Source organism: Streptomyces sp. GbtcB6, assembly GCF_019091475.1.
Taxonomy (GTDB): Bacteria; Actinomycetota; Actinomycetes; order Streptomycetales; family Streptomycetaceae; genus Streptomyces; species Streptomyces hyaluromycini.
The window spans coordinates 517,713-563,709 of the sequence record NZ_JAGXJL010000002.1 but is presented as its reverse complement, the minus strand read 5'-3'; the positions used below and the strand labels follow the sequence as shown (position 1 = coordinate 563,709).

Below are 45,997 nucleotides of genomic sequence, written 5' to 3'. Positions count from 1 at the left end.
ATGGTCTGGTCCGGCACCGGCATCCGGATGAAGGTGCTGCCCCCCGCCGTCACCGTGTTCTTCCTGGTCTTCCTCAACACCGCCGTCGGCGTACGGGAGGTCGACCGGGGACTGATCGACGCGGTACGGCTGATGGGCGGCCGCCGCCGGGACATCGTCGTCAAGGTCGTCCTGCCCGCGTCCATGACCGGCCTGCTCACCGGCCTCAAGGTCGCCGTCCCGTACTCACTGATCGGCGCCGTGATCGGGGAACTCGTCGCCTCCAACCGGGGGCTGGGCTATCTGATCAGCGACGCCGCGGCCAACTTCGACACGGCCGGCGTCTTCGCGACGCTCGTCGTCCTCTCGGTCATCGCCACCGTCCTCAACCTGATCGTCAGCCTGATCGACCGCAGGGCCAACCGCTGGAAGCCACTGGAGGGCAGGAAATGACAGAGCAGCCGCGTATGGACCGCCGGTTACTCGTGAAGGGCCTGCTCGCCACCGGAGCCGTCACCCTCACCGGCGCGGGCTGCGCCAGGTCCGGTGCCTCCACCGGGACCGGGAAGATCTCGGTCGGGCAGGTCAGCCAGTCCATCGCCTTCTTCCCCCTGTTCATCGCCACCGAGAAGGGCTACTTCAAGGACGAGGGCGTCACCTTCGGGGACCCGCCGATCCTCGGCACCGGCGCCAAGGTGGCCGCCGCGCTGAAGTCCGGCAGCATCGAACTCGGCGGCTCCGTCATGACCGACGTCTTCAAACTCTCCGCGATCCAGAGCGACATCCGGCTGGTCGCCGACCTGGTGGACCGCTACTACATCGACGTCATCACCGGGAAGAACTTCAAGGGCGCCGCGGCCGACGCCACCCTCGACGAGCGCATCAAGTCCCTGCGCGGCCGGAAGATCGGCATCACCGGACCCGGCAGCGGCACCGAGGCGCTCGTCATCTACCTCTTCGACAAGGTGGGCCTGGACTCCAAGAAGGACGCCCAGCTGGTCAACCTCGGCAGCGAGCCCAGCGCGGCGCTCGGCGCGCTCAAGGGCGGCCAGGTCGACGCCCTGTCCTTCGCCCAGCCGCTCGGCCAGCAGGCGGAGGGAACCGGCGTCGGAACCCTGTACATCTCCCCGGCCCGCGGCGACATCCCCGGGCTGGTCGATGTGTCCCATGGCGTCATCTTCACCACCCAGAGCATCCTCAAGGACAAGGCCAAGGAGATCGCGGCCTTCCAGAGAGCGCTCGTCCGGGCGAAGAAGGACATCCACGGCAACGACACCGCGGGGGTCAGGAAGCTGCTCGCCGAGTACCGCAGCGGCCTCCCCGACACCACCCTCGACGCCCTGATCCCGCTGCTGAAGAGCGAGATCCCGACGACGAACGCCTTCAGACGCTCCTCCTTCGACACCGCGGTCGCCTTCCACGGGTCCGCCGGCCTCATCACCGAGGACCCCGACTACGACCGACTCGTACCGGCGAACCTGCGCGAGATGTGACCGCGGCCGGCGGACCCACGGAACTCCTTGCGGAAGGGACGGGAGAGGGTGGCATGGGCAGGACGGCCGCAGTGGTCGCCGAGTACGTGCGGGCCACGGGGACGCGGTGTGTGTTCGCCTACCCAGGAGACCCGATCATCGAGCTGATGGAGGCGTTCCGGGCCGCCGGCGTCGAGGTCGTGGCCGGCACCCGTGAGGGCACCGCCGTGTTCATGGCCGAGGCGCAGGCGATGGTGACCGGGCGGCCCGGTGTCTGTCTGTCGACGCTGGGGCCCGGGTCGACCTCGATCGTCAACGGGGTGGCCGCCGCCACCTGGGACCGGGCTCCGCTGCTGGCGATCTCGGGCCAGATCGACATCGGCCGCGAAGACCTGGTCACCCACCAGGTGGTGGACCACAAGCTGCTCTTCTCACCCGTGGCCAAGTGGGCCGGCCGGATCGACCCCCGGTCGGTCGACGCGGTGCTGCGCAAGGCGCTGCGGCTGGCCGTCGCGGAGCGGCCCGGCGCCGTACATCTCACCGGCTCCGCCGAGGCGTTCGCCGCTCCGGCGCCCGCCGCCCGCATCGCACCGCCGCCGCTGGACGGCGCCGCCGGCGGGGTCCGGGTACAGCGGGCCCCCGGCGGCCCGGACCCGGCGGTGCTGCTGCGGTCGGCCCGGCGCCCGGTGGTGCTGGCCGGCACCGCCGCGACCCGGTGCGGAGCCTCCGCCGGCCTGGTCCGGCTGGCGGAGACGGCCGGCGCCCCGGTGGTGGTGTCACCGATGGCCAAAGGCGTCTTCCCGGAGGACCATCCGCTCTTCGCCGGGGTGCTCGACATGGCCTGCCATCGGGTGGTGTGGGACCTCCTGGCGGGCAGCGACCTGGTCGTCGCCGCCGGCTTCGACCCCGTCGAGCTCCTCAGGCCGTGGACCCTGAACACGCCCGTCCTGCATGTCGACACCACGCCCAACGTCGACCAGGTCTACCCCAGCGACTGCGAACTGGTCGGGGACGTAGCGGCGAGCCTGGACTGGCTCGCCGACGGTCGGCGGGGCGAGCCCCGCTGGACCGAGGCGGACGTCGCCGTCCACCGCACCCGGCTCCGTACGGCCTACTACGCGGGCCGGGTCCAAGGGCGTCTCAATCCCACCGACGTCATCGACGTCGTCCGGGCCGGTACTCCGCCCGACACCGTCGTCACCTGTGACGTCGGCTCGCACAAACTCCTCGTCGGCCAGGGCTGGCAGGCCCGCGCGCCGCGGGGTGTCCTCATGAGCAACGGCCTGTCCTCGATGGGCTTCGGGCTCCCCGCGGCGATCGCCGCCCAGCTGGCCCTGGGCGAGGTCCCCGTCGTCGCGTTGATCGGCGACGGCGGCTTCGCCATGACGGCGACCGAACTACGGACGGCCGTCGCCCGCCGCCTGCGGCTGACGGTGGTGGTCTTCTGCGACGGCAGCCTCAACCGCATCGAGCTCAAACAGCGGGCCCTCGGCTACGGCGGCACGGCGACCCGGCTGGACGACATGGACCTGGTCGCGCTCGCGGGCGCCATGGGCTGCGACGGCGTGCGGGTGACCTCGGTCGCCGAACTGGAGCAGGCCACGACCGGCCTCGCGACCCGTACCGGCCCCCTGCTCGTCGAGGCCCGGATCGACCCCGCCCAGTACGAGGCCCAGTTCTAGCCTCGCGCTTTCACGAGGGAAGTTGCTGATGGGTGAGCGGGGTGCGAGTGGGCATCGCGGACCTGCGGTTCTGTCTCATACCCGAGCCCCTGTTGAACATCCGCGGTGTTCACCTTCGAGGTGGAGCTTCCGACGCGCCAATCCCTGTTTGACCTTCGGGTGATGTCACTGCGCTCGACTCCACAGGCGTCCAACTGGGGACTGAGCGCGGATTTCGGCGGTCTCGAAGGACACGCGCTTGTCCTGGCCGGCGAGCACGACGCTCTTCCCTGCCAGGGTGGCGACTGTTGTGGGCCAGCCAGACCAGGCGTCCACCTCGAAGTTCTTCACACCGATGCAGACCAGGACGAACTCGACCGCATTGTGGCCTCGCGCCTGCCACAGGTCTGCGGCACCGACCGGGACGGCGAAGGCGGAGAACCTCAAGGTGACCGACGCTTCGCGCTCGTCGATGAGCACGGAGTCCAGGTGGTAGTCGCTCAGCGGCGGCGGGGGTGTGCCAAGGACCACGCGGACTGTCTCGGGATTGGCCACCTCGGCGGACCAGTCACGCTCGCTCATAGAACACCCTCGCAGTCGTGGGAGGCAGCACCCGGTGCAGGCGTTGGTCAAGGGGGCTCTCGAACCATCGCCGGGCCGTGTAAGGGTCCGCGTCGCCGGAACGATAGGCGTTGAGACGGCCCACCTTGACGGCGTGCGCGGTGAAGTCCAGTGAGAACCCCGGACCGCTCACCGCGACCCTGACCCGGCGCTCCAGGGACTGGGCGTGGGGACCGAGGTCGATGTCGACCACGGTGCTCTTGGGAACACCCCGCATCCGCAGGTCCTCGCCCACAGCGATGAACTCGATCTGAGCCTCGAACCGGTCACAGCCGGCTTCGGTCCAGTCCGGCGGAGCGAGGTCCGGAAAGCGCGGGAACTCGACCCGCAACGTCACAGCGGCGCCGTACGGACTCAGGTGCACCGATCTGAGAACCAAGTGCTCCAAGGGCGGCAACTCGGTGAAGAGCGCGGTGAACCGCTCGGAATGGACCAAGAGCTCTGGCCATGCGCCGGCTGACAAAGGGGGGCCTCCACTCTGGGTGCTTCGTGCCCGGCGAGACCAACAGATCCTCGCCCCAGGCGGCAGCCGGAGATCAACGAAGAGCACTTGAGCTGGGATGATACTGCTCGTCCACGGTCCGGTTGCATCGCCCCGGCACGAGGCACCTTCCAGAGGAAGCGCGATGGGTCCTGTCCACGCGTCCGGATATCGGGGCGCGGATCAGGAGTGGTCTCGCAGGCCGGCGGGGTGCTGCTGGTGGAGACCGCCCGCCGGATCGGCCTGGACGCCCCAGGTGATCACCACCGCATTCGAGAATCTGCAGGCCCTGCCGAACCCCGGCTGATCAGCTACGCCCTGAACGCGGACGGGCCGGGGTCGGCGGCGTGCACCCTCCCCTCGTCGAGCTTCATCGGCTTCGTGGACTTCTTTTCACGCGTTCAAGGGACATGACGTCACGTCATACGCGAACCGGACCAATCGCGACCATGTGAAGAAACTGAAATTCCTGGTCGTAGGCCACAGCAAGCCACAGGTGAATCCGAGTACTTCTCGATGGCATCCATAGCGGCTGCTGGTGGAATTTATCTCATCCACACAACGGGCAGAGAACTCCGGGAAGTGATCCGGCGGCTGCGTTTATGGGAACTACTTCCGGAATTCCTGCACCTCATCTTCCGAAGGGACCGGCAAGATGTCAGAAACCAAAACCCACCGCAGGTTAAAGAGCAAGTGGAAGCGCGCGGGCGTGGCCTTCGCCGCGGGAACGGCCCTGCTCCTCGGGGGGATCTACGTCAACGCCAACGCGGCGACCACCCCGAGCGACTCCTCGGCCGGTGACACGTCGGCCGACGCGACCACGGCCACCACCGAGGCCTCGTCGTCCGTCTCGGACGTGGTCGACGCCGCCAACGCGTTCCTGGACACCCTGGACACCGACCAGCAGTCCGACGTGCTCCTCGACTTCACCGAGGCGAACGCCACCGCCTGGTCGAACCTCCCGTGCGGCTCGACCTGCCGGGTCGGCATCGAGTTCAGCACCCTCAGCGACGAACAGCTCACCGCCGCCAAGGCGGTGGTCGAGGCGGCCACCGGTACCGGCAGCGGCACCGGGTACGACCAGATCACCCAGATCCTGGCGGCCGACGACAAGCTCGGCGAGACCGCCAGCGGCTACGGCAGCGGCAACTACTACCTGGCGTTCCTCGGCACCCCGAGCACCGACGGCACCTGGCAGCTGCACTTCGGCGGCCACCACCTCGCGCTGAACCTCACCTACAAGGACGGCGAGGTCGAGGGCACCACCCCCTTCTTCATCGGGGTGGAGCCGACCAGCTGGACCGGCGACGACGGCACCTCGTACGCACCTCTGGCCGGGATGCACGACGGAATGGAGGACATGCTCGCCGGCCTCAGCGACGACGAGCTGTCGGAGGCGAAGCTCTCCGAGTCGTTCAGCGACGTGCTGCTCGGCCCCGGTAGCGACGGCGACTTCCCGGAGACCAGGGAAGGCCTCAAGGTCAGCGAACTCACCGACGACCAGCAGGAACTGGTCCTCGCGGCGATCGAGCCCTGGGTCGACGTGGCGGACGACACGACCGCCGCCTCCGTGCTCAGCGCCTACCAGGCGGACCTCGACGACACCTACATCGCTTACTCCGGCAGCTCCGACCTGAGCGCCCAGGGCGACTACGTGCGCATCGACGGCCCCGGCGTCTGGATCGAGCTCGCCTGCCAGAACGGCGTGGTGTACCAGAACCAGATCCACTACCACACCGTCTACCGGGACCACGACTCCGACTACGGGGGAGAGTTCTCGTTCTGATGAACCGCCTGCCGATCTCACTGTCGCATGCGCTGCGCATGCTGGCCGGGATCGCGACGGTGGTCACGGCGGCGCTGCTTCTGGCGGCGCCGCCCGCCGCCGCCCATCCCATGCCGCACTCGGTGCTCCAGCTCGACGTGCACGAGACGTCGGTCGCCGCCGAACTGGAGCTCCCGCTCAGCGACTTCTCCCGGGCCAGCGGAATCGGCCTGGACGAGGACACCACGGCACGGCAGCTGTCGGCGCGGGAAACCGCGATCCGCCGCTATCTGGCCGCCCATGTGCACCCCACCACCCGCCGGGGCCAGGCCTGGACTGTCACGTTCGGAGCCATGGGCCTGAGCCGGACCGAGCAGACCTCCACCGGCCCCTACCGCGAACTGACCGTCCAGGCCACGCTCACCCCGCCCGCCGGCGAGGACCCGCGCCGGTTCGTCCTCGACTACGACGTCATCGTCCACCAGGTCGTCACCCACACCGTCCTGGTCTCCGTCCGCCAGGACTGGGCCGCCGGAAAGGTGGCCGGCGACGGTCAGGACGACGCCACCCAGGTCGGGGTCATCCGCATCGACACCCGGACGATGACCGTCGCCCCGCTCACCGTCGACCTGGAGGACGGGAGTATCTGGAGCGGCACCTACGCCATGTTCCGACTCGGCGCCCACCACATTCTCGAAGGCACCGACCATCTGCTGTTCCTGCTCATTCTGCTGCTGCCCGCACCCCTGCAGGCCGCCGGAAACCGGTGGCGCGGACTGGCGAGCACAAGGACCGCCGTCGGCCGCATCGGCCGTACCACGCTGGCATTCACCGTCGGGCATTCCGTCGCGCTCGCCGTGAGTGCCTTCGGACGCCTCGACATCCCGGCCCAACCGGTCGAGGCATTCATCGCCTTCAGTATTCTCGTCGGCGCCGTCCACGCAATTCGACCGGTTTTCCCGGGACGTGAGGCCCTCATCGCCGGTGTCTTCGGCCTGGGGCACGGACTCGCCTTTTCCCTCACCCTCGCCGAGATGCACCTCTCCACCTCCCAATTGGCGCTCAGCCTCGCGGGATTCAATCTCGGTATCGAATGCATGCAACTCGTCCTGGTCCTGCTCGCCCTGCCGAGCCTGATCTGCCTCACCCGGCTGCGCAGGCACGCCGCCCTGCGCACCGCCTGCGCCGGACTCACCGCCGTCGCGGCCCTCGGCTGGCTGCTGGACCGCCTCGGTGTGACCAACCCCGTCGCCCGCGCGGCGGACGGCGCGGGGACCCACACGTCCCAGCTGCTCCTCGTCCTGGTCACCGCTGCGGTGCTGGCCATGCTCTGGACGGTCGCCCCGCACCGGCGCGGCGACCCCCGTCGATCTTGGCGGTTCGCTCACCGTTCATAACGTCCTCACCTGCGCGAAGGCAGCCGTTCGAGCCGCGCCGGAAAGGTCCTGGCGGCCTGTCACAACGAAACCCCAGGACGGATTTGGTGACCGAATCACGCGTTCGCCGGTGGCGCCGCAGCCTCCGTGTTCTGCTCGTCGCCGTCGCCGGACCGACGCTCGCCGTCGGCGCCCTGACGGCGTCCCCCGCCCACGCGGCGGCGGCCGACGACATCCGGATCAACGAGGTGGTGACCACCGGAGACGTCAACGACTCCGTGGAGCTCTACAACAAGGGCACCGCCACGGTGGACCTCTCCGGCTGGATCCTCAGGGACGACAACGACAGCTCCAAGTACGCGATAGCCTCCGGGACCACCCTTGCGCCCGGCGGCTTCGTCGCCTTCGACGTGCACAACGCCTTCGGCCTGGGCTCCGACGACGAGGCGCGCCTCTACCTCGCGGACGGCACCACCCTGGTCGACAGCTTCAGCTGGACCCAGCACTCCGCCCCGTCGTGGTCGCGCTGCCCCGACGGCACCGGCACCTTCGGCTCCGCCGCGCTGACCCTCGGCGCCGCCAACGACTGCGGCTCCGGCGGTATTTCGGCGACCGCGTGGCCGGGCGGCAGCTCGGTCGCCACCGCCGACACCAAGAACGCCTTCGGCTCCGACCTGAGCGGCCTCTACCAGGAGGGGAGCGTGCTCTGGGCGGCACAGAACAGCGGCAAGCTGTGGCGGCTGGTGCCGAACGGCTCCACCGCCTGGAAGGCCGACACAGCCAACGGCTGGACGTCCGGGAAGACACTCAAGTTCCCGGGCGGTTCGGGCACGCCCGACGACGAGGGCGTCACCCTGACCGGCTCAGGTTCGAGCGGCGGCGTGTACGTGTCGAGTGAGCGCAACGCGGACTCGTCCGGCACCAGCCGGCTCTCCGTCCTCAGGTACGACGTCAGCGGTACCGCCACCACGCTCTCCGCCACCACCGAGTGGAACCTGACCTCCGACCTGCCGTCGGTGGGCTCCAACCTCGGCCTGGAAGGCATCACCTGGGTCCCCGACGCCACCCTGACCGCCGCCGGGTTCAAGGACGCCTCGACCGGTGCCGCCTACAACCCGGCGAACTACGGCTCGCACACCGGCGGGGTGTTCTTCGTCGGCGTCGAGGGCACCGGCATGATCTACGGCTACGTCCTCAAGGACGGCGGCACCTTCACCCGGGTCGCGTCCCTCAGCAGCGGCATGGCCGGCGTCATGGAGCTCCAGTGGGAACCGCAGGCGTCCCGCCTGTGGGTGGTCTGCGACGACACCTGTGACGGCCGGCACCGGACCATGCAGATCAACTCCTCCGGCGTCTTCGCCACCACCGCGATCTACAACCGCCCGACCGGCATGGACAACCTCAACAACGAGGGCTTCGCCGTCTCCGGTTCCGACGCGTGCAGCGGCGGCAGCAAGCCCGTGTGGTGGTCCGACGACAGCAACGACAGCGGTCACGCGCTGCGCAGGGGCACCATCACCTGCTGAGGCCTGCCGGCCCGCCCGTGCCGCGCTGTATCGTACGCGCGGCATCACCCGCACCACCGGAACAAACGTCAACTCCCTTACCGGCACGTCGACTTCACCGACGTGCCGGTTCCTTTCGCCGCCCCCGGAGGAACCGTGGCAACCCCCCGCACCCACCGTTTCCGTATGCCTCTGACCAGACGCAGATCCCTCGCCGTGACGGCCGCCCTCGCCGCCGTCTGCGGTGCCGGCCTCACCCAGCCGACCCCCGCCGGCGCGGACGCCGCCACCGACCGAGCCGCCCTCGCCCAGTGGTGGGCGCCGGTCAACTTCCAGGACGTGGACTCCACCGGCGAGACCGCACTCGGCGGCAAGTCCGACTACATCACGTCGTACGACTACGACGGCGACCTCCACGGCCGCAACAACTGGGAGAACACCAGCCAGTTCCCGCTCCCGGCGCACGTCTACTACTCGGTCGTCCAGACCCCGTCCTTCTCGTACCTGCTGTACACGTACTTCCACCCGCGCGACTGGTCGGACGGAGTCCTCGACAACTACCAGGAGGACCTCACCGAGCACGAGAACGACGCCGAGGGCGTCCTGGTCGTCGTCGCCAACGACGGTTCCTCGCACGGGCAGTTGAAGGCCGCCATCACGGTCGCGCACAGCAACTTCTACTCCTGGGTGCCCTCCGGCAGCGACTTCACCAGCGGGCAGGAGAGCGTCGACGGCACGCTGAAGCTGCAGGGCGACCCGCACGACGACGGCCACGGACGCCCGTTCACGACCCAGCAGCCCAACACCCATGCCGCGTGGGCCGAGGGCTACCTGTCCCAGGAGCGCAGTCAGTACGCGAGCGGCGACGGCATCGTCTACTACCCCGGCTCCACCGCCGAGGTGCCGTCCGGTTCCAACGACCGTGACGTGCAGTACACCCTGACCGACGTCTTCGCCGCGAACGGCATGTGGGCGAACCGCACCCTGACAACGTTGTTCGCGACCACCGACAACTTCGCCGGCGACGACAGCTCCAACCCCTACGGTGCCAAGTGCGGCGCGGGCGGGGTCCTCGGCCCCGCCAACGGCGCCTGCGCCACCGACGCGGCCAACCCGCCCTGGGCCTGGGACGACTCGAACGACCTGCCCGGCCGGGGCTACCTCGCCACCAACCCCGCCGAACTCGTCTGGGACTACTTCAACTGGCCCGGCAAGCCCTCCTCGCCGGACCTCGCCTACACCTGGGACCAGTACAACGGCATCACCTCCTGATCAGGCGACGGGCCCGCCCTGCAGCACCGTGGGGCTGATCTGCCGTACCTGAGGCAGCGTGGTGACCATGTGGGCGACCGCGCGTTCGCTGAGGCAGACATGGCGGTGGGGGATGTCTCCGGGGAACCGGGCGAAGTCCCCTGCCGCCAGGTCGACCGGTTCGGTGAGCGGGCCGGTGCGCAGCTTTCCGGTGATCACATAGATGTGGTGGAGCGTGCCGGCCGCGTGCGGGACGACGGGCTCGGGCTGCCTGCCGCTGCGTTCAAGACGCAGCACCAGGGTCCTGACGTAACCCGAGCCGTACACCTCGTCGAGGAGCCGCTCCGACCAGTTGCCGCTGTCGGACCATTCCCCCTCGTCGTGGCGCTGGACATAGACCGGTGTGCCCCACTCGGTGAGCAGCCGGCGGGCCGGCACGTCCAGGGCCGCACCGAGCAGCGAGAGCGTCTCCACGGTCGGGTTGCCCGCCCCCTGCTCGATCTTCGACAGCGTCTGCTTCGAGAGACCGGAACGGCGGGCCAGCTCGCCCAGTGACATGGCACGTTCGAGCCGGAACCGGCGGACGTTGCGGGCCACCAGCTCGTTCTCATGGGCCAGGTCGTCACTTTTAATGTGCATCCCGTCATTGTTGACGGACGGCTGGCGGTCTGGCCATGCTTGTCACGTAAAAGTTTCCGGACGGTCTACTGAAAATGACGCCGGACCCCCTCGAAGCTGAGGTGAACCGCCATGACCACCGCCTCCCTCGCCTCCCAGGCCCGTGACGACCGGGCCGCCGTCGACAAGGCCATCAGCCTGCTGGTCGCCTTCGGTGACAGGGCGAGCAGCGGTGTCGGCGTCAGCGAGCTGGCCCGGCGGGCCCAGCTGAGCAAGTCGACCGCACACCGGGTGCTGGGCATGCTGGAGCGCAACGGCGTCGTGGAACGGGTCGGCACGGACTACCGGCTGGGCGAGCGCCTCCACCAGCTGGGCCGCTCCGTGTACGCGGCCGGCCACGAGAGCCTGCGCGACCTGCTCCTGCCGTACCTGACCGACCTCTACGAGCTCACCCGGCACACCGCCCACCTCGCCGTCCTGCACGGCACCGACGTGGTCTACCTCGGCAAGCTCCACGGCCACCGTCCGGCGCCGGTCCCGTCCCGCATCGGCGGCCGGCTCCCCGCCCACGCCACCGCCGTGGGCAAGGTCATGCTCGCCTACGACGCCGAGGCCGCCGCCCAGGCGATCGCCGGGCCGCTGCACCGCTTCACCGCCCGGACCGTCGCCGACCCGGCGGCACTCGCCGAGGAACTGGACCGCATCCGCCGGACCGGCATCGCCTACGACGACGAGGAGAGCCAGCTCGGGCTGAGCTGCGTCGCCGCGCCCGTCCTGGGCCGGTCGGGGCGGGCCGTGGCCGCGCTCTCCATCGCCGGGCGGCGCGGCATGATCGACACCCGGCGACTCGGCGCCGACGTACGCCGAGTCGCGGCGGCGGCCTCCCAGGCGCAGCAGCGGACGGGCCGGCCGCCGCGCCCGTGACTCCGGCGCTTGCCGCGCCCGTGACTCAGGCGGGCTCCGCCGTGGCGACCGCGAAGCCCGCGATCCACTCCGGGATCGGCGCGTAGAAGCGGGAGGCCATCCGGTAGTCACCGGTGGCGGCGAGGGACGCGAACGCGGCGATCCAGGTGCGGACCTCGTGGGCCGAGCCGCCGCCCTCGGCGCCCATCCATTCCACGGTCCAGGAGTCGACGTCCGTCAGCCGTCCACTTTCGAACACATCCAGGACCTGGTTGTCCCAGGCGGGGTTGACGGGGATCATCCGCGTCGAGCCGGCCGCGTAGTCCCGGCCCGCCTGCACCACCCGCTCCTCGCCCCGGGCCCGCTGCTCGGGGGTCGGCGGGTGTCCCTCGATCAGGGCGTCGGCGACCCGTGGCGGAGCACCGTCCAGGACCGGGACGGGCGGGTCGTGGGAGAGCCCGCCGGAGCCGAGGAACAGCACCCGGCGGTCGAGTCCGGCCGCGGCCTGTCCGACGGCCGTGCCCAGCGCGCGGATACGGCCGACCGGGCCCAGCGGAGTCGCGACCCCGTTGACGAAGACCGGGACGACCGGCACCTTGTCGATCCCGCCGAACAGCACCTCCAGCGGCTGGACGAAACCGTGGTCGACCGTCATCCGCGCCGAGACGGTCAGGTCGATGCCCCGCTCCAGCACCCGGCGGGCGATCTCGGCCGCCGCCTCCGTGTCCACCGACAGCGGCCCCGCCGCCGACCCGAAGTCACCGACGGCGTGGGCGGCGGTGGCCAGGCAGAACGGCGGCATCTCCTTGTAGAAGAAGCCGTTGTAGTGGTCCGGGGCGTACAGGACGACCAGTTCGGGGTCGTAGGCGCGGACGAAGGAACGGGCCCCTTCGACCGCTTCCGCCACGGCGGCGAGGACCTCGGGCGCGGGGTCGTTCCTGCCGATCAGCGGGGAGTGGGACAGCCCGACGGCGGCGGCGTTCACGATGGTTCTCCCTGGGGCTGGGGCTGGGACTGGGGGTGGATGACGAGCTTGCCGGTCAGCCGCCCGTCGATCATGAGCTGGAACCCCTTGTGGATCTCGGCCAGGGGCAGGGCGCGGTCGATGACCGGCCGCAGACCGGTGGCGTCCATCAGCTTCAGCAGGGCGACCAGTTCGGCCCGGGTGCAGCCGGTGGAGCCGAGGATGCGCTGCTGGAGGTAGAAGACCCGGCCGAGGTCGGCGGGCGGGTTGGTGCCGCTGGTCGCCCCGGCGATCACGACCGTGCCGCCAGGGCGGAGCGACCTGAGCGAGTGCGACCAGGTCGCCTCGCCGACCGTCTCGACCACCACGTCCACCCGCTCGGGCAGCCGTTCACCGGTCGCCACGGCCCGGCGCGCGCCCCAGGACTCGGCCTGCGCCCGCTTCTGAGCGCTGCGGCTGGTGGCGTAGACGACCGCCCCGGCGGCCACCGCGAGCTTGATCGCGGCCGAGGCGACCCCGCCCCCGGCACCCTGCACCAGCACCCGGTCGCCCGCCCGGATCCCGGCCCGGGTGAAGAGCATCCGGTACGCGGTGCCCCAGGCGACCGGCAGACAGGCGGCCTCGTCGAAGGTGAGCCACGCCGGTTTGGGGATCAGATTCCGGGCGGGGACGGAGAGGTACTCGGCGAAGGCGCCGTCGTGCTGCTCCGACAGCAGCGCCCGCCCCGGGTCCAGCGTCTCGTCGCCCAGACCGGCGTCCGCGTCGGCGATCACCGGATGGACGAGGACCTCGTTGCCGTCCTCGTCGTACCCCGCCGCGTCACAGCCGAGGACGACCGGCAGCCGTTCCGGTGGATGGCCCACCCCGCGCAGGGTCCACAGGTCGTGCATGTTCAGCGACGACGACATCACACGGACGGTCGACCAGCCGGGGCGCGGCCCGGGCTCGGGAACGTCTCCGACGACGAGACCGGCCAACGGGTCGGTCGCGCTCTGGGAGACGGCGGTTGCGGCAAGCATGGGAGCACGCTCTCCCGCCGCCCAGGGCCGCCGACAGCCCGCGTGCCGTCGTACGGAACGGCCGATGGCACCCGTCCGACCTGCTGCTGTTCGCTGAGGCCATGACCTCGACGAACGAACCCAAGGGCGCTGCCACGGCGGCACCGCGCGGAGCGCTCAGGCGCCCCGCGGACCTGGCACGGAACATCGACGTCGCCGGGCTCGTCGACACCGAGGGCGGACTTCTGGACCGCATGGTCTTCACCGACGGCGAGTTGTACCGGCAGGAGCTGCGCAGGGTCTTCGCGCCGAGCTGGCTGTTCCTCGCGCACACCGACCAGTTCCACCGGCCCGGCGACTTCTTCACCACGTACATGGGCGAGGACCCGGTCATCGTCACCCTGGACCGCGACCGGCGGATCCGCGCCTACCTCAACTCCTGTCGCCACCGGGGCGCCCGCGTCTGCCGCGCCGACTCCGGCACCACCCGCAACTTCACCTGCACGTACCACGGTTGGTCCTACAACCTGGACGGGTCGCTGGTGAGCGTCCCCAACAAGGACGGCTATCCGGGTGAGTTCGAGACCCGGGAGTGGGGCCTGGTCGAGGTCCCGCACGTGGAGACGTACCACGGGCTGGTCTTCGGCACCTGGAACCCGGACCCGGTCCCGCTGCGCGAGTCGCTCGGGGACATGGCCTGGTACATGGACGCCATGCTCGACCACGACGACGAGGGCACGGTCGTCGTCGGCGGGGTCCACAAGTGGGTGCTCGAGGGCAACTGGAAACTGGCGGCCGAGCAGTTCGCCACCGACTGGTACCACGTGAACATGAGCCACGCCTCGGCACTCATGCTGCTCGCACCGGCCGGCCGGAAGCCCAAGGACGAGGTCGTCCACCGCACCGGCCGCCAGTACGTGGACCCGAACGGCCACGGCGCCGGCTTCCCGGTCCACCCCAGGAACCGGTTCGACGCGCAGACCGTGCACAAGTGGACGGACTATGACGCCCTGCGCGAACGCCTCGGTGCGGCGCGGGTGGAGGGACCGCTGACGAACGGCCACGCGACCGTCTTCCCGAACTTCTCCTACCTCCCCGTCAACGGCTCCGTCCGGGTCTGGCACCCCAAGGGCCCGGACCGGATGGAGGTATGGGCCTGGACGATCGTGGACAAGTCGATGCCCGAGGAGGTCCGGGAGGCCCAACGCCTCTACAACCTGCGGACGTTCGGGCCCAGCGGGATCTTCGAGCAGGACGACGGCGAGAACTGGAGCGAGGTGCAGGCGATCGCGCACGGCTTCATCACCAACGGCGTCGCCCTCAACTACCAGATGGGCATGGGCAGCGAACGCCACGACGGCCGCCATCCCGGTCTGACGAGCGAGCTGTACAGCGACGCCGCCGGCCGGGCCTTCTACGGGCGCTGGCGCGAGCTGATGAACACCCCTGCCTGGCACGAGGAGCACGAAGAGCACGAGGAGCACGAGGAGAACAAGGCATGAGCAACGGCATCCGGGTCGCGGCCCTCGACGACATCCCCCGGGGCGAAGGCCTCGCCGTCGCCAAGGAGGTCACCGGCACGGCCGACGACATCGCCCTGCTGCGCGACACCGACGACACCGTGTACGCCCTGGACGACACCTGCACCCACGAGGACGCCTCACTGGCCGACGGCTGGGTGGAGGACGGCCATGTCGAATGCCCCCTGCACGCCAGCAGGTTCTGTCTGAAGAACGGCGAGGTCCAGGGGCTGCCCGCGACCAGGAACACCTGCCCGCACCGGGTCGAGGTCCGCGACGGCGAGGTCTGGCTCTTCCCCGGGGAGACGCCGTGAACGTGGTCGTCGTCGGCGGCGGCATCGCCGGCGTCAGCACCGCCGCCGCCCTGCGCTCCCAGGGCTTCGACGGCGGGGTCACCCTGGTCGACGCCGGTGAATTCCCCTACGACCGGCCGCCGTTGTCGAAGGACTACCTCGCCGGGACCAGGCCCGCACGGCAGCTCGCCCTCCAACAGCCGTCCTGGTACGACGACCAGCGCGTCCGGCTGGTCAACCGCACCACGGTCACCGCGCTGCGCCCGGCCGAGGGCAGGCTCGAACTCTCCGACGGCACCATGCTGCCCGCCGACCGGGTCGTCCTCGCCACCGGCGGCAGCGCGGCCCGCCCGCCGATCCCCGGCATCGACGGCGAGCGCGTGCACGTCCTGCGCACCGCCGAGGACGCCGACCGGCTGCGCCCGGCACTGACACCAGGCGCCCGCATCCTCGTCGTCGGCGCCGGCCTGATCGGCGCCGAGACCGCCTCGACCGCCGTACGCCTGGGCTGCGAGGTCACCCTGGTCGACCCGCTGGCCTCCCCGCTGGCCGCCGCGCTCGGCCCGGAACTCGCCACCTGGCTGCACGACATGCACACCTGGCACGGCATCACCACCGCCCGGGCGGCCGTGGAGTCGTTCACGGACCGCGGCGACCGCATCGAGGTCCGGCTGACCGGCAAGGCCGGATCACGGTCGTACGACGCCGTCGTCGTCGGCGTGGGCATGGTGCCGCACACCGGGCTCGCCGAGCGGGCCGGCCTCGACGTGGACCGGGGCATCCTGGTCGACGCCGGACAGGTGACCTCCAACCCGGCCGTGCTGGCGGTCGGCGACCCGGCCCGGCCGCAGGGGCAGGCCCGCGCCGAGCACTGGGAGGCCGCGCAGCAGGACGGCGCCCGGGCCGCCGCCACCCTCCTCGGCGCCGCGGCCCCCGCCCCGACGGCGCCCTGGTTCTGGACGGACCGGCACGGCCGCCACATCGAGGCCGTCGGGCACATGACGTCGGCCGCCCGGACCGTCGTACGCGGCTCCTGCGCCGAGGCGTCCTTCGCGGTCTTCGGCCTGCGCGACGGGCGGGTGGTGGCCGCTGCCGCCGTCGACGACTCCGCCGCCGTACGTGCCGCCCGCCGGATGATCGACCGCCGGACACCGGTCGACGCCGGACGGCTGGCGGACCCCGACGTGAGCCTGCGCACCCTGCTGCGCCCGGAAAGGTGACCCCGTGACCTCCCTTGCCCAACGCGCCGACCGCGACACGCACTTCGAGGTCGAGCAGTTCTACTACGAGGAGGCCGCCCTCCTCGACGACGGCCGCTACACCGACTGGCTCGAGCTGCTCGCCGACGACCTCGACTACTGGGTGCCCACCCGCACCAACCGGCTGCGCCGGCAGCAGACGCTGGCGGTGGCCGCGCGGGGCGAGGCCGCGTTCTTCGACGAGACCAAGGAGAGCCTGGCCTGGCGCATCCGCCGGTTCGACTCGGGCATGGCCTGGGCCGAGGACCCGCCGTCCCGCACCCGCCACCTGGTGACCAACGTGCTGGTACGGCACCACGACCCGGCCGAGAACCCGGAGTTCACGGCCGACGACCTGCAGGCGCGCTCGGCGTTCCTGGTCTACCGCAACCGCCTGGAACGCGAGGAGAACGTCTTCGCCGGCAGCCGCACGGACGTCCTGCGCAGAGGCGCGGACGGCGGGCTGAAGGTGGCCCGCCGGACCGTTCTGCTGGACCAGAACATCCTGCTGGCCAAGAACATCTCGACCTTCTTCTGATTCCTGTGACTCCTCTGATTCCTCTGATTGGGAACCGTCGTGACCGAACTCAAGCACCATCGCGTGGCCACCTCGCTCGGCGAGATCGCCGTCGCCGAGACCGGTGAGGGACCGGTCCTTGTGATGCTGCACGGCGGCGGCCCCGGCGCCTCCGGCGTCGGCAACTACCACCAGAACCTCGCCGCGTTGGCCCGGCACTTCCGGGTCGTCCTGCCCGACCAGCCCGGTTTCGGCGGCAGTTACCGCCCGACGGACGAGGACCTCGCCGAACGGTCGATCACCGAGATCACCGTCGACGCCCTCTTCCAGGCCCTCGACTCCCTCGGCATCGAGGGCTTCCACCTGCTCGGCAACAGCCTCGGCGGAGCGGCGGCCATCGCCATGGCCCAGCAACGCCCCGAGCGGGTCGCCCGGTTGGTGCTGATGGCACCCGGCGGCGGCTGGCTGCCGTCCGGGCCGACGCCCACCGAGGGACAGAAGGAGATGTTCCGCTACTACAACGGCGGCGGGCCCAGCGAGAAGAAGATGGCCGCGTTCATCCGCACCATGGTCTACGACCACAGGCAGTTCGGCGCGGACGTGGTGAAGGCCCGCTACGAGGCCTCCCTCGACGAGAGCCACATCGCCTTCTACCACCGCTACAACGCGGCGTTCGCGAAGCGCGGGGGCATGGACCCGCTCTGGCGCGACCTGCACCGGATCAAGGCGCCCACGCTGCTGGTCTGGGGCCGCGACGACCGCACGATCACCCTCGACGGCGCCCAGCTGATGCTCCGGCAGATCCAGGACGAGCAGCTGCACGTGTTCGGCCGGTGCGGGCACTGGGTGCAGCTCGAACGGCAGGCGGAGTTCGAGGAGCTGGTCGTCCGCCACCTCGGGGAGCGGTGATGGGCTGGCTGCCCGGGTACGTCGCCCTGGTCACCGGCGGGGGAGCGGGCATCGGCCGCGCGGTCACCGAGAGGTTCGTGGCCGAGGGCGCCTCCGTCACCGTCTTCGGCCGGGACAGGGGCCAGTTGGACGAGGTCGTCGCCGTCGCCCCCGACCGGATCCACGCCGTCACCGGCGACGTACGCGACTCCGGGCGGCTGCACACCGCCGTCGCCGAGACCGTCGAACGCTTCGGCAAGCTCGACACCCTCGTCGCCAACGCCGGTGTCTGGGACTACCAGCGGCAGCTCACCCGGCTCGGCGCCGCCGAACTCGACGCCGCCTTCGACGAGATCTTCGCCGTCAACGTCAAGGGCTGTCTGCTGGCGGCCGAGGCGGCCTGGCGGGAGCTGGTGAAGAGCCGCGGCAGCATCGTCATGACCCTCTCCAACGCCTCCTTCTACGTCAACGGCGGCGGCCCCCTCTACACCGCCAGCAAGCACGCCTGCCTGGGCCTCATGCGCGAACTCGCCTACGAACTCGCGCCCAGGGTCCGCGTCAACGGCGTCGCCTGCGGCGGCATGAACACCGACCTGCGCGGCCCCGAGGCACTGGCGCTCGGCGACCGCTCGATCTCCGCGTCCTTCGCGAAGCAGAAGCCGGACGCCCCGCCGCTCATCCCGCTGCACGACTCCAGCACCGACCCGCGCGACTTCACCGGACCGTACGTGCTGCTCGCCGCCCGCGAGCAGAGCGGCCCGATCACCGGGCACGCGATCTCCGTCGACGGCGGCATCGGCGTCCGCGGCTTCGCGCACGCCGCCGGCGGCGACCACCTCTGACGGCTCCGACGGTTCAGACGGTTCCGACGACTCCGACCACCCATGACACTCGACGAGGAGTGCTGACTGTGCCCAGTCCCCACCCGCGCAACTCCGGACTCAGGGTCGACCTCAACCCGGCCGCGGCGGTGGCCCGCCACGCCCGCCACCAGGCCGACGAGGTGGTCGTCCGCTACCCGGGCGGCGACCTCACCTACGCCGAACTCGACGGCAGGGCGGCCCGGTTGGCGAGCGTCCTGGCGGGCGGCGGCGTCGCCGACGGCACCCGCGTCGCCTATCTCGGCCTGAACAGCCCGGCGTTCCTGGTCACCATGCTCGCCGCGTTCCGGCTGGGTGCCGTCTTCGTCCCGGTCAACTTCCGGCTCGCCGAGCCCGAGCTGGAGCGGGTCCTGGCGGGCAGCGGCGCCGAGGTGATCGTCTGCGAGGAGGGCCATCGCCTCCCGGTCGAAGCGGTGCGCGGGGCCACGGAGCTGCGGCGCCTCCTGCTGGTGGACGACGACCCCGAGGTACCGGCCGCCGCCGGTGCCGCCGGCTGGGAGCCCTGGTCGCCCCTGATCGCGGCCGCGCCGCCGACGATCGCCCTCGCCCGGAAGTACGCCGACGACCCGGCGATCCTGATGTTCACCTCCGGCACCACCGGGACGCCCAAGGGGGTCGTGCTCACCCACGGCAACGCCTGGTGGAACTCCGTCAACGTCGACCTGCGCCTGGACACGCGCCGCGGTGACGTCACCTACGCGGCCGCCCCGCTCTTCCACATAGGCGCCCTCAACAGCTTCGCCCTGCGCACCCTCGTGCGCGGCGGCACGGTCGTCGTACGCCGTTCCTTCGATCCGCAGGAGTGCCTCGACGACCTGGTCACCCACCGGGTCAACTCCATGTTCGGCGTCCCGCAGATGTTCGCGGCGCTGGCCCGCGTCCCCGGCTTCTTCGAGCAGGATCTCGGCGATCTGCGCGCGGTGGTGGTCGCGGGCGCACCGGTGCCGCCGTCCCTGGTCGAGCTCTACGCCGGGCGCGAGGTGCTGCTGCAGCAGGCGTGGGGCCTGACCGAGACCGCGCCCTTCGCCACCCACCTGCCCGCCGAGCGCACCCTGGACAAGCTGGGGTCGGCGGGGATCGCCATGCCCTACACGCAGGTGCGGGTCGTGGACGCCGTCAGCAACGAGCCGGTGAAGGCGGGGGAGCCCGGTGAGGTCGTGGTGCGCGGTCCCAACGTCACCGCGGGCTACTGGAACGATGCGCAGGCCACGGCCGCCGCGTTCGACGCGGAGGGCTGGTTCCACTCCGGGGACATCGGCTATCTCGACGAGGACGGCTGTCTCTTCATCGTCGACCGCCTCAAGGACATGATCATCAGCGGTGGGGAGAACGTCTACCCGGCCGAGGTGGAGCGGGTCCTGGCGGCCATGCCGGGCGTGGTGGACGTCGCGGTGGTCGGGGTGGCCGACGAACAGTGGGGCGAGGCCGTCTCCGCGGTGGTCACCGTCGCCGCCGGCACCAGCATCGGCCTGGAGGACGTCCGCGCGTACGCGGCCGGGCGGCTGGCCCGCTACAAACTCCCGCGGCGGCTCACGCTGGTGCCGGCGGTGCCGAGGAACGCCTCCGGGAAGCTGGACAAGGCCGTCATCCGGCGGCTGGCGACCGAGGAGGGCTGAGATGTTCACGGTGCCCGCGGTCCCGGCGGACCTCGCCCCGCACCCCGGCTGGGAGACCGTGCCGACCGCCCGAGGCCGCACCGCGGCCGGCTTCCGCCTGTGCCGGGACGGGGTGACGGTGGACGTACGCCTGGAACGGTGTGCCGCGGGACGGCTGCGGGACGCGTATCCGGCCGGTGCCCGCGACCTGGAGCTACGGGTGGGTGCCGGATGCCCGGAGCACCTGCTCCCGGCGTTGCTGCGGAGTCTCACGGCGGCGGTCCGGGACGCCGATCCGCACTGCCGGCGGGTCGTCCTCGCCGTCCCCGTCGCCGACCGGGGCGTGATCACGGCTGCCGGGTCGGCCGGTTACCGTCACGCCGTGGACGTCGACCTCGGGCAGGAGGAACTGGCCCTGCTGGTGGCGGAACCCGACTGGGTGACCGGCACCGGCATCGACCTGGACCGCGTCCCGGGCGCCTGAGAGCGGGGCACAGCACATGACCGTACCGGCCCTCACCCCGGCGCAGCTGTCGTCGTTCACGCTGCTCCTCCACGACGTACGGCGGGTGGCCGGGCTTGACCTCGTCGTCGGCACGTTCATGGACACCGGCGCCGACCACTACGTCGTCGACCAGCTCGTCGGGGCCACCAGCGACGGCCTGCGCAACCTGCGGGTCACCGTCGGCGCCGGACTCGGCGGCAAGGCGATGCTGCTGACCAGGCCGGTACTGGTCCGGGACTACTGCAGTGCGCAGGGGATCAGCCACGACTACGACGCCGCCGTACGCCGGGAGGGGGTCGGCGCCTCCTTCGCCGTCCCGATCAGGGTGCCCCGAGGGCCGCGGGGCGTGCTCGTGGGCGGACTGCGCCATGAACACGTCTTCGGCGACCGCGTCATCGGCGACGTCCTGACGTTCGTCCGCGCCCTGGAACGGGACCTCGCCGAGGACCTGGCCCTGAACCGCCGTCTGGAGCGCCTGCGGGCGGCGGCCGGAGGGCGTGCGGCCGGCGGCTGTGGCGGGGCGGGCGGCGTGGCGGGGCGGCGGCGGCTCGCCGGTGTCTGCTCGGAACTGGTGCAGATCGCGTCCTCGATGGCGGACGGGCCGCAGCGGCGGCAGATCGAGGCCCTGGTCCTGACTCTGACCGACGAGGCCGCGGCGGCCGTGGACGACGTACTGACGGCCCGGGAGCGGGAGATCCTCGCCGAGGTCGCGCTCGGCGCGACCAACCGGGAGGTCGCCGCGCGGCTCGGCATCGGCGCCGAGACCGTGAAGTCCAGCCTCGCGTCGAGCATGCGCAAGCTCGGCGTGCCCAACCGCGCCGCGCTGGTGGCCGCCGCCCTGACCCCCCGAACGGGGGGCGTACGCGGCGGACGCGTTGCCGGGCCGCAGGGTCCGCTCCCAGGCTGATCACCGGCCTGTCCCTGCGGGTGCGTCGTGGTTGCTCGCGCAGTTCCCCGCGCCCCTGAAGGGGCGCTACAGCCCCCACCCAGTCCGTGAAACGAGAGACACCCACCCCCATGCGCAACAATCCCCAAGCCACCCGGGCCCGGCGCACCGCCCGCGCCGTACTGCTCGTGGTGGCCGTCGCCGTCGCCGTGTTCGTCCTCCTCGGGCAGCTGGCGGCGGTGCTGCCCGTCGGCTGGTGGTCGCCGGTCCTGTCCGTCCTGGCGCTCCAGCTGCCGATGCTCCTGCTCGCCGTTTTCCGGGACACCCTCGGCTCCTGGAACATCGTGCTCGCGGCCCTGGCGCTGGCCGTCGGCGTCCTCGCGCTGCGCCGCTGCGGCGGCCGGCGGCTCCCCGTCGCCGTCACCGCGCTCAGCGGTACGGCCCTGCTGCTGGCCCTGATCACCACCACCGTGCAGATCTTCTCGGTGCACGGCGCGACCGGCGACTGGTTCGTCTTCTCACCGGCCTCTCCGGCGAAGGCCGCCGGCCGGGGGCCCGACCGCACCGTCACCTATGCCACGCTCGGCGGCGAGCCGCTGAAGGCGGACCTCTACCTGCCGACGGCGAAGTCCGCCGCGCCGCTGGTCGTCAGCATCCACGGCGGCGGTTTCATCTCCGGCTCCCGCGGCCCGAACCCGTACACGAGCTGGCTGGCCGACCACGGCTACGCCGTCCTCGACGTCGACTACCGGCTGGCCACCGCGACCCGGCACACCTGGAACACCGCGGACGCCGACGTCGGCTGCGCCCTGACCTGGGCCACCGCGCACGCCTCCGAATACGGCCTGGACATGGACCGGGTCGCCACCTTCGGCGGGTCCGCGGGCGGCAACCTCGCCATCAACGTCGCCTACAAGGCGAACGCGGGCACGCTGAAGCCCAGTTGCGGCACCGCGGCGCAGCTGCCGAAGGTGAAGGCCGCGATCGGCTCGTACCCGGTGGTCGACATGACGGCCTCCGTGCCGGACTCCGCGTACGGCGGGCAGGTCGCCGACCAGTACGTCGGCGGCAGCCCCGCCCGCTACCCGCAGCGCTTCCGGGCCGTCGACGCCGCGAACCAGATCGGCCCCGAGGCCCCGCCCACCCTGATCCTCCAGGGCTCCCGCGACCACCTCGTCTTCGCCGACCACACCAAGGCGTTCGCCGACAAACTGACGGCGGCCGGCATCACCCACCGCTATGTCGAGCTCCCGTTTTTGGAGCACGCCTACGACCAGTCCTCCGTCAACATCGGCACCAAAGCCACTCGGGCACTGCTGCTGCCCTGGCTGCAGCAGTACGTCGGGAGCTGACACCCGGGGCTCGACGCGCGCGATCGGCCCGGAGCTGGTGTGCTGGGTGTGGGGGCTTCGGACCGTACCCGTCGTACCCGTTCCGGGAGAGACGCATGAGTATCTACCGAGTCGCGCAGGTGCCCGCCCTGGGCGGGCCGTTCGAGATCGTCGAGCGGGAGGTGCCGAGGCCCGGCCCCCGCCATGTGCGGATCGCCGTGGAGGCCTGCGGCATCTGCCACAGCGACGCCTTCTTCGTCACCGCCGCGCTGCCGGGCGTCACGTTCCCGGTGGTACCCGGCCACGAGATCGCCGGGCGGATCGAGGAGCTCGGCGAGGGCATCGAGGACTGGGGCTGGCAGCTCGGCGACCGGGTGGCGGTCGGCTGGTTCGGCGGCAGCTGCGGCCACTGCAAGCCCTGCCGCCAGGGCGACTTCATCGTCTGCGAGAACATGAAGACGCCCGGCTGGACCTACGACGGCGGTTTCGGCGAGCAGGTGATCGCGCCGGTCGACGCCCTGGCCCGCATCCCCGACGGGCTGACCTCGGCCGACGCGGCCCCCATGGGCTGCGCGGGCGTGACCACCTTCAACGGCCTGCGGCGCAGCCCGGCGCTCCCTGGTGACCTGGTCGCCGTCGTCGGTCTCGGCGGGCTCGGCCACCTCGGAGTGAAGTACGCGGTGGCCATGGGCTTCGAGACGGTGGCCGTCGCCCGCGGTGCCGAGAAGGCCGACTTCGCCAAGCAGCTCGGCGCCCACCACTACGTCGACTCCACGGCCGCGACCCCGGTCGCGGAGGCCCTCCAGTCGCTCGGCGGCGCCAAGGTCGTGCTCGCCACGGCGGGCAACTCCCAGGCGATCACGGCGGCCGTGGACGGGCTGGGCCCCCGGGGCGAGCTGGTGGTGATCGGCCTGGACACCGAGCCGCTCGGGGCCACCCCGCTCCAGCTGCTCGGGGCCGCGCGAGAGATCCGCGGCCATCCGTCCGGCACCGCGCAGGACGTCCAGGACACCATGGAGTTCAGTGCCCTGCACGGGATCCGCCCGACGATCGAGACCGTACCGCTGGAGCAGGCGGGCGAGGCCTACCAGAAGATGCTCAGCGGGGCCGCGCGCTTCCGGATGGTCCTCACCTACGACTGAGCGGCACGCACTCACCGCACCGCCCCCCTCGTAGGGCTCGGGCCGCAGCATCGGCCGGGACGTCATCACGCGCAGCGTGTCCAGATGGCCGGACAGCCGTGTCCTCACCGGGCGCCGCGCGTGCGCCACGGCCCAGGGGCCAGCGCGTCGGCCGTCCGGCACAGCGCGGCCCGGTGCGGGCCCTGCGGCAGCGGGTCCAGCTCCCGGCGGGCCCGTTCCGCATACGTCCGCGCCATCCGCGTGGACTCCTCCAGCGCGCCCGTCTCCACCAGCAGCCGCCCCACCTTCTCCGGATCCTTCGAGACCGGCCTGGCCAGCAGCAGGGGCAGGCTGGGCCGGTCGTTGCGCAGATCGCTGTCGGCGGGCTTGCCCTCCCGCCCGGCCTCCGGGCCGTACGGCAGCAGGTCGTCGCGGATCTGGAACGCCACCCCGAGCGCCTCGCCGTACCCGGCCAGCGCCCGCGCCTGCCCCGGCGAGCCGCCGCCCAGCACCGCCCCCGCCTCGCAGCAGGCACTCAGCAGCGCGCCCGTCTTCAGCCGGACCATCTCCAGATACCCGCTGATCGCATCCGGCGCCCGGACCGGGTCCAGCTCCCGGGCCACCCCCTGTGCCATCCGCCGGCCTGCCCGCGCCAGCGTGCCCACGGCCCGGGTCACGGCCGCTTCCGGCACCCCGCGCCGACCGCACTCCACCACCTGCTCGAACAGCGCGAACATCAGCGCGTCACCGCCCAGGACGGCCGCGCCCGGCCCGAACCTGGCGTGCCCCGACGGCTTGCCGCGGCGCAACTGGTCGTCGTCGAGGATGTCGTCGTGCAACAGGCTCGCCACATGCACCAGTTCCACCCCGACCGCAGCGGGCATGACCCGCTCGTACGACCCGCCCACGGCCGCCGCCGACTCCAGCAGCAGCACCGGCCGCAGCAGCTTGCCCGGCGGGTGCAGCGCCCAGCGGTGCACCTCAGTGAGCGGATGCCCGGCGTCCCGGGACAGCCACTCCCGCAGCGCCTGCTCCACGGCCGCCGCCGCGCCGTTCTCCTCGTGCCGCATTCCCGGTCCTCACTGCTGATCGTTTCCCTGGCGTTGAACGAGCCACGTCTCGGCGGTGTCACACGGCGACCGGAGGCGAGGCGGGCGCGCGCCCCGGCGTACGGGCATGCGCTCAGCTCCGCACCGCGCGGGCCGCGAGCAGCGCTATGTCGTCCTCCGAACCGGTGGCGAGGTGCGCGAGGACCGTGTCGAGGATCTTGTCGAGCGGGTCGGTGGGGCACAGCGACAGTCCCGTGAGCCGTGCCAGGCCGCGGTCGATGTCCTCGCCGCGCCGCTCCACCAGCCCGTCCGTGTACAGGAGCAGCACACCGCCGCGTTCCGGGGTGACGCGCTGCTCGTACCGGCCGAGCCCGCTGCCCAGCGGCGGGCCGACCGGCACCGGGACCAGCTGTATCTCGCCCTGCGGGCTGAGCCAGACCGGCGGCAGATGGCCGGCGCTGGCGTAGGTGAGCGTGGCGACGTCCGAGTCGCCGAGCGCGAGGAAGCAGGTGGCCACCCGCTCGAAGCCGGAGTCGGCGACCATCCGGTCCGCGTGCTGGAGGATGCGGCGCGGCGACAGTCCCGCGAGGGCCAGGGCGCGCAGCGTCGAACGGTAGTGGCTCATCGCCACCGCCGCGTCCACGCCGTGGCCCATCACGTCGCCGATGACGAGCATGGTGCGGCCGTCGGGCAGCGCCAGGACGTCGTACCAGTCGCCGCCGATCATCGAGCCGTCGTCGGCGGGACGGTAACGGGCGCTGGTCTCCACACCGGCGTGCTGCTGGAGCTGGCCCGGCTCGGCCAGCAGGGCCCGTTGCAGCTCCAGGGCCATGGTGTGCTCGCGTTCGAAGCGGACCGCGCGGTCCAGGGCGCGGGCGGCGCGGGCGGCGAGTTCGCGGGCGACCGTGGCGTCCTCGTTCGAGAACGTCCCGGAGTCCCCGGCCCGGGCCAGCATGAGGATGCCGAGCACCCGGCCGTCCGAGACCAGGGGAGCGAGAAGGACCGAGTGGACACGGGCGGTCAGACACGCCCGGGCCGGCGGCCAGCGGGGGATCAGCGACCGCCACTGCGCCGCGGTGATCGCGTTGCGCCGCCAGATCCGGCCCGCCGCCAGGTTCCGCCGGGTTCCGGTGCCCCGCGGCCAGCCGACCAGCTCACCGCGCGCGTCAAGGGCCGCGAGGCCGGTGACCAGCCCCGGACGGGTGGCGTACGCCGCGAGCCGGGTCGGCGCCCGCCGCGCCGACGCCGTGTCCGGCGGACTGAGCTCCACCCCGGCCGCGTCCGCCAGCTCCGGTACGACGAACTCGGCCAGCTCCCGGCAGGTCCCGGCGACATCGGTGCCGGTGCCGATCCGGGACGCGGCCGCGTCCAGCAGCGCCAGCCGCCGGTGGGCGCGCTCCAGCTCGTAGACGTACTGCTGCGGCTCACTGATCTCCAGGCCCACCGCGGCGACGCCCACGACCTTGCCCGTGCTGTCCACGAGCCGGTGGTACACGCACCGCCACTCCCGGACCTGGTACGGCGAGTCCACCCAGGTCCGCCCGGTGACGATGGCCTCGCGCGGCCGTCCGTCGTGGATGACGTCCAGCAGCACCTGGTCGGGCCGCTGGATGTGCGGCAGCACCTCGTGCTGGGTGCGGCCGAGGTACGCGGCGGCGGGCAGGCCCGTCATCCGGGCCATGTGCGGATTGACGTAGATGTAGCGCAGATCGGTGTCGAGGACCGCGAAACCGACGGCCGCGTCCTCGACGATGCCGCGCAGCAGATCGATGTAGCCGATGTCGACGGCGCGCGCGCCCGCTGCCGCCGGTGCCGGTGCCGGAGAGGGCGTCGGTGTGCCCCGGGCGACCGGTGGGGCCGGTGCGGCTGGTCGTCGTGAGGAGGTGTCCCTGTCCACCCGGTCCTCCTCGCCTGCCCCCTCCCTCGGCCGCCCTCATCCTGCACCAGGTGCCGGCACGGCGCATCCCGGGACGGGTCCGGGCTGCCCGCGGGTGTCCCGGGACCGGCCCGGGCTGCCCGCGGGTGTCCCGGGGCCGGTCCGGGCGGGCGCGCGAGGCATCCTGGGACCGTACCGGCCGGCAACCCGGACCGCTCCGCTCACATCGCCCGGAGCCGGTCTGTGCGGTGGCCTTAACCCCCGTTGATCGGGAGCGGTGACGCCGGCGTAATCAGCCGTACATACGGTCGGGGTCGGATGGAAGAGGCTGACCAGCAGGAACAGGGGGCGCCCGTGGCCGCGCCGGACTCGCGCAGCACCGACACCGGCAGGGTGCGGAGCGTCTGCTCGTACTGCGGGGTCGGCTGCGGCATTGTCCTGGACATCGGCAGGGGCCCGGACGGCCGTCGTACCGTCCTGAAGGCCTCCGGCGACAAGGAGCACCCGGCGAACTTCGGCAGGCTGTGCACGAAGGGCGCCACCACCGCCGACATGCTCGCCGCGCCCGGCCGTCTGACCACCGCCCTGCTGCGGCCCGAGCGGGGCGAGGAGGCGGTGCCGTCGGCCGTGGACGCGGCGGTCGCCGAGACCGCGCGGCGGCTGCGCGCGATCGTCGACGAGCACGGCCCGGACGCGGTCGCCCTCTACGTCTCCGGCCAGATGAGCCTGGAGGCCCAGTACCTCGCCAACAAGCTCACCAAGGGCTGGCTGCGCACCAACAACATCGAGTCCAACTCCCGGCTGTGCATGGCCAGCGCCGGCACCGGGTACAAGCTCTCCCTCGGCGCCGACGGCCCGCCCGGCTCGTACCAGGACCTCGACAAGGCGGATGTCTTCCTGGTCATCGGCGCCAACATGGCCGACTGCCACCCCATCCTCTTCCTGCGCCTGATGGACCGGGTGAAGGCGGGCGCGAAACTGATCGTCGTCGACCCGCGCCGCACCGCCACCGCCGCGAAGGCCGACCTGTTCCTCCAGGTCAAACCCGGCACCGACCTCGCCCTCCTCAACGGCCTGCTGCACCTGCTGTACGAGAACGGGCACACCGACCCCGACTTCATCGCCGCGTACACCGAGGGCTGGGAGGCGATGCCGGAGTTCCTCGCCGACTACCCGCCCGCCGCCGTCGCCGAGATCACCGGGATCCCCGAGGCCGACCTGCGCGCGGCCGCCCGGCTGATCGGCGAGGCGGGGGAGTGGACCAGCTGCTGGACCATGGGCCTCAACCAGTCCACGCACGGCACCTGGAACACCAACGCCCTGGTCAACCTGCACCTCGCGACCGGCAGGATCTGCCGCCCGGGCAGCGGCCCGCTCTCCCTCACCGGCCAGCCCAACGCCATGGGCGGCCGGGAGATGGGCTACATGGGGCCGGGGCTGCCCGGCCAGCGGTCGGTCCTCGTCGACGCCGACCGCGCCTTCGTCGAGGAGCAGTGGGGGCTGAAGCCCGGCACGATCCGCGCCGACGGGGTCGGCAAGGGCACCGTCGAGATGTTCCAGAAGATGGCCGACGGCGAGATCAAGGCCTGCTGGATCATCTGCACCAACCCGGTCGCCTCCGTCGGCAACCGCAAGACGGTCATCGAGGGTCTTGAGGCCGCCGAGTTCGTCGTCACCCAGGACGTCTTCACCGACACCGAGACCAACGCCTACGCCGACGTCGTCCTGCCCGCCGCCCTGTGGACCGAGACCGAGGGCGTCCTCATCAACAGCGAGCGCAACCTCACCCTCGCCCGCCCCGCCGCCGACCCGCCCGGCGAGGCAACCGCCGACTGGCGGCTGATCGCCGGCGTCGCCCGCGCGATGGGCTTCGAGGACGGCTTCTCCTACGACAGCGCGGAGGAGATCTTCGAGGAGATCAAGCGCTTCCACAACCCGCAGACCGGCTACGACCTGCGGGGCGTGACCTACGACCGGCTGCGCACCACCCCCGTCCAGTGGCCGGCCGCCACCGCCGACGGCCCCGACCGCAACCCCGTCCGGTACGTCGGCGCCGACGGTTCCCTCACCTTCGCCACCGCCTCCGGACGCGCCGTCTTCCACGCCCGCCCGCACGTGGACCCCGCCGAGATGCCGGACGACGACTACCCGTTCGTCCTGAACACCGGCCGCCTCCAGCACCAGTGGCACACCCTGACCAAGACCGCGAAGGTCGCCAAGCTGAACAAGCTCAACCCCGGCCCGTTCGTCGAGGTCCACCCCGAGGACGCGGCCGCGCTCGGGATCGCCGAGGGCGACTCCGTGGAGGTCGCCTCGCGGCGCGGCCGGGCGGTGCTGCCGGCGGTCGTCACGGACCGGGTGCTGCCGGGGTCCTGCTTCGCGCCGTTCCACTGGAACGACCTGTTCGGCGAGTACCTCAGTGTCAACGCGGTGACCAGCGACGCGGTCGACCCGCTGTCCTTCCAGCCCGAGCTGAAGGTGTGCGCGGTGTCGCTGACCAAGGTGTCCACGCCGGTGAGCGTGCAGGTGCCGGGGACCGAGCGGACCCCGGCCACCGCCGTCGTACCCGCTGCCACCGCGGTCGTACCCGCTGCCGCCGTCGTCGCGCCCACGGCCGTGCTGCCCTCCGCCGCAGCCGTGTTCGGCCTCGACCCGGCGCCGCCGCCGGTCCTCACCGATCGCGAACGCCAGTACCTGGTCGGCTTCCTCGCCGGTATCCCGGTCGGCGCCCCGGGCGTCCCCGTGCTGCCGCCGGACGCGCCGTTCAGCCCCGAGCACGCCCTGTGGGTCAACGGCACCCTCGCCGGCATGTACTCCCGCTCCGCCGCGGCCCCGGTCACCGCGTCGGCGTCGGTGCCGGCGTCACCGACCCGTCAGGTGGTGGTCCTCTGGGCCTCGCAGACCGGCAACGCCGAGGACTTCGCCGCCGCCACCGCCGAGCGCCTCACCGCGGGCGGCCACGCGGCCTCCCTCGTCGCCATGGACGAGGCCGACCCGGGAGCCCTGCCCACGGGCGCCGACCTGCTCCTGATCACCAGCACCTTCGGCGACGGCGACGCCCCCGACAACGGCGCCGGCTTCTGGGACGGCCTCGACGCCCTCGACGCCGGGCGCCTCGAAGGCCGCCGGTACGCCGTGCTGGCCTTCGGCGACTCCAATTACGACGACTTCTGCGGGCACGGGCGGCGCCTGGACAGCCGTATGGACGAACTCGGCGCGGTCCGGCTCGCGCCGCGCTCCGACTGCGAACCGGACTACGAGACCCAGGCGGAGGCCTGGCTCGACCAGGTGCTCACCGCTCTCAAGGACGGGTCCGAGGCGGTGGCGACCTCCGCGCCCGCCACCCCCGCGCCCGTCACTCCTGCGCCCGTCACGGCACGGCGCCCCGCCCCCGTCACCGCCCGGCTCGTCGGCAACCGACTGCTCAGCCTGCCCGGCGCGGGCAAGGAGGTCCGCCGCTTCACCTTCGACAGCCGAGACAGCGAGACCCCGCTGGTCTACGAGGCGGGCGACGCGCTCGGGGTCCGCCCCCTCAACTCCCGTGACCTGGTGGCCGAATGGCTGGCCGTCACCGGCCTCGACGCCACAACCGACGTGGAGATCGGCGGAGTCGGCGAAGTCCCCTTCGCCGAGGCCCTCTCACGCCATCTGGACATCACCCGGGTCACCCCGGACCTGCTCCGGTTCGCCGCCGAACGCACCCGTGACCCGCGCGAGTTGCGGAAACTGCTGCGCCCCGACAACAAGGACGAGCTGGCCAAGTGGTCCTGGGGCCGGCAGGCGGTCGACGTCGTCGCCGAGTTCGGGATCCGCGCCGACGCCGGCGCCTGGGCGGGAGTCCTCGGCAGGCTGCAACCGCGCCTGTACTCCATCTCGTCCAGCCCGCTCAGCGACCCCCACCAGGTCTCGCTCACCGTCTCCGTCGTCCGCTACGAGAACCTGCACGGCAGGTCCCGGCAGGGCGTCTGCTCCCCGTTCCTCGCCGACGCCGACCCGGGCACACCGGTCCCGGTGCACGTCCAGCGCGCCCCGCACTTCCGCCCGCCCGCCGACCCGTCGACCCCCATGGTCATGGTCGGCCCCGGCACCGGAGTGGCGCCGTTCGTCGGCTTCCTGGAGGAGCGCCGAGCCCGCGGCCACCGCGCCCCCAACTGGCTGTTCTTCGGCGAACAGCACCGGGCCACCGACTTCTACTACGAGGAGGAGCTCACCGCCCTGCTCGCCGAGGGCACCCTGAGCCGCCTCGACACCGCCTTCTCCCGCGATCAGCGTGCCAAGGTCTACGTACAGGACCGGATGCGCGAACACGGCCCGCTGCTGTGGTCCTGGCTCCAGGACGGCGCCCACTTCTACGTCTGCGGCGACGCCTCCCGGATGGCCAAGGACGTCGACCGGGCCCTGAAGGACATCGCCGCCGTGCACGGCGGACTGACCGAGGACGAGGCGACGGTGTACGTCAAGCAGCTGGCCGCGGACCGGCGTTACGTCCGGGACGTCTACTGACGCTCTGCCGACCTGCTACTGACTTTCCATCAGGTGGCGCATGGTGAGGGCGAGTTGCAGCCGGAACCGGCCCTGCGGGGTGCGCACCGACCAGCCCAGCAGATGCTCGGCGTGCGTCAGCCGGTCCTGGAGCGTGGAATGGTGGACGTTGATGTCGGCGGCCGCCGCCCGCAGGCTCGCCGTCGACGCGACCGCGTGCAGCGTGCGCAGCATCCAGGGCGCGTCCGCCGCGGCGGCCTGCACGGCACGGACGTCCGGCGCCGGTTCCGCACCGGGTACGACGAGCTCGGCGAGCAGCGCGACCCCGCCCAGCTCGTCGGCGCGCACGACGGGCGGGCCGCCCGGCTCCGGTGCGCCGGCGGCGGAGGTGAACCGCAGCGCGGTGCGGGCCGCCGACCAGGACCGGGGGAGGTCGGCGACGGCCACGGGCGGGCCCACGCCCGCGCGTCCTGCCGACGGCCCCGTCGGCAGTCCCGGTGGCGGTACAGGTGGTGGCCCGTCCGCCACGATCCGGGGCGGGCTGTCGGCCACCGCCACCGCCCGGAACCGCGCCGCCGGATCGGCGGTGTCCAGGCCGAGCCGACGGGCCGCGTGCAGCCGGGCCGGCAGCGGGGCGTCGGCGTCCAGGACCGTCTCGACCAGTGCCGGGTCGTCCGACGGCGCCCCCGGGGCCCGCCCCCGGGTGCGGTCGAGCACGGATCGTACGGCCGCCGAGGCCCGCTCCAGGATCACCGCGTCGACGACACTGGGACCGCCGGCCCCGGCCCGCTCCAGCCACAGCGCCGGCGGCCCGCCCGGCAGCAGCGGCGCGCACGGCCAGTCGGGCTCGGGCGTGCCCACGGCGTCCAGCCGTCGTCCGTCCGGCTCCACCCGCAGCCGGACCCGCCGCTCCTCGTCGACCAGCCGCGCCGGACACCCGGCGAGCACGGCGGCCCCGCGCACCAGCGCCTCCAGACCGGCCCGGGTCTCGGCCAGCCGGTCGATGTAGGCGATGACCGCGACGGCGGCCCCGGCATCCGGGTCCACCGCGGCCAGCCGCCCCGCCAGCTCTTTCATACGGCCATGATGCGCCATCCGGCCGTACGGCGAGGAGAGCCCGGCACGGCAGGCAACCCCTGGGCCCGCCCGCCCCTCCTAGCTGTCGAGACACGGCGGCACACAGCGCCGGCACAGGAACCGACCGACAGGAGCCCCGCTTGGACCGCAACGAGCCCCCGCGGGACGCCGCCGGACCGTCCCGCCGGAGATTCATGGTCTACACGGTGGCCGCGACCACCCTCACGGTCGCCGCCCCGCTCGGCTGCGACACCCCACGGGCCGACGGCGCCACCGCGGCCCCCGGCGTCCTGGTCACCGGCACCGACGAGGAGATGCTCGTCCTGGAGGTCACCGCCGACAACGAGGTCGTCGTACGGCTGCCCCGGGTCGAGGTCGGCCAGGGCATCACCACCGCCGTCGCCATGATGATCGCCGAGGAGCTGGACGCCCGCCTCGCCGACGTGCGGATCCCGCTCGCCGACGCCCGCAGCAAGGGCAACCAGTACACCGGGGGCTCAAGCTCGGTCAGTTCGCTCTACGGCCCGGCCCGGCAGCTCGCCGCCACCGCGCGCGCCCGGCTGGTGACCGCAGCCGCCCGCCGCTGGCGGCTTCCCGCGCGCATCCTGCGCACCTGGAACACCCAGGTCGTGGCCCCCGACGGCCGGACGGCCACCTTCGGCTCCCTCACCGCGAGCGCCGCCCGGATCCGCACCCCGGACGTGTCCAGCAAGCCCAAGCCGGCCTCCCGGCACCGGGTGATCGGGAAGCCGACGACCAGGATCGACGCCCGGGACATCGTCACCGGCACCGCGAAGTACGCCGGTGACCTGGCGGTGGCCGGTGCGAAGCCGACCGTGGTGGCCCGGCCGCCGACCCTGCGCGGCAGACTGGTCTCCCTCGACGACTCGGCGGCCCGCGCGCTGCCCGGCGTCCACGCGGTCGTGAGGATCCCGGGCGGGGTCGCCGTCGTGGCGGAGACCTTCCACCACGCCTTCCAGGCCCGGGACGCGCTCAGGATCACCTGGGCGGACGGCCCGCTGGTGCCCCTGTCCGACAAGGAGATCCGCTCCCGGCTGCGGGCCGCGGTGCCCCGGCTCGGCACCCCGCCGCGCGGATCGACGCAGATCGAGGGCGAGTTCGCGTTCGCGTTCGTCAGCCATGCCCCGATGGAGGTGCTCACGGCCGTCGCCGACGTCCGCGCCGACCGGGCCGAGCTGTGGTTCGCCACCCAGACACCGATGGAGGCCCGCGAGACCGTCGCCGGCCTGCTGGGGCTCTCGAAGACCGCCGTACGGGTCCATGTGATGCGCGGGGGCGGCTCGTTCGGGCGGCGGCTCAATTTCGACCAGGCGATCGAGGCGGTACTCGTCTCCAAAGCGGCCCACCGGCCGGTGAAGCTGATGTGGAGCCGCAACGACGACATCCGGCACGGCAGGATGCGCCCCGCCGACCACCACCGGATCCGGGCCAGTGTCGCCGGGGGCCGGGTGGTGGCCTTCCAGCACATGACGGCCTCGGTGGGGGAGTCCTCCGACGAGCAGGGCCTGACCGCGAAGTCCGGTGCGGTACGGCCGTTGCCCAGCGACAGCGGGCTGTACAACTTCGGCCGGGTGGGCGGTGATTCGGGCGGCATCGAGCTGCCGATACCGCTCGGCGCCTGGCGCTCGGTGGACTCCGGGACCATGCGCACGGCGGAGGAGATCGTCGTCGACGACATCGCCCGCGCGCTGGGCCGGGACCCGGTCGCCTTCCGCCGTACCACCCTGCGCAGCAAGACGGTGAAGGCCGTCCTTGCCAAGGCGGCCGCCGCCGGTCACTGGGGCCGCGCGATGCCCACGGGCACCGCCCAGGGCGTCGCCGTCCACGAGGAGTACGGGTCCGCCGTCGCCTGCCTGGCCGAGATCGACGCCACCGACCCGAAGAACCCCCGGGTCACCAAGGTGGTGATGGCCGCCGACGTCGGTACGGCGGTCAACCCGCGCGGCCTTCAGGCGCAGCTCATGGGCACCGCCGTCGACGGCATCTCCACCGTGCTGCGCGCCGGGCTGCACATCGACCGGGGCGCGGTCCGCGAGGGCAGCTTCGCCGACTTCCACTACGCCCGCCAGCGGCACGCCCCGCTGGCGTTCGAGGCCCACATCATCCCTTCCGGCGGGGAACCGGGCGGTGCCGGCGAACTCGGCGTCCCCGCGGCGGCGGGCGCGGTCGCCAACGCCTACGCCCGCGCCACCGGCAGGAAGCCCCGTAGCTTCCCCCTCGACTTCTGACCCACTGCCTCCCCAACTCCCAGAAGGCACTGATGCGTTCGTATTCGTTCGTCCTCAACGGCAAACCGGTGACGGTCGAGGCCCCCGCCGACATGCCCCTCCTCTGGGTCCTGCGCGACCTGCTCGGCGTCACCGGCCCCAAGTACGGCTGCGGGGTGGGCGTCTGCCGCGCCTGCACCAGTCACCTGGACGGCGAGGAGATCCAGCCGTGCACGGTGCCGGTCGCCGACTGCGCGGACCGGACGGTCACCACCATCGAGGGCCTGGCCGACGGCGACACCCTGCACCCCGTCCAACAGGCCTGGCTGGACTGCGACGTGGCCCAGTGCGGGTTCTGCCAGCCCGGCCAGATCATGGCGGCCGCCGCCCTGCTCAAACGCACCCCGCACCCGACGGACGCCGACATCGACGGCATCGAGAACGTCTGCCGCTGCGGCACCTACTCCAGGATCAGGGAGGCGATCAAGAAGGCGGCGGCGAAAGGGGGTTGAGTCCCGGCCCCGCTCCTCCTCCCGGCGCGCGAACGGCGACCTGAGACACCCGGGCACAGACGATCGGCCGATGCCCGGGCAGCAACTCCCGTCCGACGATGAGGCCATCCGAGAAGCGGGAGGCATCACGTGAGGACAGCACGGGGGAGTGCGGCCGCCGCCCTGGCCATGGCGCCCGCACTGGCATCGACGGCCCGCGCACCGGCCCCGCAGCCCCGACCACCCCCTGCACCACCCACCCGGCCTGTACCGCCCTCACCACCCCGGCGGGCCCGAGACCGCCGTACCGCAGAGAACCGGGCCCGGGCCCGCGCTGACCGTGCGCCGACCACCCGATCAGTCAAGATCGCAAAAAGTCGGTCGTTTTCGTACCGAAGTCACCGTCGAGCTAGGTGCGCACTACAGTTGGCCGGGCCTGACGGTGGGGTTTCTGGGGGGATTCATGCATGAAATGGCGAAGGGGTCGAATGTCACGTTGTCGGCCCTGAGCGAGAACGTGGGCTCGGTGGTCGTCAGCCTGGGCTGGGTCAGCCCGAGCGGCGAGGGCGACGCGGACGTGTCGGTCCTGCTCGTCGGTTCGAACGGCACAGTGCGCGGGGACTCCGACTTCTACTTCTACAACAACCCGGTGGCGGCCGACGGCAGCGTGCAGCTGCTCGGCAAGACGCCCACGGAGACGGGGGACGAGGACCGGATCGGCTTCGACCTGACCGCCGTACCGCAGGACGTGGACCGGATGGTCGTGGCGGCGAGCCGGTACCGGGACGCGCGCATCGGCGAACTGGAGAACCTCACGGTCACACTGGCCGACGCGGCAGGCGATCCGCTGCTCCGGTTCACGGTCGAGGACGCCGACGCGGTGAGCGCCGTCATCTTCGGGGAGCTGTACCGGCGATCGGGCGAGTGGAAGTTCCGGGCCGTCGGCCAGGGGTACGCCGATGGTCTCGCCGGTCTTGCCACCGACTTCGGCGTGGACATCGACGACGACGCCGAACCTCAGGACGCGCCGGCGGACCCCGCCGACGACGAACACGCAGGCCTCGCACCGGCGGTCGAGCAGGCGGCGCCGAACCTGGACGGCGTCCCGGCGCCGCGCCCGCCCGCGGACGAGGCCGCGGCGAAGAAGCCGGCCGCCCGCCCCCGCACGGCGAAGAAGAAGGTCACCCTGCCGAAGGCGGCCAGGAAGTCCCTCGCGGAGAACGAGTCCTGGCGGGAGGCCCGGCTCTTCCCCGTCTCCGCCCTCAAGAGCGACCGGGACCGCGAGACACGCGCCACCTCGGTCCTGCTGTCGGTGATGGCCCAGGTACCCGAGTTCGGCCGGCGGCTCACCGCGGGATTCGGCGCACCCGCCGGACGCATGGAGACGTACACCGAGGTGTCCCTGCCGCACGGCGACACCCCGCGACGGCCCGACGGGGTCGTCCGCGTCGAGCGGGCCGGCAAGCTGTGGACGGCGCTGGTCGAGACGAAGACCAACGGCAACGCCCTGAAGTCCGACCAGGTGCAGGCGTACATGGACATCGCGGCCCGGCGCGGCTACGAAGCCGTGATCACGCTGTCGAACGACGTCGCCCTCGACGGCAGCCCGCTCGTGGACGTCAAGATCGACGGTCGGCGCAAGCACAAGGTGGCGATGCGGCACCTCTCCTGGGCCGAAGTCGCCTACCAGGCCCAGATGCTGCTCCGGCACGAGGGCGTCGGCAACAAGGCGCACGCCTGGCTCCTCCAGGAACTGCTGCACTACCTCCAGCACGAGAACTCCGGCTGCCACGGCTTCCAGAACATGGGCCCCGCCTGGGTTCCGGTGCGCAACGGCATCGAGGACGAGACCCTGTGCGAGGGAGACCCGCGCGCGCTCGACGTGGTCGAGAGCTGGGAACGGCTGATCCGGCAGGTCTGTCTGGGCCTGGGCGGCGAACTGGGCCAGAAGGTGCTCCCGGTCCGGGGCTCGAGAGGCGGCCGGGACCCACGGGAGCGCCGCGGCCTCCTCGCCGACCGGCTGTGCCGTCAGGGGCGGCTCCAGGCCGAGCTGCGCATCGAGGGGGCGCCCGGCGTCTTCGCGGTCACCGCCGATCTGCGTACCGGCAAGCTCCGTACCTCCCTGGATATGCCGGCCCCCGAGCAGGGCTACCCGCTGAGCTGGGTCAAGCGGCTGGTGCGGTCTCTCGCGGAGGCACCGGCCGACCTGCACATCGAGACCCTGGTCGAGGGCGAAACCGCCGGCCCGCGCGGCACGCTCGAACGGCTTCGGCCCGAACCGGCCGACCTGCTGCCAAAGGCGGACGGGGCCCGGATCACCGGCTTCCGGCTCTCACTCCTCAAAGGCATGGGCAGTGGTCGGGGGAGCGCCGAGACCGGGTTCATCCGCAGCGTCGACGATGCCGTACAGCGGTTCTACGGCACGGTGGCGGTCCACCTCGACCGGGTGGCGGACCGCCGGACCCCCGCACGTCAGCCCGTCCCCACCGGCTGATGCCCGCTCAGCGCGCCAGCAGCCGTCGCAGCCAGTCCACATGGGCCGTCCTGGCCGACTGGGACAGGGCGGCCTGCGGGGCGAAGCCGTCGAAGCCGTGGAAGCCGCCGGGCCAGACGTGGAGTTCGGCGATGCCGCCGGACTGCCAGATGCGGGAGGCGTAGGTGACGGTCTCGTCGCGGAAGGTCTCCGCCGAGCCGACGTCGAGGAAGGCCGGGGGAAGGTTCGTGAGGTCGGTGGCGCGGGCCGGGGCCGCGTAGGGGGAGACGTCGGGGCCGCCGCGCTGCTCGCCCAGCAGGGCGGTCCAGCCGGTGTCGTTGGACGTGTGGTCCCAGACGCCGAGGCCCTTCATCTGGTGGCTGGACGGGGTGTCGTTGCGGTCGTCGAGCATCGGGCAGAGCAGCATCTGGCCGATCACGGACGGACCCTGACGGTCCCTCAGGAGCAGGGCCAGGGCCGCGGTGAGGCCGCCGCCCGCGCTGGCGCCGACGATCACGATCCGTTCCGGGTCGCCGCCGATCTCCTTCGCGTGCTCCGCCGTCCACAGCAGCCCGGCGTACACGTCCTCCACCGGCGCCGGATGCGGATGCTCGGGCGCCAGCCGGTACTCCACCGACACCACCACCGCGCCGAGCTCCTTCGCCCAGGCCAGCGGGACGTCCAGGCCCACCCGGTTGTTGCCGAGCACCATGCCGCCGCCGTGCACGTGGTAGACCACCGGGAGCGGTCCGGAGGCGGCCGGGGCGGTCGGGCGGCAGATCAGGAGGGAGATCTCGGGTGCGTCCGCGGGGCCGGGGACCGTGCGCTCCGCCACCTCGAACGCCCCGTCCATGGTGAGGTCCAGTTCGGCGAGCAGCCGAATCCCCTCGCCCTGCCGGATCGCGGCGATGTCCGCCATCGTGAACGCCGGAGAGATCACGTCCTTGATCAGCTCCAGGGCGGCGGAGAGCTCGGGGTCGAACGGGGGCGGTACGGCGGTCATGGCGGCTCCTCGCGGTGGTGCGCTGCGGCTCGTACGCCCATGATCGGCGCGGTCCTGCGCTCCCCGGGGGCCGCCGGACGGCGGAAGCTCCCCGCCATCCGGCGGGTGCCTGCCCGCGGACGTGTCCAGGACACGCCGGACCACCGGCGCCGGGGCTTGACTTCGAGCGCGCTCGAAGACCTAGCGTCGGGGAGGCAGCAGACGATCCGGGCGAAACGGAGAACGGCCATGCGTGTGGGCGTGCACATCAACCGGTTCAACCACCCCGGGGGCGGACCCGCCCTCGGCGCCGAACTCGCCGCGGCCGGTGCCGCGGCCGAGGCGGCGGGCGTCAGCTGGGTCTCGGTGATGGACCACTACTTCCAGATGGAGTTCAACGGCGGCGCCGAGGACCCCATGCTGGAGGCCTACACGACCCTCGGCTACCTCGCCGGCCGCACCTCCACCGTGCGGCTCGGCGCCCTGGTGACCGGAGTGACGTACCGCCACCCCGGACTCCTCGCCAAGATCGCCACCACCCTCGACGTGGTGTCCGGCGGCCGGGCCACGCTGGGCATCGGCGCCGCCTGGTACGACCGTGAGCACCACGGACTCGGCGTGCCCTACCCGCCGCTCGCGGAGCGCTTCGAGCGGCTGGAGGAGGCGCTGCGGATCTGCCTGCAGATGTGGGACCCGGACGACAACGGCCCCTTCGAGGGCCGGTACTACCAGCTCGCCGAGACCCTCTGCGTGCCGGCGCCGGTGAGCACCCCGCACCCCGAGATCATGATCGGCGGCCAGGGGGAGAAGAAGACCCTGCGCCTGGTCGCCCAGTACGCCGACGCCTGCAACCTCATCCCCTCCTCCCCGGAGGAGCTGCGGCACAAGCTCGACGTGCTGCGCGGCCACTGCGACACCGTCGGACGGGACTACCACACCATCCGCAAGACCATCGCGTACGGCGCCGAGCCGGCCACCGCGGGCGACCTGGACGCCTTCACCCGGGACATCGAGGGCTACGCCAAGCTCGGCGTCGACACCGTCATCCTGTCCCCGCGCCTGGGCGAGACGTCGGGATGGATGGAGACCTTCGCCGCCCCGGCCGTCGAGCGGCTCGCCGGGATCGAGTGACGAGGCCGGACGGGAGAGACGCGAAAGGGGCCGGCGAGCGCCGGCCCCTTTCAGGGGGTGCCTCAGGCGGCCACGCCCACGTTGCCGTGCAGGCGGGCGACGACCTCGGTCAGCTGCGCGGCGACCTCGGTGTCGTCGGCCGGGTGGGTCTCGGCGAAGCGGACCACGGAGCCGGGGATGGACAGCTTGATGTCCTCGATCACCTTGCCGCCGGCGATGCCGACGGCCTTGCGGGCCTCGTCCTGCGCCCACACGCCGCCGAACTGGCCGTAGGCGGTGCCGATGACGGCGACCGGCTTGCCGCCGAAGGTGCTGGCGCCGTACGGGCGGGACAGCCAGTCGATGGCGTTCTTCAGGACGGCCGGGATGGTGCCGTTGTACTCGGGGGAGAAGAGCAGGAAGGCATCGGCGGCCTGGGCGGCCTCGCGCAGCTTCGCGGCGGCGGCCGGGAGGCTGTCGGCGACGTCGATGTCCTCGTTGTAGAACGGGATGTCGGCCAGGCCCTCGAAGACCTCGACCTCGGCACCCTCGGGGGCGAGCTTGACGGCCGCCTCGGCGAGCTGGCGGTTGTGCGAACCGGCGCGAAGGCTGCCGACGAGCGCAAGGATGCGGACAGACATGAGGAGCTCCAGGGGGGTGAAACACTGCCGTTACGAATCCGGACCGAGGTCCGCTTAATTTCTAACACTCTAAACGGACCCTGGTCCAGTTCTGTTCCCGATGCTTTACGCTGTCTTCATGTCCAGCGTCCTGCCGCCCCTCCCGCAGCCCCAGGAGCCCTTCGACACCCCACAGTTGCTCGAGGTCGGACCAGCTCCCGAGGAGCCGTGCCTGCGTGCCGACGCGGCCCGTAACCGTGCCCGGCTGCTGGAGGCCGCCGCCCGGCTGATCGCCGAGCACGGCGTGGCCGGCGTGACCATGGAGGCGGTCGCCGCGGCGGCCGAGGTGGGCAAGGGCACGGTCTTCCGCCGCTTCGGCGACCGCACCGGACTGCTGATGGCGCTGCTCGACCACTCCTCGCGGCAGCTCCAGGCGGACTTTCTGGGCGGCCCGCCGCCCCTTGGCCCCGGCGCCCCGCCGGTCGAGCGGCTGAGGGCGTTCGGCGTCGCGGTGCTCTACCGCGGGGCCGAGCAGCTGGACCTCCAGCTGGCCGCCCAGCCCGAGCCCACCCGGCGCTATGCCAATCCGCCGATCCAGGCGCTGCGCACGCACATCACGATGCTGCTGCGGCAGATCGAGCCGGCCGCCGACTGCGAACTGCTCGCCCAGACGCTCCTCGCGTACCTCGACCCCGCCCAGATCCACCATCTGACCAGGCAGTGCGGGATGCCGATGGAACGCTTGGAGGCCGGCTGGACCGACCTGGTCGACCGCGTCACGCGGACGGCGCCGACCCGCTGACCTCCGGCAGGCCGCCGGTGAACATGTCGACCAGGCCCTGCGGCGCGTCGGCGCGGAACAGCACGGCCCCGCCCTGGGCGGAGTCCGCCGCGGACCGCTCGGCGCGCGCGAACATCTTCTCCTCGTAGGCGGCCAGGGCGGCCTCGGTGTCCTCCGGGTGCGCGACGAGCGCGAGGCCCAGGTCGGCGCCGTCGATCAGCGCCAGGTTGGCGCCCTCGCCGGCGAACGGCGACATCAGGTGCGCCGCGTCGCCGAGCAGCGTGACCCCGGGCGTCCGGTCCCAGCGGTGGCCGACCGGCAGGGCGTGGATCCGCCGGGGCACCAGCGTGCCCTCGGCGTCCGCGACCAGTGCCCGCAGGCTCTTGTCCCAGCCGCCGAAGTGATCGAGCACGGCCCGCCTGGCCGCCTCGGTGTCGGTGAAGTCGATCCCGTCCAGCCACTCCTCGGGCGCCTCCACCGCCGTGTACACGTGCAGGCCGCCGTCGCTCTCCCGGTGGGCGAGGAAGCCCCGGCCCGCGCCGAGTGCGAACAGCATGCCGCCGCCGACCACCTCGGCGCTCACCGGATGCCGTACGTCCGCGTCCGGCAGGTCCGCCTCCACGAACGAGATCCCGGTGTACGCGGGCCGCGCGTCCGAGACCAGCGGGCGCACCCGGGACCAGGCGCCGTCCGCGCCGACCAGCAGATCGGTGGTGAAGGAGCCGCCGTCCTCAAGGGCCACCTCGTGCCGGCCGCCGCCGAGCGGGCGGGCGCCGGTGACCTTCGCGCCCCAGCGGATCACGCCTTCGGGAAGCGGGCCGAGCAGCAGCCGGCGCAGGTCGCCGCGGTCGATCTCCGGCCGCCCGCCGTCGCCGTCGTCGGGCGTGTCCAGCAGGACCCGGGCGTCCTTGTCCAGCACCCGCGTCGCCTGGCCGCCCGTGTGGACGTGCGCCAGGAACGCGTCGAACAGGCCGGCCGCGCGCAGCGCCACCTGGCCGGAGTCGTCGTGGATGTCGAGCATGCCGCCCTGGGTGCGGGCCGCGGGGGAGGCGTCGAGGTCGAAGACGGCCGCCTCGACGCCGTGCAGCCGCAGCACCCGGGCGAGCGTGAGCCCGCCGAGACCGGCTCCGACGATCGCTATGGGGTGGTGGGGAGTGGACATGGTGATCTCCTAGTCATGGGGTTCGGGTACGGCGGTGTGCTCGATGCCGTTGATCAGGGCCTGGAACGCCCAGGACACGCGGGCCTCGGGCGCCCCGGACAGGAGCAGTCCGGAGGCGGCGGCGATGTGCGGATGGGTACGGTCCGACACCTGGCCCAGCGCCCGGCCGAGGGAGTCCAAGTCCTCCTGGGACGCCTCGCCCGCGTGTTCGGCGGCGGTCGCGGTGGCGCGCTGGAGCAGCAGGTCGACGCCCCAGGCGGCCCGGTCGCGCGGCACCCCGCCCTCGTCGAGCAGGCCCAGCAGGGTCTCGATCAGGTTCAGGTAGTGCGGGCCGCTCGGCCAGGAGGTCAGCGCGGACCGGGCCAGGCTCGGATGCTCCAGGAGCATCGTGGTGTAGGCGACGAGCACCTGCTCCAGCCGCTCCCGCCAACCGCCCTGAGCCGGGGCCGGGGCCACGGTGCCGAGCAGCTCGTCCAGAACCGCCGCGTGCAGCTCGGCGGTGTTGCGGACGTAGACGTACAGCGAGGCCGGGCCGGTGTCGAGCTCCTGGGCAAGGCGCCGCATGGTGACCTTCTGCAGGCCCTCGGCGCGCAGGATCTCCACGGCGGCGGCGACGATGCCCGCCCTGGTCAGGGCGGGCTTGGCGGGACGCTCCCGGCGGGAACGGGGAGTTGCTGGCATGCGTCCACGATAACGAACATGTTCGTTGCGAACAAGTTCGGGACGAACATGTTCGTCGAATTTTTGGCGTGCCCGCGAATCAGGGGGTCGAGGACCCAACTCGTCGAACCCTCAACCACCTTGCCCCGCCGGTCCCCCCACCCCGGGCTTCTGCCAAGATGCCGTACGTCATGGTGCACATCCCGAAACCGCCCTCGGCAGCGTCGCCGGTCCCGCGCTCGGTCCCCACGAGTGCCGATGTGGCCCGCCTGGCCGGCGTCTCCCGCGCGACCGTCTCCTACGTCCTCAACAACACCAGTGCCGTCCGGATCAGCGAGCCCACCCGCCGCCGGGTCCACGAGGCCGCGAAGGAACTCGGGTACGTCCCCCACGCGGCCGCCCGCAGCCTGCGCGCCGGCCACACCCGGATGGTTCTGATGCCCGCCCCCGCCATCCCGACGGGCCCGCTGTACGTGCAGTTCATCAACGAACTCCAGTGGGCCCTCAGCCGCCTCGACTACACGGTCGTCCAGTACGGCACCGCGGGCCTCCGCGGCGACGAAGCCGCCCGTGCCTGGGCCGAGTTGAGGCCGGTCGCCGTGCTGGTCCCCGATGCCGGACTCGGCCCCGAAGGTGTCGCGGTCCTCAAGCGGGCCGGCGCCCGTGCCGTGGTCACCTTCGGCCCCGAACGCGTCGAGGGTGCCCACGCCCTGCTGATGGACCACCGCGCCGTCGGCCACTGCGCAGGCAGCCACCTCTACGCTCGCGGCCGGCGCCGGATCGGTGTGGTCGTCCCCGAGGAGGCCGGCCTGGAGACGTACTCCCGGCCCCGCCTCGAAGGCGTGCGCCAGGCGCTGCGCGGCACCGACGCCGAGGTGACCGGTCTGCCGCTCGGCTACACCGAGCAGTCGGCGGCCGAACTCGCCGCGAGCTGGCCGGAGTTGGGGATCGACGCGGTGTTCGCGTACAACGACGAGTACGCGATGCTGTTCATGCGCGCCCTCCAGGACGCGGGTGTGCGCATCCCCGAGGACACCGCAGTGCTCGGCGCCGACGACCTGATGCTCGGCCGGCTGCTGCGGCCCCGGCTCTCCACGATCCACATCGACCTGCCCTCCGGCCGCGACCTCGCCGAGCTGGTCGACCGCGTGGTGCGCGATCCCGGCGGCGAACCGGAGATGCACCGGGTGCTCGGCGCCTCGGTGGTGCAGCGCGAGTCCAGCTGATGGGCGACCCTGGTCGGGGGCGGTGCTTTTCCGGGCCCCCTGGCTAGGATGTTGCGCGCTCAACCAAACGGCTCATGGGCGTGCCGTGGGCCGCGCAATCCCGGTGATCGATCGGAGAGCCGTCATGCCGCTGCTCGAACCGAAGACCTGGCAGGCGAGCGCCCTGTCCGGCCCCCAGTACGCCGTCACCGAGCCCGCCACCGGCGACACGCTCGGCACGGTCGTCCTGGCCGCCCCCGCGGACGTGGCCACGGCCGCCACGGCCGCCCGTGCCGCACAACGCGACTGGGCCCGCGCCCCGCACTTCGTCCGGGCCCAGGTCCTGCGCAGGGCAGGCGACTTGTTCACGGAGCACGCCGACGAACTGCGCGAGTGGATCGTCCGCGAGTCCGGCTCCATACCCGGCAAGGCGGACTTCGAACTGCACGTCGCCGCCCAGGAGTGCTACGAGGCCGCCGCCCTCGCCTCCCGCCCGGCCGGCCAGGTACTGCCCAGCGAGGCGCCCCGGCTGTCGTACACCCGCCGGGTACCGGTCGGAGTCGTCGGGGTGATCTCGCCGTTCAACGCGCCGCTGATCCTGTCCATCCGCTCGGTCGCGCCCGCCCTCGCCCTCGGCAACGGGGTCGTCCTGAAGCCCGATCCGCGTACCGCCGTCTGCGGCGGGCTCGCGCTCGCCGCGGTGTTCGCCGAGGCCGGACTGCCGGAGGGGCTGCTGCACGTGCTGCCCGGCGGCGCCGACGTCGGCGCGGCGCTGGTCGAGGACCCGCTGGTGCCGGTCATCTCCTTCACCGGCTCGACCGCCGCGGGCCGCGCGGTCGGCGAGGCCGCGGGCCGCCGTCTCAAGCGCGCCCACCTCGAACTCGGCGGCAACTCGGCCCTGATCGTCCTGGAGGACGCCGACCTCGACGCGGTGATCTCCACCGCCGCCTGGGGATCCTTCTTCCATCAGGGCCAGATCTGCATGACCACCGGACGGCACCTGGTCCACGCCTCACTCGTCGAGGAGTACGCCGAACGCCTCGCCGCCAAGGCCGACTCGCTCGCCGTCGGCGACCCGTACCGCGAACAGGTCCACCTCGGCCCGATCATCGACGCCGGTCAACTCGCCAAGATCCACGGCCTGGTGGAGTCCAGCACCGCCCAGGGCGCACGACTCGCCGCCGGCGGCACCCACGAGGACCTCTTCTACCGGCCGACGGTCCTGACCGGCGTCGACGACCGCACACCCGCTTATGCCGAGGAGGTCTTCGGGCCGGTCGCGCCCGTCCGGGCCTTCGCCGACGCCGACGAGGCCGCCGCCCTCGCGGCCGACAGCTCCTACGGCCTCTCGCTCGGTATCGTCACCCGGGACGCCGCTCGCGCCCTGGACCTCGCCGAACGCATCCCGACCGGCATCGTCCACATCAACGAC

At 72.3% G+C, this 45,997-nt stretch carries 39 protein-coding genes (1 of these 39 running past the window's edge); 27 read left to right on the top strand and 12 right to left on the bottom strand.

Going from position 1 to position 45,997, the window contains the following annotated elements:
- The 3 genes from KVT45_RS05325 to KVT45_RS05315 form a co-directional block, all read left to right on the top strand.
- On the top strand, window positions 1-432 hold a 432-nt coding region (locus KVT45_RS05325; RefSeq protein WP_217545288.1), incomplete at its 5' end, for an ABC transporter permease.
- The gene (locus tag KVT45_RS05320; RefSeq protein ID WP_217545287.1) at window positions 429-1,472 is read left to right on the top strand and encodes an ABC transporter substrate-binding protein; all 1,044 of its coding nucleotides are present in this window, start codon (window positions 429-431) and stop codon (window positions 1,470-1,472) included. The genes KVT45_RS05325 and KVT45_RS05320, both read left to right, overlap by 4 nt.
- 53 nt (window positions 1,473-1,525) lie before the next feature.
- Window positions 1,526-3,133, top strand: coding sequence for a thiamine pyrophosphate-binding protein (locus KVT45_RS05315; RefSeq protein ID WP_217545286.1), 1,608 nt, complete (start codon window positions 1,526-1,528; stop codon window positions 3,131-3,133).
- Between the two features lie 165 nt (window positions 3,134-3,298).
- Here the strand turns inward: KVT45_RS05315 and KVT45_RS05310 are convergent, their stop codons facing one another.
- Entirely contained in the window at window positions 3,299-3,694 is a 396-nt protein-coding gene (locus KVT45_RS05310) for an Imm50 family immunity protein (protein WP_217545285.1), read from the bottom strand.
- On the bottom strand, window positions 3,681-4,283 hold the full coding sequence (locus KVT45_RS05305; protein WP_308310649.1) for an Imm50 family immunity protein: 603 nt from the start codon (window positions 4,281-4,283) through the stop codon (window positions 3,681-3,683). The genes KVT45_RS05310 and KVT45_RS05305 overlap by 14 nt, the downstream gene beginning before the upstream one ends.
- Before the next feature lie 586 nt (window positions 4,284-4,869).
- Here KVT45_RS05305 and KVT45_RS05300 point away from each other — a divergent pair.
- From KVT45_RS05300 to KVT45_RS05285, 4 genes are all read left to right on the top strand, one after another.
- Window positions 4,870-6,000, top strand: a complete 1,131-nt coding sequence (locus KVT45_RS05300; protein WP_254646294.1) for a DUF3500 domain-containing protein — start codon at window positions 4,870-4,872, stop codon at window positions 5,998-6,000.
- A complete protein-coding gene (locus KVT45_RS05295; protein ID WP_217545283.1) occupies window positions 6,000-7,376 on the top strand; it encodes a HupE/UreJ family protein in 1,377 nt (458 codons plus the stop codon). The genes KVT45_RS05300 and KVT45_RS05295 overlap by 1 nt, the downstream gene beginning before the upstream one ends.
- A gap of 86 nt (window positions 7,377-7,462) precedes the next feature.
- On the top strand, window positions 7,463-8,881 hold the full coding sequence (locus KVT45_RS05290) for a lamin tail domain-containing protein (RefSeq protein ID WP_217545282.1): 1,419 nt from the start codon (window positions 7,463-7,465) through the stop codon (window positions 8,879-8,881).
- A gap of 165 nt (window positions 8,882-9,046) precedes the next feature.
- Entirely contained in the window at window positions 9,047-10,132 is a 1,086-nt protein-coding gene (locus KVT45_RS05285) for a hypothetical protein (protein ID WP_217545281.1), read from the top strand.
- On the opposite strand, the gene KVT45_RS05280 is transcribed toward KVT45_RS05285, so the two are convergent.
- Window positions 10,133-10,750, bottom strand: coding sequence for a helix-turn-helix domain-containing protein (locus KVT45_RS05280; protein WP_217545280.1), 618 nt, complete (start codon window positions 10,748-10,750; stop codon window positions 10,133-10,135).
- Window positions 10,751-10,861: 111 nt separating this feature from the next.
- On the opposite strand from KVT45_RS05280, the gene KVT45_RS05275 reads away from it, so the two are divergent.
- Window positions 10,862-11,653, top strand: coding sequence for an IclR family transcriptional regulator (locus tag KVT45_RS05275; protein WP_217545279.1), 792 nt, complete (start codon window positions 10,862-10,864; stop codon window positions 11,651-11,653).
- 25 nt (window positions 11,654-11,678) lie between these two features.
- Here KVT45_RS05275 and KVT45_RS05270 read toward each other — a convergent pair whose 3' ends face one another.
- Window positions 11,679-12,617, bottom strand: a complete 939-nt coding sequence (locus tag KVT45_RS05270; RefSeq protein ID WP_217545278.1) for a 3-carboxyethylcatechol 2,3-dioxygenase — start codon at window positions 12,615-12,617, stop codon at window positions 11,679-11,681.
- Window positions 12,614-13,615, bottom strand: coding sequence for a zinc-binding dehydrogenase (locus KVT45_RS05265; RefSeq protein ID WP_217545277.1), 1,002 nt, complete (start codon window positions 13,613-13,615; stop codon window positions 12,614-12,616). Before KVT45_RS05265 ends, KVT45_RS05270 begins: the two co-directional genes overlap by 4 nt.
- Window positions 13,616-13,716: 101 nt before the next feature.
- Here KVT45_RS05265 and KVT45_RS05260 point away from each other — a divergent pair, with 101 nt between their 5' ends.
- The 11 genes from KVT45_RS05260 (at window position 13,717) to KVT45_RS05210 (ending at window position 24,390) form a co-directional block, all read left to right on the top strand.
- Window positions 13,717-15,096 carry an SRPBCC family protein gene (locus KVT45_RS05260; protein ID WP_217545276.1) on the top strand — a complete coding sequence of 460 codons (1,380 nt, stop codon included), beginning with the start codon at window positions 13,717-13,719 and terminating at the stop codon, window positions 15,094-15,096.
- The gene (locus KVT45_RS05255; protein ID WP_217545275.1) at window positions 15,093-15,428 is read left to right on the top strand and encodes a non-heme iron oxygenase ferredoxin subunit; all 336 of its coding nucleotides are present in this window, start codon (window positions 15,093-15,095) and stop codon (window positions 15,426-15,428) included. Before KVT45_RS05260 ends, KVT45_RS05255 begins: the two co-directional genes overlap by 4 nt.
- The gene (locus KVT45_RS05250) at window positions 15,425-16,627 is read left to right on the top strand and encodes an FAD-dependent oxidoreductase (RefSeq protein WP_217545274.1); all 1,203 of its coding nucleotides are present in this window, start codon (window positions 15,425-15,427) and stop codon (window positions 16,625-16,627) included. Before KVT45_RS05255 ends, KVT45_RS05250 begins: the two co-directional genes overlap by 4 nt.
- A gap of 4 nt (window positions 16,628-16,631) precedes the next feature.
- Window positions 16,632-17,183: a 3-phenylpropionate/cinnamic acid dioxygenase subunit beta gene (locus tag KVT45_RS05245; protein WP_217545273.1), complete on the top strand. Its 552-nt coding sequence runs from the start codon at window positions 16,632-16,634 to the stop codon at window positions 17,181-17,183.
- A 39-nt stretch (window positions 17,184-17,222) separates the two neighbouring features.
- Entirely contained in the window at window positions 17,223-18,071 is an 849-nt protein-coding gene (locus KVT45_RS05240; protein ID WP_308310648.1) for an alpha/beta fold hydrolase, read from the top strand.
- A complete protein-coding gene (gene hcaB / locus KVT45_RS05235) occupies window positions 18,071-18,892 on the top strand; it encodes a 3-(cis-5,6-dihydroxycyclohexa-1,3-dien-1-yl)propanoate dehydrogenase (protein WP_217545272.1) in 822 nt (273 codons plus the stop codon). The genes KVT45_RS05240 and hcaB overlap by 1 nt, the downstream gene beginning before the upstream one ends.
- Window positions 18,893-18,960: 68 nt before the next feature.
- The gene (locus KVT45_RS05230; protein WP_217545271.1) at window positions 18,961-20,547 is read left to right on the top strand and encodes an AMP-binding protein; all 1,587 of its coding nucleotides are present in this window, start codon (window positions 18,961-18,963) and stop codon (window positions 20,545-20,547) included.
- A 1-nt stretch (window position 20,548) separates the two neighbouring features.
- Window positions 20,549-21,010 carry a hypothetical protein gene (locus tag KVT45_RS05225; protein ID WP_217545270.1) on the top strand — a complete coding sequence of 154 codons (462 nt, stop codon included), beginning with the start codon at window positions 20,549-20,551 and terminating at the stop codon, window positions 21,008-21,010.
- A 16-nt stretch (window positions 21,011-21,026) separates the two neighbouring features.
- Window positions 21,027-21,938: a helix-turn-helix transcriptional regulator gene (locus KVT45_RS05220; protein ID WP_217545269.1), complete on the top strand. Its 912-nt coding sequence runs from the start codon at window positions 21,027-21,029 to the stop codon at window positions 21,936-21,938.
- A 110-nt stretch (window positions 21,939-22,048) separates the two neighbouring features.
- Window positions 22,049-23,269: an alpha/beta hydrolase gene (locus tag KVT45_RS05215; RefSeq protein ID WP_217545268.1), complete on the top strand. Its 1,221-nt coding sequence runs from the start codon at window positions 22,049-22,051 to the stop codon at window positions 23,267-23,269.
- A 95-nt stretch (window positions 23,270-23,364) separates the two neighbouring features.
- On the top strand, window positions 23,365-24,390 hold the full coding sequence (locus KVT45_RS05210; protein WP_217545267.1) for an alcohol dehydrogenase: 1,026 nt from the start codon (window positions 23,365-23,367) through the stop codon (window positions 24,388-24,390).
- A 104-nt stretch (window positions 24,391-24,494) separates the two neighbouring features.
- On the opposite strand, the gene KVT45_RS05205 is transcribed toward KVT45_RS05210, so the two are convergent.
- Window positions 24,495-25,439, bottom strand: coding sequence for a polyprenyl synthetase family protein (locus KVT45_RS05205; protein WP_217545266.1), 945 nt, complete (start codon window positions 25,437-25,439; stop codon window positions 24,495-24,497).
- A 112-nt stretch (window positions 25,440-25,551) separates the two neighbouring features.
- Window positions 25,552-27,315, bottom strand: a complete 1,764-nt coding sequence (locus tag KVT45_RS05200) for a SpoIIE family protein phosphatase (RefSeq protein ID WP_217545265.1) — start codon at window positions 27,313-27,315, stop codon at window positions 25,552-25,554.
- A 333-nt stretch (window positions 27,316-27,648) separates the two neighbouring features.
- Between KVT45_RS05200 and KVT45_RS05195 the strand changes: the two genes are divergently transcribed.
- Window positions 27,649-31,797, top strand: a complete 4,149-nt coding sequence (locus KVT45_RS05195) for a bifunctional nitrate reductase/sulfite reductase flavoprotein subunit alpha (RefSeq protein ID WP_308310651.1) — start codon at window positions 27,649-27,651, stop codon at window positions 31,795-31,797.
- A 15-nt stretch (window positions 31,798-31,812) separates the two neighbouring features.
- Here the strand turns inward: KVT45_RS05195 and KVT45_RS05190 are convergent, their stop codons facing one another.
- A complete protein-coding gene (locus KVT45_RS05190; protein ID WP_217545263.1) occupies window positions 31,813-32,853 on the bottom strand; it encodes a helix-turn-helix domain-containing protein in 1,041 nt (346 codons plus the stop codon).
- Window positions 32,854-33,047: 194 nt separating this feature from the next.
- Between KVT45_RS05190 and KVT45_RS05185 the strand changes: the two genes are divergently transcribed.
- The 3 genes from KVT45_RS05185 (at window position 33,048) to KVT45_RS05175 (ending at window position 38,066) form a co-directional block, all read left to right on the top strand.
- Window positions 33,048-35,102 (top strand): molybdopterin cofactor-binding domain-containing protein, encoded by a 2,055-nt coding sequence (locus tag KVT45_RS05185; protein WP_217545324.1) that lies wholly within the window; start codon window positions 33,048-33,050, stop codon window positions 35,100-35,102.
- A 32-nt stretch (window positions 35,103-35,134) separates the two neighbouring features.
- Window positions 35,135-35,593, top strand: a complete 459-nt coding sequence (locus KVT45_RS05180) for a (2Fe-2S)-binding protein (protein ID WP_217545262.1) — start codon at window positions 35,135-35,137, stop codon at window positions 35,591-35,593.
- A gap of 442 nt (window positions 35,594-36,035) precedes the next feature.
- Complete coding sequence (locus tag KVT45_RS05175) at window positions 36,036-38,066, top strand: TerD family protein (RefSeq protein ID WP_217545261.1); 2,031 nt, start codon at window positions 36,036-36,038, stop codon at window positions 38,064-38,066.
- 7 nt (window positions 38,067-38,073) lie between these two features.
- On the opposite strand, the gene KVT45_RS05170 is transcribed toward KVT45_RS05175, so the two are convergent.
- Window positions 38,074-39,048 carry an alpha/beta hydrolase gene (locus KVT45_RS05170; protein WP_217545260.1) on the bottom strand — a complete coding sequence of 325 codons (975 nt, stop codon included), beginning with the start codon at window positions 39,046-39,048 and terminating at the stop codon, window positions 38,074-38,076.
- A 228-nt stretch (window positions 39,049-39,276) separates the two neighbouring features.
- On the opposite strand from KVT45_RS05170, the gene KVT45_RS05165 reads away from it, so the two are divergent.
- Window positions 39,277-40,158, top strand: coding sequence for an LLM class F420-dependent oxidoreductase (locus tag KVT45_RS05165; protein ID WP_217545259.1), 882 nt, complete (start codon window positions 39,277-39,279; stop codon window positions 40,156-40,158).
- A 62-nt stretch (window positions 40,159-40,220) separates the two neighbouring features.
- Here the strand turns inward: KVT45_RS05165 and KVT45_RS05160 are convergent, their stop codons facing one another.
- Window positions 40,221-40,778: an NAD(P)H-dependent oxidoreductase gene (locus tag KVT45_RS05160; protein ID WP_217545258.1), complete on the bottom strand. Its 558-nt coding sequence runs from the start codon at window positions 40,776-40,778 to the stop codon at window positions 40,221-40,223.
- 100 nt (window positions 40,779-40,878) lie between these two features.
- Here KVT45_RS05160 and KVT45_RS05155 point away from each other — a divergent pair, with 100 nt between their 5' ends.
- A complete protein-coding gene (locus KVT45_RS05155; protein ID WP_217545257.1) occupies window positions 40,879-41,559 on the top strand; it encodes a TetR/AcrR family transcriptional regulator in 681 nt (226 codons plus the stop codon).
- Here the strand turns inward: KVT45_RS05155 and KVT45_RS05150 are convergent.
- Both KVT45_RS05150 and KVT45_RS05145 read right to left on the bottom strand, forming a co-directional pair.
- Window positions 41,534-42,700: an NAD(P)/FAD-dependent oxidoreductase gene (locus tag KVT45_RS05150; protein ID WP_217545256.1), complete on the bottom strand. Its 1,167-nt coding sequence runs from the start codon at window positions 42,698-42,700 to the stop codon at window positions 41,534-41,536. The genes KVT45_RS05155 and KVT45_RS05150 overlap by 26 nt on opposite strands.
- Window positions 42,701-42,709: 9 nt before the next feature.
- Window positions 42,710-43,381, bottom strand: coding sequence for a TetR/AcrR family transcriptional regulator (locus KVT45_RS05145; RefSeq protein WP_217545255.1), 672 nt, complete (start codon window positions 43,379-43,381; stop codon window positions 42,710-42,712).
- 158 nt (window positions 43,382-43,539) lie between these two features.
- Here KVT45_RS05145 and KVT45_RS05140 point away from each other — a divergent pair, with 158 nt between their 5' ends.
- Window positions 43,540-44,586 carry a LacI family DNA-binding transcriptional regulator gene (locus KVT45_RS05140; protein ID WP_217545254.1) on the top strand — a complete coding sequence of 349 codons (1,047 nt, stop codon included), beginning with the start codon at window positions 43,540-43,542 and terminating at the stop codon, window positions 44,584-44,586.
- A gap of 124 nt (window positions 44,587-44,710) precedes the next feature.
- A protein-coding gene (locus KVT45_RS05135) for an aldehyde dehydrogenase family protein (RefSeq protein WP_217545253.1) crosses the window boundary here: on the top strand, window positions 44,711-45,997 show its 5' portion. The gene runs 150 nt beyond the window's last position; only the first 1,287 of its 1,437 coding nucleotides appear in the window; it begins with the start codon at window positions 44,711-44,713; its stop codon lies off the right edge, out of view.

Excerpts from the sequence above, each read along its gene's own strand:
- KVT45_RS05320 (WP_217545287.1), top strand. The coding sequence starts at position 429 with ATGACAGAGCAGCCGCGTATGGACCGCCGGTTACTCGTGAAGGGCCTG.
- KVT45_RS05315 (WP_217545286.1), top strand. The coding sequence starts at position 1,526 with ATGGGCAGGACGGCCGCAGTGGTCGCCGAGTACGTGCGGGCCACGGGG.
- KVT45_RS05310 (WP_217545285.1), bottom strand. The coding sequence starts at position 3,694 with ATGAGCGAGCGTGACTGGTCCGCCGAGGTGGCCAATCCCGAGACAGTC.
- KVT45_RS05300 (WP_254646294.1), top strand. The coding sequence starts at position 4,870 with ATGTCAGAAACCAAAACCCACCGCAGGTTAAAGAGCAAGTGGAAGCGC.
- KVT45_RS05295 (WP_217545283.1), top strand. The coding sequence starts at position 6,000 with ATGAACCGCCTGCCGATCTCACTGTCGCATGCGCTGCGCATGCTGGCC.
- KVT45_RS05285 (WP_217545281.1), top strand. The coding sequence starts at position 9,047 with ATGCCTCTGACCAGACGCAGATCCCTCGCCGTGACGGCCGCCCTCGCC.
- KVT45_RS05280 (WP_217545280.1), bottom strand. The coding sequence starts at position 10,750 with ATGCACATTAAAAGTGACGACCTGGCCCATGAGAACGAGCTGGTGGCC.
- KVT45_RS05275 (WP_217545279.1), top strand. The coding sequence starts at position 10,862 with ATGACCACCGCCTCCCTCGCCTCCCAGGCCCGTGACGACCGGGCCGCC.
- KVT45_RS05265 (WP_217545277.1), bottom strand. The coding sequence starts at position 13,615 with ATGCTTGCCGCAACCGCCGTCTCCCAGAGCGCGACCGACCCGTTGGCC.
- KVT45_RS05260 (WP_217545276.1), top strand. The coding sequence starts at position 13,717 with ATGACCTCGACGAACGAACCCAAGGGCGCTGCCACGGCGGCACCGCGC.
- KVT45_RS05255 (WP_217545275.1), top strand. The coding sequence starts at position 15,093 with ATGAGCAACGGCATCCGGGTCGCGGCCCTCGACGACATCCCCCGGGGC.
- hcaB (WP_217545272.1), top strand. The coding sequence starts at position 18,071 with ATGGGCTGGCTGCCCGGGTACGTCGCCCTGGTCACCGGCGGGGGAGCG.
- KVT45_RS05225 (WP_217545270.1), top strand. The coding sequence starts at position 20,549 with ATGTTCACGGTGCCCGCGGTCCCGGCGGACCTCGCCCCGCACCCCGGC.
- KVT45_RS05220 (WP_217545269.1), top strand. The coding sequence starts at position 21,027 with ATGACCGTACCGGCCCTCACCCCGGCGCAGCTGTCGTCGTTCACGCTG.
- KVT45_RS05215 (WP_217545268.1), top strand. The coding sequence starts at position 22,049 with ATGCGCAACAATCCCCAAGCCACCCGGGCCCGGCGCACCGCCCGCGCC.
- KVT45_RS05210 (WP_217545267.1), top strand. The coding sequence starts at position 23,365 with ATGAGTATCTACCGAGTCGCGCAGGTGCCCGCCCTGGGCGGGCCGTTC.
- KVT45_RS05205 (WP_217545266.1), bottom strand. The coding sequence starts at position 25,439 with ATGCGGCACGAGGAGAACGGCGCGGCGGCGGCCGTGGAGCAGGCGCTG.
- KVT45_RS05190 (WP_217545263.1), bottom strand. The coding sequence starts at position 32,853 with ATGAAAGAGCTGGCGGGGCGGCTGGCCGCGGTGGACCCGGATGCCGGG.
- KVT45_RS05185 (WP_217545324.1), top strand. The coding sequence starts at position 33,048 with ATGGTCTACACGGTGGCCGCGACCACCCTCACGGTCGCCGCCCCGCTC.
- KVT45_RS05180 (WP_217545262.1), top strand. The coding sequence starts at position 35,135 with ATGCGTTCGTATTCGTTCGTCCTCAACGGCAAACCGGTGACGGTCGAG.
- KVT45_RS05175 (WP_217545261.1), top strand. The coding sequence starts at position 36,036 with ATGCATGAAATGGCGAAGGGGTCGAATGTCACGTTGTCGGCCCTGAGC.
- KVT45_RS05170 (WP_217545260.1), bottom strand. The coding sequence starts at position 39,048 with ATGACCGCCGTACCGCCCCCGTTCGACCCCGAGCTCTCCGCCGCCCTG.
- KVT45_RS05165 (WP_217545259.1), top strand. The coding sequence starts at position 39,277 with ATGCGTGTGGGCGTGCACATCAACCGGTTCAACCACCCCGGGGGCGGA.
- KVT45_RS05160 (WP_217545258.1), bottom strand. The coding sequence starts at position 40,778 with ATGTCTGTCCGCATCCTTGCGCTCGTCGGCAGCCTTCGCGCCGGTTCG.
- KVT45_RS05155 (WP_217545257.1), top strand. The coding sequence starts at position 40,879 with ATGCTTTACGCTGTCTTCATGTCCAGCGTCCTGCCGCCCCTCCCGCAG.
- KVT45_RS05150 (WP_217545256.1), bottom strand. The coding sequence starts at position 42,700 with ATGTCCACTCCCCACCACCCCATAGCGATCGTCGGAGCCGGTCTCGGC.
- KVT45_RS05145 (WP_217545255.1), bottom strand. The coding sequence starts at position 43,381 with ATGCCAGCAACTCCCCGTTCCCGCCGGGAGCGTCCCGCCAAGCCCGCC.
- KVT45_RS05140 (WP_217545254.1), top strand. The coding sequence starts at position 43,540 with ATGCCGTACGTCATGGTGCACATCCCGAAACCGCCCTCGGCAGCGTCG.